Here is a 55,185-nt window from a genome sequence, read left to right as displayed (position 1 = left end):
TACATCTATGGCAAGAAGCGGCTGCGCGAGATCGATCGTCGCATCCGTTTCCTGATCAAGCGGCTCGAGTCGGCCACCGTGGTCGATCCGAAGGAGCAGCAGAATCCCGAGCAGGTGTTCTTCGGCGCCACCGTGGAGTACGAGGACGAGGACGGAGCACATCGGGTCCAGATCGTCGGTGTCGATGAAGCGAATGCGTCCGAAGGACGGATTTCCTGGATTTCGCCGCTCGCTCGCGCACTGCTGAAGGCGCGTGAGGGCGATCTGGTGCGCTTCCAGAGCCCGGCCGGGTTGCGCGAGATCGAAGTGACCGGAATCCTCTACGAATGACCGCATCGCTGCCGAAGCGCAGGCTCGCATCATGGCTCATCGCTCTGATGCTGGTCGTGCCGCTGACGCCGGCGCTGGCGCGCTGGGCGGCCGGACTGTCCGGAGCCGTGCTGCTGTCCGAGCTGTGTCGCGGCGACGACGGCGCGTCTGGTCAGGATGCCGGCCGCAACGGCACCCATGGCTGTCCTCATGCCTGCTGTGCCCTGGCCTCGCCCGGACCGCTGGCTTGCGGGCTTGCCGTCGCCTGTTCGCTGGCCGCCGAAGAGATGGCAGGCGGGCGCGAGCACCATGCGGCGGCCGGAGGAATGGTGCAGGGTCTGGCCGAGGCGCGGGCACCGCCGCCGGTTCCCGCCTGAATTCGCGTCATCGTCCGGTGCGGCTTTTTCCCGTCGCGCGGCGATCCGTCATCGCACTGTCTTCCCGGAGTTCCGAAATGAAACTGTTTCTCGCAGCAGCCCTGAGCGGCCTGGCGCTGAGCGCGCAGGCCGCCGACATCCATGTGAAGGACCCCTGGGTACGCGCCACCGTGGCTGAACAGAAGGCGACCGGTGCCTTCATGCAGATCACCGCACCCAGAGGGGCGCGGCTGGTCGAGGCGCGTTCGCCGCTGGCCGGCGTGACCGAGATCCACGAAATGACCATGCAGGACAATGTGATGCGCATGCGTGCGGTCAAGGCGCTCGAATTGCCGGCCGGCAAGCAGGTGGATCTGAAGCCGGGCGGCTACCACATCATGTTGATGGATCTGAAATCGCCGGTCATCGAGGGCAGCCAGGTACCGCTCACGCTGGTGATCGAGAACGCGGATCGCAGCCGCGAAACGGTGGACCTGAGGGCTCCAGTGCGCGGTCTGACTGCAGGTGGCCCGGAAAAGCACGAACACCCTCACCACTGATTGCCCGTTCCAACCCTTCGCGGCCGGCGTTTCCGCCTGCCGCGAAGCGGCTCTTCCCCAATCGGGGAGCCTTTTGCCCTTCCGGCATTTCTTTCTATCCGTACGCCTAAAGTTACGCGCGCAGGGGCCGTAATCCTGCATAGCGCAGGCCGGGTCGACCCCGACCTGCACGGGACTGTGTCATACAAACAGAACGTGAATGTCATGAACTCTTCAGGCAGAACAGGCCCTCCTGTCGCGGGTGACAAGCTGGAAGTCAGTGCGCTCGGCCGTCCGGTGCACAAGCTGGGGGCGTTTGCCCAGTTGCTCAGGAAGGACATGGCCGAACTGCTCAGGCGCGGCCTTAACAAGCGCTACCGGGCGGCATTCGAAGTCGAGTCGGCCACCTTGACCGCATCCTGCGAACGGCCGGAAGGGGTGCGCTGGAGCGGCTTCACGTCGGCTGTTGGCCGCATTTCCTTCGCTGCCGAAAGGCCCCTGGTACTGACGGTGCTCGGCTATCGCTACGGACTGATCAAGACAACCGACCCGGCTGCCAAGAGCATATCGGCCGGCCGCGAAACCGCGACCGAGGAACGCGTCGCGCTTTCGCTCGGCGAGGACATGTGCAGCCTGATCGCCGCCCGCGTTGCGTCCGGCGATCTGGGCCGGGCACTGGAGGACGTGGCGCAGACCGAATTCGCCATCGCCCAGGTGCAGGTGCCGCCGGTCCAGGCGTGGACCCTGTGCTGCACCTTGCGCGATCCGGCCATGCCGGAGCCGGCCCGGCTGTGGTTCGTGTTCGATCAGGGATGGCTGGAGCACATCCTGCAGGTGCTTGCCCCGGTGCGCGACACGAAGGATGCCGCACCCGATCCGACGCCTTTCCCGTCCCGTCTGCAGATGACGCTGACCGCGCGCCTGCTCAGCAAGGACATGCCGCTCGGCGACCTGCTCGACATGAAGGTCGGCGACGTGATTCCGGTATTCATCGGTGCCGCCGACGTGCTGATCGACGAGTCGGCGCTGTTCAGCGCCGCCGTGGCCGAAACCAAGGGCAAGCTCTGCCTCACCTCATTCCAAGAAAGGGACTGACGAATGGACACCACGACCGCGGAAATCGATACGCTGCTGGACGGACTGGAGGCAGGTGACGATGCGCTGCCCGGCGAGGAGGCCGGCGCGATGCCGGCCGCACCCCGCCGCAACATTCCGCAGATGATGCGCCGCATACCGGTCACGCTCACGCTGGAGGTCGGCTCCGCCAAGGTTTCGCTGCAGGACCTGATAGACATCCAGCCCTCCAGCGTGGTCGAACTCGATTCGCTCGCCGGCGAGCCGCTGGTGATCAAGGTCAACGGCACCGCCATCGGTCACGCCGAAGTGGTACTCGTGGGTGAGAACCATGGCCTGCGCGTGATCGATCTCGACGGACTGGATCTGGACAGCTTCACGCAATGAAACACGCTTCGTTGCGTACCCTGGCGCGCCTGTCGCGGCCGGGGGGGGCGGTGCTGCGTCTGGCGCCGGTCGCGCTGATGCTCGCATGCCCGCTCGCGTCGGCGGCCGATCTGCCGCTGTTCGAATCGACCACGCAGGGGGCCACCACCGAGTTTTCGGTGAAGACGCAGATCCTCATCATCATGACCCTGCTCGGGCTCTTGCCCGTCATGGTGATGATGATGACCAGCTTTACCCGCTTCATCATCGTACTGTCACTGCTGCGCCAGGCGCTCGGTCTGCAGCAGGGACTGCCCAACCGCATCGTGACCGGCATCGCGCTCATCCTGACGCTGCTGGTGATGCGGCCGATCGGCGAACAGATATGGAGCGAGGCTTTCCTGCCCTACGACCAGGATCGCATCGGCCTGGAACAGGCGCTCAAGATCGCCGAAGTGCCGGTGTCGCGCTTCATGATGGCGCAGACCAGCAAGGCGGCGCTGGAACAGATTGCCCATCTGGCCGGCACCGGTCCGGTGGCCGTGCCGCTGGAACAGCCCTTTCTGGTCCGCCTGGCCGCCTTCGTGCTGAGCGAACTGAAGACCGCCTTCCAGATCGGCTGCATGCTGTTCATTCCCTTCCTGGTGATCGACCTCGTGGTGTCCTCGGTACTGATGGCCATGGGCATGATGATGCTGTCGCCGCTGGTCATTTCGCTGCCGCTCAAGCTGCTGCTGTTCGTGCTGGTGGATGGCTGGACGCTCACCGTCAACACGCTGGTCACCAGCATCCAGGGCTAGGCCATGCTGACACCGGATGCCGCCGTAGACCTGGTCAGCGAAAGCCTGCACATCACCATGATGCTGGTGCTCATCCTGGTCGGACCCGGACTGATCATGGGCCTCATCGTTGCCTTGTTCCAGGCCGCCACGCAGATCAACGAACAGACGCTGAGCTTTCTGCCCAGGCTGCTGGTGACGCTGCTTGCCATCATCCTGGCCGGCCGGTGGATGACCGGCTACCTGATGGATTTCTGCGTGTCGGTGTTCCAGCGCGCCGCCGCGCTGGTAGGTTGACCCGGAGGCACGATGGAGCCGCTGTTCAACCAGCTCCTGCCCCAACTCACCGCGCTGTGGTGGCCGTTCTGCCGGATACTCGCCATGTTCAGCGCAGCGCCGCTGATCGGCGAGGCGACCTTGCCGATGCCGGTGCGCGTGCTGCTGTCGCTGGTGCTCGCGATGATCATGCTGCCCTTCACCCAGAATGGCGCGCACATCGATCCGCTGTCGCTGTCGGGCGTTGCCGCCACCATCGAACAGGCGCTGACCGGGCTGGTGATGGGGCTGTCCTTCCATCTGGCGATGGCGGTCATCATGGTGCTCGGCTTCCTGGTGTCGTCGCAGATCGGCCTGTCCATGGCGCTGATGAACGATCCGCTCAACGGCGCCTCGTCCGACGTCGTGTCCGGCCTGCTCGCGACGCTGTGCGCCCTGGTGTTCTTCGCGATGGACGGCCACCTGCTGCTGGTGACCGTGGTCGGCGCCAGCTTTTCCGCATGGCCGGTCGGCAGCGGCGTGAGTCTGGGCACGCTTCAGGCCGTGTCGCTCAACGTCGCCTGGGTGTTTTCGGCCGCCTTGCTGCTGGCCATTCCCATGGTGTTCGCGACCTTCGTGGTACAGATCGGCTTCGGTTTCCTGAATCGCGTGGCGCCCTCGCTGAATCTTTTTTCGCTCGGCTTCGCGCTGGTGACCGTATTCGGCCTGTTCATGCTGGGTCACATCGTGCGCTTCGTGCCGCAGCACTACATCCGCATGTGCACCCAGGTGCTGGACATGCTGGGGCGCCAGATGAAGGTGGTGTCGCATGGCTGATCAGTCGGGCAGCGGCGACAAGTCGGAAAAAGCGTCGCAGCAGAAGCTGCGCAAGACGCGCGACAAGGGCCAGGTGGCCCGTTCCCGCGATCTCGCCACTGCGGTCGGCATCCTGGTGAGCCTCAAGCTCATCGTGCTGGCGATGCCCGCCTGGCTGGACGAGTTCCGCAGCCTGTTCGCGCTCGGTTTCGCCTCTCTGGAAGGCGAGGGCACGCTGGACAACCTGTGGTCCACGGGCTTCACCACCACCATGCTGCTGTTCGCGAAGATGCTGCTGCCGCTCGCGGTCATTCCGTTCGCCATCCTGTGCGCATCGCTGCTGCCTGGCGGCTGGGTGCTCAGTTTCGAGCACTGGCTGCCCAAGTTCGAACGTCTCAATCCGGTGACCAATCTGGGGCGCCTGGTATCGGGCAAGCATTACTTCGAACTGGGCAATTCCATGCTGAAGGCGGCCGCCCTGTGCGCGGTGCTGTGGATCGTATGCCGCGAGGGCGTCGACGCCTTTCTGCACCTGCAGTCGCTTTCGCTGGATCGCGCCATCCTGGTCGGGTCCGGCCTGGTGCTCGATGGCGTCATGGCCCTGTGCGCGGTGTTCGTGCTGTTCGCGCTGATCGACGTGCCCGCCCAGGTGTTCTTCTTCCTGCGCAATCTGCGCATGACCAAGCAGGAAGTGAAGGAAGAGCACAAGACCAATGAAGGCCGCCCCGAAGTGAAGCAGCGCATCCGGCAGTTGCAGCGTCAGCTCGCCCAGCGCGGCGTGCGCAAGGCGGTGCCGGGGGCCGACGTGGTCATCGTCAACCCGACGCATTACGCAGTCGCGCTCAAGTACGACGAAAAGCGCGCGGAAGCGCCCTTTGTCGTCGCGAAGGGCGTGGACGAAATGGCGCTATACATCCGTACCATCGCGACCGAGCACGCAGTCGAGACGCTTGAACTGCCGCCGCTCGCGCGCGCCATCTACAACACGAGCCAGGTCAATCAGCAGATACCGATGCCGCTGTATCGCGCGGTCGCGCAGGTGCTGACCTATGTGCTGCAGCTCAAGGCCTTCCGGCGCGGACAGCGCCGCGCCGAGCCGGCGCTGCCGGACGATCTGGCCATACCGCAACATCTGAGCGAGGTGACGCCCTCATGAACTTCCTGAACAGCCTTGGCGAAACGCTGCGCCGCCATCGCGTGGCCACGCCCATCTTCCTGCTGCTCATTCTGGCAATGGTCATCCTGCCCTTGCCGCCGGTGCTGCTCGATGTCCTGTTCACCTTCAACATCGTGCTGGCGCTCATCGTCATCCTGGTGAGCGTGTCGGCCAAGCGGCCGCTGGATTTTTCGGTCTTCCCGACCATCATCCTCGCCACCACCCTGATGCGCCTGTCGCTCAACGTCGCCTCGACACGGGTGGTGCTGCTGCACGGTCACGAGGGCACGCATGCCGCCGGCCAGGTGATCGAGTCCTTCGGCAATGTGGTGATCGGCGGCAACTTCGTGGTCGGCCTGGTGGTGTTCATCATCCTGATGATCATCAACTTCGTCGTGGTGACCAAGGGCGCGGAGCGCATATCCGAAGTGTCGGCCCGCTTCACGCTGGACGCTCTGCCGGGCAAGCAGATGGCGATCGATGCCGATCTGAACGCCGGCCTGATCAATCAGGACAAGGCCCAGGCGCGCCGGCGCGAGGTGGCGATGGAAGCCGACTTCTACGGCGCCATGGACGGTGCGTCCAAGTTCGTGCGCGGCGACGCCATCGCCAGCATTCTGGTGTTGCTGATCAATATGGTGGGTGGCGTGCTGGTCGGCGCCCTGATGTACGACCTGGGCTTCGGCGACGCCTTCCGCCAGTATGCGCTGCTCACCATAGGCGACGGTCTGGTCGCGCAGATTCCGGCGCTGCTGCTGTCGGCGGCGGCTGCCATCATCGTCACCCGGGTCAGCGATTCCGGCGATTTCGAAACGCAGGTGAGCAGCCAGTTGCTCACCTCGCCCACGGTCATGTACAGCGCTGCGGCCATGATGGCGGTGCTGGCCGTCATTCCGGGCATGCCCTGGCTCATGTTCTCGCTGTTCGCCAGCGTGCTGGCCTACGTGGGCTGGCGACTGTCGAAGATGGAAGTGCGCCAGGAGAAGGGCGATCTGGCCGAAGTGGAAGCGGCGCTGGTGCAGGCCAGGGTGCCCGATCTGGCGTGGAGCGACCTGCCCGCGGTCGAGCCCATGACGGTGCTGCTGGGCTACAAGCTGGTCGGCCTGATCGATCCGGCGCAGGGCGGCGCATTGAACCGTCGCATCAAGGGCGTGCGCCAGAGCCTCAGCGAAACCATGGGCTTCCTGCTGCCGCCCATCGCGGTGCGCGACGACCTCGGGCTCAAGCCTTCGCAGTATTCGGTGCAACTGTCCGGCGCCGTGATCGCGCAGGCCGAGGTGTTCGGCGACCGGCTGATGGCGATCCCGTCGCCGAAGACCTATGGCACGCTGGACGGCATTCCCGGCATCGAGCCGGCCTATGGCATGCCGGTCACCTGGATCGCGCCGGAGGACAAGGCGCATGCGCTGGGGCTGGGCTACCAGGTGGTGGAGCCGGCCAGCGTCATCACGACCCATCTGTCCAAGCTGGCGCGTGACCATCTGGCCGAACTGTTCACGCACGAGGACGTACCGGCACTGCTGGAGCGGCTGTCCGCGCTGGCGCCCAAGCTGTCGTCCGCGCTGGACAAGGCGATGACCCATACCCAGCTCATGAAGGTGTTCCGCGTGCTGCTCAACGAGAACGTGTCGTTGAAGGACGTCGTGCCGATCGCGACCACGCTGCTCGAGAACGCCGAGGTCACCAAGGATCCGATACTGCTCGCCGCCGAAGTGCGCTGCGCGCTGCGCCGGCAGATCGTGGGTGGCCTGGTCGGCCAGACCAGCGAGCTGAAGGTGTTCAATCTCGGCAACGAACTCGAGAACATGCTGCTCGGTTCGCTGAACCAGGCACGCCAGTCGGGCAAGGCTGCGCTGGACAATTACCCGATCGATCCTCATCTGCTGTCGCAACTGCAGTCGCACATGCCGATCGCGCGCGACCAGATGAAGCAGCAGGGCAGTGCGCCGCTGCTGCTGGTGATGCCGCAGATCCGGCCTCTGCTGGCACGCTACGCCCGCCTGTTCGCGCCCGGGCTGAATGTGCTGTCCTACAACGAAATCCCTGAGCAGCGCGATGTGAGCGTGATCGGTACGCTGGGCTGAACCGCCGCGCTCAGCCCGCCGCTCCGTGCAGGAAGGCGTGGGTAAGCCACACCTGGGTGCCGTGACCGGTGCTGTTCATGCCTATGAAATGGCATGCGAACAGTATTCCCAGAACGTGATTCAGACATTCGGTTCCGCCGTTGTGATCGCGTACCGCCTGTCCCAGCATGCCACTGTCCCGGCCGCGATCAAGAAGGGCATACGGCCTGTCCTCGTCATGCCCACCTTCGATCAGGCACTGCAGCGCCGCAGCGAGCGCCGCGCGCTCGATCCGCAGATCGCCCGGGCTTACCCTGAATGAAGGACGATCGTATTCATGGCGGACCGTAAACAGCGACGAATCCGCTTCCACCGTCGGGAAGGGGCGCCCATCTCCCAGCGTATTCCAGATCGATCCGATGGCGGTATCGACGTGGGTGTCGCAGATGGCGGCTTCACATCGGTTGCTCATGGGGCTGACTTCCTCCTGTTGACAGACGTCCGGCGCGTGCCCCCCGGCCGGGGATCGACGGCGGAACGGGCATGCGCCGGATCGACGGCATGACAATGCCCGCCGCGGCGAGGCCGGGGCGGGCAGAATGGAGCGGCGGGGCGTCGGGCCGCAGGCGGTCTTACTGGATGAGCGACATGACGAGCTGGGACATGCTGGAGCTTTGCTTGAGCATGGCGGTGGAGGCCTGCATGAGCATCTGCTTGGAAGTCATGTTTGCGGTTTCCGAGGCGTAGTCGACATCCATGATGCGGCCGCGCGCCTGTTCGGTATTGGTTTTCATGTTGGCCAGGTTGTTATACACATGGTCCAGGCGGTTCGAGGCGGCGCCCAGTTGCGAACGCAGCGTGCCGACCGCGGTGAGCGCGGTTTCCGCCAGACCGATCGCCGTATTGGCGGCCGTGGTGACATCGCCGCCGTTGAGTGCGGTGATGGCGGTCGCCATGGTGGTGAAGTTGGCCGAAGTGTTCACCGTCATGGTTTCCGCAGCGGACGAACCGATCTGGAAGGTGATGCCGGCTGCTGCTGCCAGCGTGCCGCCCGTCAGCAGAGCCTGACCGCCGAACTTGGTATTGGTGAGGATGTTGGTCAGTTCCAGGCCGAGCTGGTCGTATTCCGAATCCATGGCGGTCTTGTCGTCGGCATTCGACGCGCCGTTGGCCGCTTCGGTGGCCAGATCCTTCATGCGCAGGATGATGTTGGTGATTTCGGTGAACGCGCCTTCGGCGGTCTGCATCATGGAAATGCCGTTCTGCGTGTTGCGCTGGGCGACGCCCATGCCGCGCGTCTGCGCATTCAGGCGGGTGGCGATCTGCAGACCGGCGGCGTCATCCATCGCGGAATTGACGCGATAGCTGGTGCCCAGGCGGGTCATCGAGGTGGATAACGCCTTCTGCGTACTGCCGACCGAATTCTGCGCGATCAGCGACGCTGCGTTGGTGTTCAGACTCAGCATGCTCTATCTCCTGTGGGGGGAATGCGGGGGGCTTTCTCAAGTCCGCGCCGGAAGTGAGCGACCGGACAGGACCGCTCGGGGCTTACCAGACCATCCATGACGGGTCATGAAGGCGGGTTCAATGCAAACAGCAGTTCTGCGGCGACGCGGAACAGCGGTAGCGAAAGCTGGTGGTGCAAGGTGTGGGCGCTGGTCGCCTGCAGCGGCGCCTGGCGCACCCTGGACGAAGCCAGTTGAAGGAAGCGGCAACTGGCGATGCGCAGGCCGGCCAGCGCGAGTACCGCAGACAGGGACGGCAGGCGTTCGCGTACATGGGCCGCGCCCTCCTCGCGTTCCACCATGAAGACGAGATGGGCACCGCCCGCCAGTTGCAGACGCACCGCGACGCGGCCGATGCCGGGAATGTCCAGTTCGAGCAACAGGATGGCCGAGGCAAGGTCTTCGGCCACTGCATGCCTGTGCGGCTCTTCGTCGCCCGCCACGCGCATCAGCGCACGTTGTCCACCGGTCAGCAGAAGCGGAAACACCCAGTGTTCCGTGCCCAGATAGGGCGACGGCATGTCATACACCCGGCCCTTCTGCGAAGCCTGGACCGGCCATGCCGAAGGCGGAATCGATTCACGCAGGGCCACTTCGGCTGTAACCCGCTCGAATACACGGGCGCGCAACGACACCGCCAGATCGCCGGCATTCGGCTCGTGCAGATGCAATTGCCGCAGTGTGAGCTGGTCCGCCTGCATGGCCGCCGGCAGACCGCCGCGGCCGGGCAGTGTCCGTTCCGCCACATGGGGGACCGGTTCGCCTTCGATGGCCAGTTGCAGGTCGGGCCGGGTGGACAGCACGCGCACGGCCACGAGGTCACCCGGCCGCAACGGCCGGCTGAGCGTGGTCAGCCCGAGCAGGCTGGACGGCAGCGCATCGTTTGCGCTGTCCAGCGCGAATGCGGTCGCGTCCGTCGCCGACGCGCGCTCGCCTGCGGGCGCGGGCCGGCGGTCCTGGGCGTTCTGCCGGTAGGGCGTCAGTGCGATCGACGAAACCTTGTCTACGTTCATGGCAGCCTGTCCGCGCGATGGTTTTCAGCAGGGCGTCAGTCCTGAGCCGCGTCCTGCGACGCCGGCCTTCCGGCAGTTTCGCCGTCTTACTGGATGAGCGACATGACGAGCTGGGACATGCTGGAGCTTTGCTTGAGCATGGCGGTGGAGGCCTGCATGAGCATCTGCTTGGAAGTCATGTTTGCGGTTTCCGAGGCGTAGTCGACATCCATGATGCGGCCGCGCGCCTGTTCGGTATTGGTTTTCATGTTGGCCAGGTTGTTATAGACATGGTCCAGGCGGTTGGATGCGGCGCCGAGCTGGGCGCGCACACCGCCGACGTCGTTGATCCAGCCTTCGATGTCGCCGATGGCGGTGCCGGCGTTGGCGGCGGTGGTCAGATCGCCGAGCGTTGCCGGAGTGGTGAGGTCGGTGACCAGCGCGGCCAGATCGGTGGATACGTCGACCGACATGGTTTCCGCTGCGGCGGCGCCGATCTGATAGGTGATGGCGCCGGCCTGCAGGGATCCGGCGCCATTGAGCAGAGCCTGACCACCGAACTTGGTGTTGTTCAGGATGTTGCCGATTTCCGATCCCAGTTGCTGGTACTCGGCATTCATGGCGGTCTTGTCATCGGCGTTCGATGCACCGTTGCGCGCCTCGGTGGCGAGGTCTTTCATGCGCAGCAGGATGTTGGTGATTTCGGTGAATGCGCCTTCGGCGGTCTGCATCATCGAAATGCCGTTCTGTGAATTGCGCTGTGCGACCGCCATGCCGCGGGTCTGCGCATTGAGGCGGGTGGCGATCTGCAGACCGGCGGCGTCATCCATAGCGGAATTGACGCGATAGCTGGTACCCAGGCGGGTCATCGAGGTGGACAGCGCCTTCTGCGTGCTGCCGACCGAGTTCTGTGCGTTCAGGGCGGCGGCATTGGTGTTCAGGCTCAGCATGGTGGGACTCCTTTCGCTGTTCGGACTCTGCGCCGGAAACGTCGGCGCTTTCCCGCTACAGGCGACGCGGTGCCGGTGCTCCTTAAATCCGCTTTGCCCCTTTTTTCATCGTTTCGGGATGGAGTCCCGAAGGAGGATTGCCACCCTGTTTTTAATTAATTGAATGGAAACAGTGGCTTGGCTTGAATATGAAGTTTGTGATTCCTTGTAAAGTTTCTCCGGCTGGCGTCGATAGATACACGTACGGTTAGCGTGATTGACCGCCCATAAAACCAGGCTGCCCGCATGCGGGCAGTCCGAGAACAAAGGTGATGTCCATATGGGATACGAAGTCGCAGGGAAGATAGCCGCCAGCAAGGCACTGATCGAAGCGGACGCCATGAACATCGCGTCTGCGCTGCAGATGCCGTCGTCCGGCACGTCCACGGGCAATCCGTCGGGTTTTGCATCGGCGATGAAGGACGCGGTCAACCGCGTCGACGGCATGCAGCACGAAGCCTCGCGCAAGATGGAGGCGGTCGACGCCGGACAGAGCGACGATCTGGTCGGTGCCATGCTCGCCAGCCAGGAAGCCAGCCTGTCCTTCTCCATGTTGATGCAGGTGCGCAACAAGGTGGTGGGGGCGGTCGAGGACCTCATCAAGCTGCCGATCTGACGCCCCGCGGAGACTGCTCACGTGATCGCAACCGTTCGCGGCGGACTGCAACGTCTGCGTGCCGGCACCGGGGGTCTGCCCTCGCTGTCGCCGGCCTTCCTGAAAAGCCTGGTACCACTGGTGCTTCTCGCTGTCGGCGTGACGGCCATGGTGCTCATGGTCCTGTGGCACGACCAGTCAAGTTACAAGCCGGTGTTCGGCGCGCGCCAGAAGGTGCCCGCGGCCGACATGATGGCGGTACTGGATGCTGAAGGCATCCAGTACCGGCTGCATCCGGACAGCGGCCAGGTGCTGGTGGCCGAGAACGAGCTCGGCCGCGTGCGCATGCTGCTCGCGGCCAAGGGTGTGACCGCGCAATTGCCCGCCGGTCTCGAACTGATGGACCGCAACGATCCGCTGGGCGTGAGCCAGTTCGTGCAGGACGTGCGCTACCGGCGCGGTCTGGAAGGCGAACTTGCGCAGAGCATCCTGACGCTGGATGCCATCGATTCGGTGCGCGTGCATCTGTCGATCGCCCGTTCCACCTCCTTCGTCGCGACCGATGGCGAAAAGAGCTCCGCGTCCGTCGTGCTCGGCCTCAAGCCGGGGCGTACGCTCAGTCCGGAACAGATTGCCGCCATCATCAATCTGGTCGCGGGCAGCGTGTCCACGCTGGAGCCGGCGCGGGTGAGCCTGGTCGACCAGGCCGGCAATTTCCTGTCCGGTCGCGTCGACCTGAAGGACGGCTTTGACCCGCAGGGCCTGAGCGACTCCGCGCGTCGCTACCAGGACGAGGCGCGCAGCAATGTGCGCGATCTGCTGGCGCCGGTGCTCGGCGACAACAACTACCGCGTCAGCATTACCGCCGAGGTCGACAACGACCGCGTCGAAGAAACCCACGAGAAGTTCGGCGAGGCACCGCACGTCACCAGCGAGGCGGTGCGCGAGGAGCAGGACCGCAGTCGCATGGCACTGGGCGTGCCCGGTTCGCTGAGCAATCGTCCGATTGCACTGCCGAATGCGGAGCAGGGCGCCGGCGCGCAGCAAGGCGGCAATGCGGCCGCCAATGCCCAGCAGGGCGGTGACAACGATGCGAGTTCCGCGCGCAAGAATGCGTCGACGCGGCAGTACGCCTACGACCGCAGCATCACGCAGATCAAGCGCAGCCGTGGCCGTCTGCAGAAGCTGAATGTCGCCGTGGTGCTCAACAATGCCGCCGCGGCCGATCCCGCCAAGGGCTGGAGCGAGGCAGAGATCAAGAATATCGAGCGCGTCCTCGCCAACGGTCTGGGCATCAACGCCGAACGCGGCGACCAGCTCGTGGTGTCGGCACTGAACTTCTCGCCGCGTCCGCAGGAGGCGGCGTGGTGGGCGCAGCGCGACAACATCGTCGATGCGGGATCCTGGCTGCTGTATGCGGTTGGCGGATTGCTTGCCTTCCTGTTCGTGCTGCGCCCGCTCACCCAGGCGGCACGCGAACGCATCGCACCGGCACCGGTGGCGGCGGCGGGTACCGACGACGACATTCCGGTGCGCGACGCGGTTCCGGACGCGGTCACACCGCGCATCGAGGGCGATGCCCAGATGTCGCCGGCCGCGCTGGCCCTGGAAGGCGGCGCGCCGGCCCACGGCAGTCCGGTGGTTTCGCTGCTCGAGAACTATGACCTGCCGCCGCCGGGTTCCCCGGTCGACGTGCTGGTCGACCATCTGAAGGTGCTGGCCGGCAAGGAGCCGGAGCGCGTCGCCGAAGTCGTCAAGCAATGGGTGCAAAAAAATGGCCGAACCGAACAGCCTGCTGAATAGTCCCATCATCCCTTCGGGCAGCAATCTGAGTCCGCTGGAACAGGCCGCCATCGTGCTGCTGAGCATGGGTGAGGAACCCGCGGCGGGCGTGCTGCGCTGCCTGTCGCGCGAGGAACTGCTCGAAGTGACCGGCGTCATGTCGCGCCTGAGCGGCATCAAGGTGGAAAGTGTGCGCACCTCCATCCAGCGCTTCTTCGACGAGTACCGCGAACAGAGCGGTGTGCACGGTGCCTCGCGTTCCTACCTCAAGCGCTCGCTCGACATGGCGCTCGGCAACGAGATCGCTTCCAGCGTGCTGAACAGCATCTATGGCGACGCCATCCGTCCGCTGATGGCGCGGCTGGAATGGGCATCGCCCAAGTGGCTGGCCGACTTCATCGCCGACGAGCATGTGCGCATGCAGGCCGTGTTCCTCGCCTTTCTGCCCGCGGCCATGGCCGGACAGGTGATCGATGCGCTGCCCGCCGAGGGCCGGGATCTGCTGCTGATCAATATCGCGCGGCTCAAGGAGATCGACCATGAACTGCTGATCGAGCTCGAGGGACTGGTGAACCGCTGCATCGCCAGCCTGGGCTCGCAGAGCGCCACGGTCGAAGGGACGCGTCAGGCGGCGGAAATCCTGAACCGCCTGTCCGGCAACAAGCAGCAGATGGTGGAACTGCTGCGTGCCCACGATCCGGAGGTGGTGTCCGAGATCGAAATGAGCATGTACGACTTCTACATCCTGTCGCGCCAGCCGGACACCGTGCTGCAGCGGCTGCTCGAGGACATCGCGCTGGAACAGTGGGCGATCGCGCTCAAGGGCGCGGAACCGGAAGTGCGCGACGCCATCATGCAGACCATGCCGCGCCGCCAGGCGCAGAGCTTCGAGGACACGATGCGCCGCGCCGGGCCGGTCCCGCTGTCGCGCATCGAACAGACGCGGCGCGACATCATGGCGCGCGTCAAGGAGCTGGTCGACCAGGGCGAGATCGAAGTGCAGTTGTTTGCCGAGGCCACCGCCGAATGAGTGCCGTGCGTCCTCACCGCTTCCCGCCGCTGGCTCAGCTCACGGCCGGCAACGTGCGTCCGGGCCAGCCGGCGGCCGATTACCAGCAGTCCGTCGCCGAGGGTTTCCGCCAGGGCATGGATGAGGGCTATCGCGCTGGCCATCAATCGGGCCACTCCGAAGGACTGGTTCTGGGCCGCGAAGCCGGACGCGCAGAAGGTCTGGCTCTCGGGCGTGAGGAAGCACTGGGCGAGGTGCGCGAACGCTTCGATCGCATCGCCGCGCCGCTGGACACGCTGTTCGAGTCGCTGCAGACGCTGCAGAACGACTATCAGGCTGCCATGCGCAAGGAGGTGGTGGAACTGGTGGCGCGTGTCGCGCGCCAGGTCATCCGCTGCGAACTGGCGCTGCAGCCGGCGCAATTGCTCGCGCTTGTGGACGAAACACTGGCCGGCATGCCGCCGACCCGCAAGAGCATCGAAGTGTTCCTGAATCCCGAGGACATGAAGCGCATCGAGGACATCGATGCCGCGCGCAGCAAGCAGTGGAAGCTGATTGCCGATCCCCGGCTGGACATGGGCGAATGCCTGGTGAAGGCGGGCGATCACGAAGCGGACGCCGGTTGCGCGCAGCGCCTCGCCGCCTGCATAGACCAGGTGCGTGCCCAGCTCCTCGATGGGGCCGATGCGCCGGCCTTGCCGGAACCGGCGAACACGGAAGGCCAGGACGCGGCGGCGGTCGCAGATGCGGACGCATTGACCGGCGCGGACACCCGGCGTGTTGCGGACGAAGCCGGCGACGCATCGGATGGTGCCGACGCCACGCGGGAGGCCGCATGATTGCCGACGTGCTGCGCCGTCTGGAAATCGCCGATGTTCCGGTGGCCACGCCGACCGGGCGCCTGGTGGGTGCTTCAGGCCTGCTGCTGGAAAGTGCCGGCTGTCCGCTCTACACCGGACAGCGTTGCCAGATCGAAACCATGGATGGCGGCTGGATGGATGCCCAGGTGGTGGGTTTCCGCGACAAGCTGTCCTTCCTGATGCCGTTCAAGAAGCCGGTCGGCCTGACCACCGGCGCACGCGTGCTGCCGGTGCAGGACAAGCTGGATCTGATGATAGGTCCGTCCTGGCTGGGGCGCATGGTCAATGGCCTGGGCGAACCGATAGACGGACTGGGTCGCCTGAGCGGTGAACACCCGCTCGATCCGCATCCGCCCAAGGTGCATCCGCTGAAGAAGAAGCGCGTGTCCGAACCGCTGGATGTCGGCGTGCGCGCCATCAACGGCATGCTCACGCTGGGCAAGGGGCAGCGCGTCGGACTCATGGCCGGCAGCGGCGTCGGCAAGAGCGTGCTGCTGGGCACCATCACGCGGCAGACCGCGGTGGATGTGGTGGTGGTCGGGCTGATCGGCGAGCGCGGTCGCGAGGTGCGCGAATTCGTCGAACTGTCGCTCGGCGAAGAAGGGCTGAAAAAGGCCGTCGTCGTCGTCGCGCCGGCGGACGAATCGCCGTTGATGCGGCTGATGGCGACCGAACTGTGCCACTCCATCGCCGCGCATTTCCGCGATCAGGGCAAGGACGTCCTGCTGCTGGTCGATTCGCTGACACGATATGCCATGGCGCGGCGCGAGGTCGCGCTGGCGCTGGGCGAGCCGCCGGCCACGCGCGGCTATCCGCCGTCGGTGTTCTCTCTGCTGCCGCAACTGGTGGAAAGCGCCGGCAATGGCGAGAACCCGGAAGGCAGCATGAGCGCCATCTACACCGTGCTGGCCGAGGGCGACGACCAGCAGGATCCGGTGGTCGATACCGCGCGCGCCATCCTGGACGGACACATCGTGCTCACGCGCGAACTGGCCGAGCGCGGGCACTACCCGGCGATCGACATTTCGCAGTCCATCAGTCGCTGCATGGCACTGGTGGTGAGCAAATCGCATCTGAATGCCGCGCGTGCGGTCAAGGAAATGGCCTCCCGCTATACGCAGGTGCGCGACCTGATTCCGCTGGGTGCGTATGTACCCGGTGCCGATCCTCAGACGGATCAAGCGGTGTCGCTCTTTCCGGACATCGAAGCCTATCTGCGGCAGGGCGTATCCGAGCCCGCGCCCATGGATGACTGTGTTGCCCGCATCGAGGAGCTTGCCGCATGAAACCTGCCCGCAGCCTGCTTGCGCTGACCACGCTGGTCGGCGTTCGCGAACGCGAGATAGACCGCAAGAAGGCGGATATGGCGGACAAGGCGGCGCTGCGTGCGCGCTACGTCGGCAATATTTCACGGCTGGATGCGCTGGCACAGGCACCGGTGCCTGTTGTCTGCGCGGAAACGGCCGTCAATGCCAGTGCTTACCGGCAGGCCGTGGTCGACATGGCCAACCGGCACAAGCAGGAACTGGCGGTGCATGAGCTCGACATGGACGCGTCCAGGGTGGAACTGGTCCAGGCATCGCGGCGCTGCGAAGTGCTGACCCAGGTGCTGGTCCGTCAGCGCCAGATGCACGCGAAAGTCGCGCGCAGCAAGGAACAGAAGCGGCAGGACGATATCGCTGCCCAGGTCTGGAGACGGGGCTCGTGATGGTATTTGTCGGATCGATTTCAGTTTTTTCGCAGGTCGGTCGCCTTGTCAGGTTGGAAGGTCCAACCGTATACAGGAGTCAGGCATGAGCACGACTTACGATCCCGTCACCACGGCGACATCGCTCGCGACCGCATATGTTTCGGCGGCGCAGACCCAGGTCGATACACAGACGACAAAGGCGCAGGCGACATCGACCGCGCTCACCAAGCTGCAAAGCGCGCTGCAGGCGTTCGATTCCGCGCTGACCTCGCTGTCGGGCAGCAAGGGGGTGGCACAGAACAGCGCCACCCTCAGTTCGACGTCGATCGGCACGGTCAGCGCCTCGTCCACCGCGATTGCCGGTGACTATCCGATATTCGTCGAGCAGATCGCGACCGCGCACCAGGTGGTATTTACCGACCTGCCGGCGGTGCCGGTGCCGATGAGCGGCATGCTCAGCGTCAATCTCGCCGGAGGCGAGACCATAGGCGTGGATTTCTCGGGCGCCGATCTGGATGCCGACGGCACGCTGTCGCAGGCGGAAATGGCACGCGCCATCAATCAGGCTGCCGACAACGACGGCAAGGTCACCGCGATGGTGATGACGGTGAATGGCTCGACCCAGCTCGTGCTTTCGTCGGCCGAAACCGGGGCCAGCGGACAGATCACGGTGGATACCAGCGGTCTGCCGGCTGGCTCGCTGAAGGATGCGTTCGACAACGGTACCGAACTGACCGCGGCCAAGGACGCCATTGTCTGGCTCGGGGCCCAGGGCACCGGCGTGAAGATCCAGCAGGCATCCAACACGATCACCGCGATCGAGGGGGTGACGCTCACCGTGAGCAGTGCGATGACCGCCGGCAGCGCGCCGGCCACGCTCAGCGTGGCGTCCGACCAGAGCGGCACCGCATCCAATATCCAGAAATTCATCGATGCGTACAACACGCTGCGCAGCACGCTGGACGAGCTGACCAAGAACGCCAACGCCGAATCCGGTACCGCCGCTGCGGCCTTCGCATCGGATGCCGGCATCCGCTCGCTGCGCAACCGGCTCGACACCATTCTGCGGCAGGAAGTGGGCGGCGTGCGCCTGTCGGACTTCGGCGTGAAGTCGGACCGCTCCGGCAAGCTGTCGCTCGATTCGACCAAGCTGCAGTCGGCGATGACGGCCGACCCGGATGCGCTGAACACGCTGTTCGGCAGCACCAGTACGACATCAAGCAGCGGCGTGCTCGGCAGTTTCGCCAGCTATCTGGATGTGTGGCTCGACACCACGGACGGACAGATCCAGCGTCGCAAGGAATCGGTCGAAAGTGTGCAGACGGCGCTGACCAAGCGCCAGGAGCGCATAGAGATCCAGTACGACAACGCCTACCAGCGCTATCTCACGCAATTCACGCTGCTGCAGTCGCTGCAGTCGCAGATGGAGCAGACCACCAACCTGTTCGACTCCCTGTTCGCGGGGAGTTCGAGTAGCTGAGGGCCTGCGGGTCAGCAACCCAGATCGGAACCACCACCTTGAACTACGACGTCTACCAGAGCTATCACGCCGCGAATCTGCACGCGCAGACCGCACGCGCCACACCGGTACAACTGGTGCTGATCCTTATGGATGGCCTGCTCGAAGAGATCGCGCGCGCGCGCGCCCACATTCTTGCCGGCCGTTACGAACAGAAGGCGACCAGCCTGGATCGCTGTGCGGAAATGCTCAACGGGCTGTCCAGTTCGCTCGACCTGGATGCGGGTGGAGAGGTGGTGTCCAACCTGGCGTGGCTGTATGACTACTGCGCGTGGCGGCTGGCGGAGGGCGGCATCAAGCTCGATCCGGCGATGCTCGACGAGGTGGCCGGCTTGCTGGAAACCATACGGCATGGCTGGACAGGACTGGTGGGCGATCATGAATAAGCAGCAGGAAACCTTCGCCCGCATCGCCACCCGGCTGCAGCAGGCCGCTCTGCATGCCGACTGGCAAGAATTGTCCGAAGCGGATCGCGAACTGGCCGATCTGCTCACGCCCTATCTCGGTCGCGGTCAGCTTGGCGCGGCCGAGCTGTCGGCACTGATGGTTCTGCGCAAGGTGCACGACGATGCCTTCGAACGCTGTGTCGAGGCCGGCGAGCGCATTTCGCTGCGCCTGGCCGAACTGGGCGCGGCGCGCGATGGCTGGCTGGCCTATGCCCACGATAGAGAGATATCCGGGGAAGCGATATGAATTCACCGCTGTTGAACATTCCGTCGTCGCAGCCCGCGCCCGGCGTACCCGCCCAGGCACCTGCCGCCGCCGCGGTGCCCGTTGCGCCGGCGGCCGCAGCCGGCACCGATACGCTGGCGCAGGCCAGCGCACAGTTCATTGACCTGCTGCGCACACTCGGTGCCAGCGTGCCGGTAGCGCCCGAGGTGGTATCTGCCGGAGACGGCACCGCGACCGGCGACGATCAGACGGACACCGAAGCCGAAACGGACACCTCTCCGGCCGACCGGCTGCCGTCGCAGTCGCTGTTGCCGAGCGCGCTGCACGCTGCGCTGATGGCGCCGGCGGCCGATACACGCCGGCAGGTTGCGCGCCCGGATGCCGCCACCGCCGACGCGGTGACGGCGGCCGGCGCGTCAGCGCAGCCGGCTGCCTCCGCTGCGCTTCCTTCGTCATCGCCCGGCGCCGTGGCCGAGCTTGCAACGGTGCCGGCGGCGGCAACTTCGCTGCGCACCGACCGTGCTGCGGCAGCGCCGGCCGCGACGAGCGACACGTTCGAGGCGGTGCCGGTGGCGCAGGTCACCGCCAGTGCGGCACCGGCCGCTGCGCCGCAGAACAATCCCGGCGACAGCGCCGACGCGGTGCTGACGCTCAAGCCCTCCGCCCCCGAATCCTGGCAGCAGCCGCTAACCGAGGCGCTCGGCGAGCGGCTGCAGATGCAGTCGGGCCGCCATGGCGAACGCGCCGTGATCCGTCTCGATCCACCGGCTCTGGGACGCATCGAAATCGTCGTGCAGCAGGATGCGGCCGGTGCCATCCAGGTCCAGCTCAGCGCCAGCAACGGCGAGGTGCTGCGCCAGTTGCACACGATGGGCGACACGCTGCGTCAGGACCTCGGGCAGCGTCAGCAGGCGGATGTGACGGTCGTGGTGTCCGACGGCAGCCGCGACATGGATGGCCGCTCACGCTCGGGCCAGCAACAGCAGCCGCGCGAGCAGGGCCGCCCGGGCGATGCGCTGGCCGAAGCGGAAACGGGATTCAAGGACAAGGGCTTCACGCTCGCCTCTGAAGGAAACGCCTGATCATGAAGAAAGCCGTTCTTTTCTCCCTCGTCGGCGTGGTGCTGCTCGCTGCCGGCGGCGGCGGCGCATGGTGGTTCTTGCACAAGTCGGGTGGCGCGATCGATGCGCACGCGGCCCAGGCACCCGAACTGCCGGCTGCCGAGCCGCAGAAATACGTGAGCCTGGACAAGGTGATCGTCATGCTGCGGCGCTCGCCGGAGGACACCGGCACCCGTTACATGTCGATGGATCTGGTGTTCACGTCGGCGATCGCCAAGGAAAAGGAAACCAAGGAGCACCTGCCCATGCTGCGCAGTGTCGCGGTGCGCGCCCTCTCGCAGATGACGGCCACGCAGATCGCCGGCATGTCCATCGACGAACTGGCGGTCGAGGTCAACAAGGCCTTCATCGACAGCTACCAGAAGGAGCGTCGCGAGAAGCCCTTCAACGAAGCTTTGATAGGCAAGCTGATCGTCGAGTGACATGGACATGCATTCGGACTACGCCGAGGTGAGCAGTGTTGCCGCGGTCGCCGGTGACGCGGCCGACGAGCAGCGCTGGCTGATCGAGTATGCGCCGCTGGTCAAGCGTACCGTCCGTCAGTTGCTGCCGCAGGTGTCCGGGGCGATGGATCGCGAGGACATGGAGCAGATCGGCCTGATGGGGCTGCTCGAGGCGCTGCGTCGATATGGCACGCCCGACGAGAGCTTTGGCGGCTTCGCGGCGCTGCGTGTGCGTGGCGCCATCCTCGATGAGTTGCGGCGCCAGGACTGGCGGCCGCGCACCGTGCGTCAGGACAGTCATCGCACGCGTGACGCGGTGCGGGCGCTCACGCGCCGGCTCGGGCGCGAGCCGAGCGAGGCAGAAGCGTGCAAGGAACTGGGCATCAGCGCGGAGGCCTTCCAGGCGCATCTGCTGGCCGAGAACGCGGAAACCATCGCCAGCTTCGACGAGCTGATCGGCCAGATGCAGGAAATGGCGGGCAGCAGCCAGTCGCCGGAGGAGCAGTTGATGGCGCGCCGCAGCCTGGCGCAGGCCCTGTCACGGCTGGATGAGCGCGAACAGCGCGTGATCCAGCTCTATTACGAATTCGATCTGAGCTACAAGGAAATCGCCGCCGTGCTCGATCTGACCGAAGCACGCATCTGTCAGATCAACAAGGCGGCTCTTCGCAAGATGAAGGAATTCCTGCGCTGACGCGCAGGGCCCAACCAAGGGGAAGCAGCATGCAGTCCATCGTAGGCATTGCCATCATCCTGATCTGCGTGTTCGGCGGTTTCATGCTGCACGGCGGCAAGCTCGAGGTCATCTGGGAACCGATCGAACTGATCATCATCTGCGGTGCGGCAGCCGGCGCCATCGTGCTCGGCAACCCGGGCCATGTGCTGAAGGAAATGGGCCTGCAACTGAAGAAGGTGATGCTGCGCAAGAAGCCGGGCGAGGAGTTCCAGCGCCAGTTGCTGCTGCTCATGTACGAACTGCTGCAGACCGCCGCTGGCGGCCTGAAGGCGCTCGATGCCCACGTCGAGGCGCCGCACGAGAGCGAAATGTTCAGGCGCTATCCGCTCATCCTGGAAGAACCCAAGCTGCTGCACTTCATCGTGGACAACTTCCGGCTGATGGCGATGGGCAAGATCAATTCGCATGAGCTGGAAGGCGTGCTCGACCAGGAGATCGAGGCCATCCACGAGGAAATGTCGCAGCCCGCCCGCTCGCTCGCCAAGATCGGCGAGGCGATGCCGGGCTTCGGCATCCTGGCGGCGGTGCTCGGCGTGGTGATGACCATGAACGTGGTGGCGGAGGGCGCCGGTACCGGCGAGATCGCGGTGCGCGTCGGTTCGGCCATGGTGGGCACCTTCATCGGCATTTTCTTCTGTTATGGCGTGCTCGATCCGATCAGCAACATGATGAAGCAGCTCGTGGGCGAGGAACTGCAGGCCTTCGAATCGGTAAAGGTGGTGCTGGTGACGCACGTGTCGGGCAAGCCGCCGCTGCTGGCGATCGACGCGGGCCGCCGCCTGGTCCAGCTCAATATCAAGCCCAGCTTTGCCCGCCTGGAAGGCTGGATCAACGCAATGCAGAACGCGGGCGACCCGGGCGCGACACCGCGTCGTCGCGCAGGGGACTGATGTGGCCAAGGAAGGCGGACACGGCGAAACCGTCGTCAAGCGTGTTTCCGGCAAGGGACATGACGACGCGCACGGCGGCTCGTGGAAGGTGGCGTTCGCCGACTTCTGCCTCGCGCTGCTTTGCCTGTTCCTGGTGCTCTGGCTGCTCGCCTCGCGCGAACAGGAAGCGCTCAAGCAGGTGGTGCGCCAGGCCGACAACAGTCGCATAGACGAAGGTGCCGGCCTGATGGCGCAATCGCTGGGCGGCCCGCGCGGCAGCCTGATCGACCGCGAACCGATGCCGCCGCGCGAAGGATCGTCCGCGCCGGGCCATGATTTCGCGCGCGCCGACAGCGAGGCGTCGCCGGGACAGAAGGTGTCGCGCGTCAATTACGAATCGCCGTCCGACATGGAGGCGCTGGCGCGCGTGATGCGCAAGCTCAGCGCCGATGCGGGTCTGGAAGGCAATGTGCTCGCCGTGGTCACGCCCTACGGCTTGCGCGTCATGCTGCACGACACCGATCAGCAGGGCATGTTCGAGCGCGGGAGCTGGTATGCCAGCGAACGCTTGCGCAAGCTGCTGCGTTCGCTCGGACCGCTGTTCGCACAGATGGAAAACCAGATGCTCATCGTCGGTCACACCGATTCGGTGCAGTACGCGATGCGCGACGACATGGCTTTCTCGAACTGGACGCTGTCGAGCAATCGCGCGCTGAGCGCGCGCTCCCAGCTCATGGCGGGCGGCATGCCGGCGAGCAGCGTGCTGCAGGTGGTGGGCATGGCGGATCGCTCGCCGGTCAATGCGGAAGAACCGACCGCCGGCGTGAATCGTCGTATAGAGTTGCTGATACTGACGCGCAAGCAGGCCGAGCTGGTGTCGGCGATGTACGGCCGGCCGACCGAGCGGCTGCCGCTGGCCGAGGGGGCCTTTGCCACGATGCCTGATCGCGCCGCGCTGGAACAGTTGCGAAATCAGGTTGCGTCACCATCGGCGCGGTGAAGATACGGGATGCAATGATGGTCGAATCATGCGTACGCGATTGAGAGGACATGCGATGAGAATCAATGGACAGGGTGTGGCCGGCATCGGCAACGTGACACCCGCGACCGACGCGCCTGCGGCCGGGCCGGCGACGGGGTCGACGACTGCCCCGGCGCCCGCGCTGCAGTCGGCGGTACTGCAGCCGGCCATGGCGGCGCTTGCCGGAATGCCCGAGATCGATCAGGCGCGTGTGGACGCACTGCGCGAGGCACTGGCGCGCGGCGAGGTGCCGTTCGATCCGGACAAGCTCGCCGGCCTGATCGAGCGTTTCCACGGCAAGCAGGGATGAAGACTGCCGAAGCGATGGCGCGCGTGATGCGGGACATGCACGCCGACCTGGGCGACTACGATGCGCTGCGCGAGGCGCTGCAACGGCAGTTCGCGGCTGCGCTCAAGCACGACTCGGAGCGGCTTGCCGAACTGGCCGGCCAGGTGACCGATATGGTGGCCCGGCTCGAAGAGCGTCGCCGCGTGCGCGCGCGCGTGGTGGATGTGCTGTGCGGTCCGCACGGGCGCATGAACGAACTGTTCGCGCGCATGCCGGCGCCGATGGCGGATCGCTGTCGCGCAATGTGGCGGGAGCTTGAACGCAAGGTGGGCGAATGCAAGCAGCTCAATGTGCGCAACTGCCTGCTCATCACCAGTCAGTTCGAAATCATGCATCGCGTGATGCATGGCGAGGAGGACACGTATGCTCCGGCCTGAGTCGGCGACTTCTCCGCTGTCGTCCAACGTCGAAGCCACACGGCCGACTGCGGCAATCGGGCAGCAGGGCGGTTTTTCGTCGCTGTACAGCGAAGTGGCCGCAGAGGTCGGACAGTTCATCCGCCAGGGCAGTCAGGCGGGCGGGCAGGGCAGCGCGACGGCCGCCCAGGCCCTGACGCCGGAAGCCGGTCTGCTGCGCGCCCGCGTGCAGGGGAGCCTGACGGCCGCTGACAACGGTGTCGACGACGCAGACCGTCGTGCCTTCATCGACCGCATCCGGCCTCTCGCCAACGAGGCCGCCAGTCGTCTCGGGGTCGCGCCCGAACTCGTGATGGCGCACGCTGCGCTGGAATCGGGCTGGGGTCGCAGCCCGGTGCGCTCGTCCGACGGGCGCTCCACGTTCAACCTTTTCGGCATCAAGGCAGGTGCGAACTGGCAGGGAGAACGGGTGACCGCCATGACGACCGAACATGTCGATGGCGAGGATGTCGGCATGCAGGACACCTTCCGCAGCTACCCCGATGCGCGCAGCGCCTTCGGCGATTACGCGCGGCTGCTGAGCGAGAACCCGCGCTATGCGTCGGCATTGAATGCGGGCGGGGATGCCCATGCCTTCGCCCAGGGCCTGGCGCGCGGTGGCTATGCGACCGATCCGGCCTATGCCGACAAGCTCGCGCGCGTGGCGCAGCAACTCATGACGATGGCCAGGCGCTGATCAATCCCGCGCGCGCGATACCGGCTCGACCTCTCCCGGACCGGTCACGCGTGCGCGCACGACAACGCCGGAAGAAAGGTTGCGCACGCGCACCGTGTCGCCGGTGGCCCCGGTATCCAGTGCCTCCCCGGTCATCTGTACCTCGATGCCGCCATTGCGCGCAACGATGAGCACTTCGTCGCCGCGCTTGACCGCGATGGCGGCAGACAGCAGTTTCTTGCGCAGGATGTCGCCCGGATGCAGGGCGCGCCGCCCCGTCATGCCCAGCACCTCGGCGGTGTCGCCGAATGCATCGGGCACCTGTGTCACATCGCGCTGATCGAGAGAGACATCACCTTCCTGTATCGGCCGTCCGGCCTGGATGTCACTGCTCGCGACCACCACATCGGCCGCGATGCGACCGCGCACCGTCACCTTCTGCGACCAGTCGTCGCCCGGGCAGCGCACCGTGAAGCGCATGCGCTGCGCATTGCGCACGTCCACCGTCTCGACAGAGAGGCGGCTCTTGCACGCCGGAGGCGGACGCAGCAGCGGCTGCATGCTGGCGGTGATGCTGGGCGCGACCAGTCCCATCCTGTCCACCTGCTGTTCCAGCACCTGGCGTGCCGCCTCTTCGACCGCGCGCGCCAGATCGGCCGCAGGGTCGGCGCCCGCCGCCGGGGCGGACAGCGCGCAAAGCAGGAGCAGGGCGCGTCGGCCGGTGTTGTTTGTCATGGTTCTGAATCCGTTTCGTCACCCGCCTGAAAGAAAACGAAGCGCGTTCGTCAGGCATTTCACGGTTGGACCTTAACAGTTCGGGGCGCGGGTTAAAAACCCGAAAAGAGGGGCTTAAGTCCGCCTGTGCAGAGTCGTTAGTGGCATTGAACCGTACGCATACACTTAGGAGACCGCATGGGTATCGACTTCGGAAAAGCCCTGGGCGTGCACGGGCAGGCACTGCAGGCCAGGGCGGAACGCACGCGCGTCATCGCCGAGAACATCGCCAACCAGAGCACGCCCGGATATCAGGCACGCGATCTCGATTTCTCGTCCACCCTGCGTCAGGCCATGAATGACGACCAGGGCGGGCTGTCGCTCGAAAGCGATGAGCCGGGGGTGCTGTATCGCGTGCCCTACCACCCGACGCAGGACGGCAACACGGTCGAGCTCGGCGTCGAGCAGGCCGCCTTCTCGCAGAACACTTCCGACTTCCAGGTCAGCCTCACCTTCGTCAACATGAAACTGAAGGGCCTGGCAAAGGCCATCACGGGACAATAACCATGTCATTCCGGGACATCACGCAGATCGCCGGTTCGGCGATGGCCGCGCAGACGGTGCGGCTGAACACCATTTCCAGCAATCTCGCCAACGCCGAGTCGGCGGCCGGCTCGGAGGCGGCCGCATACCGTGCGCGCAAGCCGGTGTTCGCCACTCTGGTGGGGGGCGAGGACATCGGCGGCGCACCCGCGGTGGCCGGCCGTGTGCAGGTGCTCGATGTCGTCGAGAGTACCGAGCCGCTTCGTTCGGTCTATGAGCCGGACAATCCGCTGGCCGACGAGAACGGCCGCGTCTATTACCCCAATGTCAATTCGGTCGCCGAGATGACGGACATGATGTCCGCCTCGCGCGCATTCGAAACCAATGTCGAGGTGCTGGGCCGCGTGAAATCCATGCAGCAGGCACTGCTCAAGCTCGGGGAGGGCTGATCGATGGAAACCACGCAGGTTGGTTCGTCCAGCCAGAACGTCGCCGAATCGTCGGGCACCGTCAGCAGCAACGGCGAGATATCCGATCTGTTCACCACGCTGCTGGTGGCACAGATACGCAACCAGAATCCGCTCGAACCGACCGATGCCAGTCAGTTCGTGAACCAGCTCACGCAGCTCACCCAGGTCGAGTCGCTGCAGTCCATCGCCGATCTCACCAGCGCCAATACCTCGGCGCTGTCCAGCCTGCAGATGCTGGCCATGGGCGCCCAGGTGGGGTCCGAAGTGATGGCGGTGTCGGACAGCGTGCTGCTGGATGGCGATGCGGTGAGCGGTTCGTTCACGCTGGAATCGTCGAGCAGCGAAACGTCGCTGCTGCTCACCGGCAGCGATGGCGTGCAGCACACCATCGCACTCGGCACGCTGGCGGCGGGCGATGTGCCGTTCGAAATCGATCCGCAAGCGCTCGGTCTGCCTGCAGGTCGTTACTCGGTCAGCGTGAGCACCAGCAGCGGCGAGACGCCGGACATCGAATTCGCCGGCCGGCTGCTCAGCGTGCGCGCCTCCGGCAGCGCGGTGGTGCTCAATATCGAAGGACTGGGTGAGGTGCTGCCCGGCTATGTCACCCGTTTCAATGGCCGTACGGCCACTTCCGTGAACTGAGGAGAGGGACTGTTCCATGAGTTACGAAATTGCGCTGTCCGGCATCAACGCAATCAACACCCAGCTTGAAACCATATCCAACAACATCGCGAACACCGGCACCTATGGCTACAAATCGAGCCGCGCCAACTTCGCCGCGATGTACGCGGGTACCCAGCCTACCGGCGTCGAGGTCGCGTCGCTGACGCAGAGCATAGACATTGGCGGCAGCGTGTCGACCACGGGCCGCGGTCTGGACGCCGCGATCCAGGGGCGGGGCTTCTTCGTGACGCACGACTCGTCGGGCGCATCGATGTACAGCCGGGTCGGAATCTTTTCGACCGACAAGGACGGCTTCATCGTCGATACTTTCGGCCGCAAGCTGCAGGGCTATGAAATGCTGCCGGGCAGCACGACGCTGGGCGCGATGGGTGATCTCAAGGTGCCGGCCGGTCAGATTCCGGCGGAAGCCAGCGATACCGCACAGTACGTCGGCAACATGTCGGCGGACTGGACGACGCCGACCGCCGCGCCCTTCGACCCGACCAATCCGCTCACCTTCAACAGTTCGCAGGTGATGGTGGTGTACGACTCGCTGGGTGGCAAGCACAGCCTCGGCCAGTACTTCGTCAAGAGCGGCACCAACCAGGTCACCGCACACTACACCTTCGATGGCGTGGACCTGGGCACCACGACCGCGCTTGACTTCAACACCAGTGGCGCGCTGGTGACGCCGGCTGCCCCGGTGTCGATCGCACTCGGTACGCCGGCCGGTGCCAATGCGCTGACCGTGGCCATCGACTACACCGGCACCACACAGTTCGGCGGCGATGCCACGGTGCGCATCAACAGCGCCGACGGCTTCGCGTCCGGCACCATGATAGGCGTGCAGATTGCGGAAGACGGCTCGGTCATCGCCCAGTACAGCAACAACCGCAAGGAGCCGGTGGGCAAGATCGCGCTGGCCGTGTTCCCCGACGAAGGTTCGCTCATCGCGGAGAGCGACACGAGCTGGACCAGTTCGCCGGCATCCGGCGAGCCGCTGTTCTTCACGCCGGGCGAGGGCATGGCGGGCAGCCTCACCGGTGGCGCGCTCGAACAATCGAATGTCGACATGACGTCCGAACTGGTGAGCCTGATGACCGCGCAGCGCAATTACCAGGCCAACAGCAAGGTCATTTCGACGCAGACCGAAATGATGCAGGCGCTGATGCAGGCCGTCTGAGCGGACTGAACCATGGATGCGCTGATCTATACCGCGATGAGCGGCGCCGAGCGGGCGCTGCATGCCCAGCAGGTGCGGGCCAACAATCTCGCCAACGCCGACACCGCCGGCTTTCGCGCCGACCTCGAACTGTCGATGGCGGAAACCGTGCAGGGCTACGGCTACGACGCGCGGCACATGGGACGGCTGCGCGCCGACACCGTGTCCAACCGCCAGGGCACGCTGAAGCAGAGCGACCGCGATCTCGATGTCGCGGTCATCGGCGATGGCTACCTGGCGGTGCAATGGGGCGACGGCGAGGCCTACACGCGTGCCGGCGCCTTGAATGTCGAAGCCGACGGCACGCTCACGTCGAATGGTCGTGCCGTGATGGGCGAGGGTGGCCCCATCGTGTTGCCGCAGTACTCGCAGATCAGCATAGGCGAGGACGGCACGATATCCGTGCTGGCGCCGGGCCAGACCCTGATGCAGCCGCTGGAGCGGCTCAAGCTGGTGCGCCCGGACCCGGCCCAGGTGAGCAAGAACGAGGCGGGCCTGATCGTGGTGCGTGGCCAGCAGGCACTGCCCGCCGATCCGACGGTGCGTGTGCGCAGCGGTTTCCTCGAAGGCAGCAATGTGTCCGCGGTCGAGGAAATGGTGGCGACGATGGCGCTCAATCGCGACTTCGAAATGCAGATGAAACTCTATAAAGCGGCCGATTCGATGGCCGATACGGGCAATCGCCTGATCCGGGAATGAATGGCGCACGCGCCGCTACAGGAGAACCGACATGAATCCGGCAATGTGGATCAGCAAGACGGGCGTGCAGGCCCAGGACGCCAAGCTGCAGGCGATCGCCAACAACCTGGCCAACGTGAACACGGTGGGCTTCAAGCGCGATCGCGTGCTGTTCGAGGATCTGTTCTACCAGATCGAACGCGAGCCGGGCGCGCAGCGCGACGACAATACGGTGACGCCGGGTGGCGTGCAGCTCGGCACCGGTACCCGCCTGGTCGGCACGCAGAAGGTGTTTACCACCGGCAATCTGCAGACCACGGGTCAGTCGCTGGATATCGCGATCGCCGGCAACGGCTTCCTGCAGGTGCAGCGGCCCAACGGCGACCTCGCCTATACGCGCGCCGGCCAGTTGCAGAAGAATTCGGAAGGCCTGCTGGTGACCTCGCAGGGCCTGCCCATCGTGCCGGAAATCACCATTCCGGCGAACGCCACCGCGATCACGATAGGCGAGAACGGCATGGTGTCCGCCACCGTACCTGGCCAGGCGGCACCGCAGGAAGTCGGTCAGCTCACGCTGGTGAGTTTCGTCAATCCGGCCGGCCTGCTTGCCATGGGCGACAACCTCTATCAGGAAACGGCGGCCAGCGGGGTGCCGACCGAAGGCAACCCGGGTGCCGACGGTCTGGGCAAGATCAAGCAGGGTGCGCTGGAAGGTTCGAACGTGCAGGTGGTCGAGGAAATGGTGGACATGATCGCCGCGCAGCGCACCTATGAAATGAACACCAAGGTGCTGTCGGCGGCCGACAACATGATGCAGACCCTGGCCCAGGCGGTACGCTGATGCACCGGATCGCCCTCCTTGTCGCGTCGAGCGTGCTGGGCCTGCTGGCCGGCTGCTCGACCCTGCATCAGCCCAAACCGCCGGTGTCCGAGCTGGACCGCCTGCCGCCGCCGGTGCAGCCGCCGATGCGTGGCTCGGCGGGCGGCGTGTTCCAGCCGACTTCGGCGTGGGCGATCACGTCGGACAGCCGGGCTTTCCGCGTCGGCGATGTGGTGACCGTTGTGCTGGAGGAAACCACCCAGGCGAGCAAGGCCGCGGGCACCTCCTTCGGCAAGGAGAGCACGGTGGCGGTACAGCCCACCCGCATCATGGGCAAGCGGCTGAATACCGAAGTGAGTGCCGATGCCCAGGCCGATTTCAGCGGCAATTCCACCAGTTCCCAGCAGAACCGGCTGCAGGGCTCGATCACGGTCATCGTGCATGAGGTGCTCCCGAACGGACTGCTCAAGGTCAGTGGCGAGAAGACCCTCTACCTGAACCAGGGCGAGGAAACCGTCAGGCTGCAGGGCTATCTGCGCGCGTCCGACATCAGCACCGACAACGCGGTGTCGTCGCAACGTGTGGCGAATGCCAAGATTTCCTATTCCGGCGAAGGCGTGCTGGCGGATGCGAACAGCCCGGGCTGGCTGCTGCGCTTCTTCGTCGGCGCGCTGATGCCCTTCTGAGTCACGGTCATGAATCGATCCCTTCGCGTGCTGACGGCGCTGCTGAGCCTGGGTGTCTGCGTACAGCCGCACGCCGCCACAAAGCCACCCGCCAAGAATGTGGCGGTCGCCCCGGCGCCGCGCACCCAGGCGCTGCGCAATCTGGTGAATGTCGAAGGCGTGCGCGACAACCAGCTCATCGGCTACGGTCTGGTCGTCGGCCTGCAGGGCACCGGCGACAGTACCCAGGTGCGCTCGGCCGGCCAGTCGGTCACCAATATGCTCAAGCAGTTCGGCCTCAAATTGCCGGACGGCGTGCAGAGCCGCAGCAAGAACGTGGCCACGGTCATGGTGAGCGCCACCTTCCCGCCCGGGTATCGCAAGGGCCAGAGCATCGATGTCACGGTGTCCTCGCTTGGCGACTCGAAAAGCCTGCGCGGCGGCACGCTGCTGCTTACGCAACTGCGGGCGGCCGATGGCGAAATCTACGCGCTGGCGCAGGGCAGCCTGGTGGTCGGTGGTCTCAGCGCCAGCGGCGGCAGCGGGTCGAGCGTGACGGTCAATACGCCGACCTCGGGCCGCATTCCGAATGGCGCGACGGTAGAGCGGGAAATCCCGACCGATTTCGATGCCCGACCGACCGTGCTGCTGAGCCTCAAGCGGCCGCATTTCCAGACCGCGACCAATATCGTCGAGGCGATCAACAAGCGCTTCGGCGAATCGATTGCCAGCACGCGCGACGCCACTGCGATCGAGGTGGCCGCTCCGGCCGACCCGACACAGCGCGTCGCCTTCGTCGCCCAGCTCGAATCGATGTCGGTGGCCGTGGGTGAAACGACGCCGCGCGTCGTATTCAATTCGCGCACCGGCACGGTGGTGATTTCGGAGGGCGTGACCGTGCGTCCGGCCGCGGTATCGCATGGCTCGCTCAAGGTGATCATTTCGGAAAGCAGCAATGTGAGCCAGCCCGGTCCGCTCAGCAATGGCCAGACCGCGGTCACGCCGCGCTCCAAGGTCGAGGTCGAGCAGGGCGATGGACGCATGTTCGCATGGCCGGCCGGTGCCAAGCTGCAGACCATCATCGATACCGTCAACAGCATAGGCGCCACGCCGGACGACATCATGTCCATCCTGCAGGCGCTGGACCAGGCCGGCGCCATCGACGGCGAACTGATCGTGATCTGACCATGGACATTTCCACACTTTCTTCCTCGGCGAGCCCGGCCGACCACAGCAGTGAGCCGGTCCAGCCGGCCGTCGGCATCGATCCTGCGCTGCGCAAGAAGGCGAACGAGGCGGCCGAGAAATTCGAGGCTTTCTTCATCAAGGAAACCCTGAAGCAGATGCGCCGCAGCACGCGCGAAATGGCAGGCGAGGACAGCATGCTCAGCAACAAGCTGAACGAGGACATGCTCGATCTGGCCGACGGTTTCGTGGCCGATGCGATGGCCTCGCAGCGCGCCTTCGGCATCGCCGACGTCATCCTGCGGCAGTTGATTCCGGAAGACGCGACGGCGCTTAAGTCATCGCACGCGCCGGTCGCCAGAAAAGCTTGAGCATGGGGCACCGCCCCCTTACGGAGAATTCTGATGGGCATCATTGAAAACGGATTGACCGGATCGCTGGCCGCTCGCGCTGCGCTCAGCGCGACGAGCCAGAACATCGCCAACGTGATGACCGAGGGCTACACCCGCCAGGGCGTGGTGCTGGCATCGGTCCAGCCGCTGCAGAGCGGTGCGATCTCGGCCGGCAGCGGCGTGAAGGTGTCGTCGCTGATGCGTTTCAGCGACGACTACAAGAACCTGCAGATGTGGCAGGCGGCCTCCGAGCTCGGCTATCGCGAAACCGCCAAGCCCTATCTCGACCAGCTCGAGCAGGTGATGGGTGACGATACCTCGGGCATCAACAATGGCCTCGACACCTTCTTCAGTGCGCTCAATGCCGCCAGCGTGGAACCGAGTTCGGTGCCGCTGCGCGCCCAGGTGCTCACCGCCGCCGATGCGCTCGCCCAGCGCGTGAACAACCTCACTTCGGTGCTGGCCAACCAGCGCGCGGCCGTGCAGCAGCAGCGCACCTCGCTGGTGTCGCAGATCAACTCCACCAGCGCCAACATCGCCGAACTGAACAAGCGCATCGCCGAGGCGCAGGCCGCGGGCATCAACGCGTCCGGCCTGATGGATGCGCGCGACCAGGCGATCGATACGCTGGCGGGCATGGTGTCGATACAGGTGGTGAATCATCCGGACGGATCGCGCAACGTGTCGCTGAAGACCGGACAGCCTCTGGTGCTGGGCAGCGCCGCCTCGACCATGACCGTCACGTCGACCATGGCGGGCACGCAGGAACTGAGCCTGCAGTTCGTCAATGAAACCTTCGCGGTGCGCGACGACAGCCTGGGTGGCGAGCTTGGCGGTCTCGCATCTTTCGAGTACGACACCTTGCTGCCGTTGCGCGATTCCATCGCCGACATCGCATCGGAAATCACCACCCTGATGAACAATCAGCTCACCTCGGGCTACACCTTGTCAGGTACCGCAGGCAGCGCGCTGTTCGTGTTCGATGCGTCAAGTTCGACCTCCATGCTGTCGATAGACAGTGCGGTACTGCCGCAGGACCTCGGTTTTTCGTCGGATCCGACCAAGCCGGGCAACAGCGACAACCTGCTGGCCATGATTGCGTTGAAGGACCAGCCGATCACGGTGACGTCGCTCGGCTCGGTGCGCATCGGCGATGCGAACACCCAGCTCATTGGTCGCCTCGGCATGCAGAGCCAGCAGAACCAGGCCTCGCTGGACACCGCGCAGACCGTGCGCAACCAGGCGGAGGAGAGCTGGAAATCGACCAGCGGCGTGAACCAGGACGAGGAAGCGGTGAACCTGATCCAGTTCCAGCAGATGTACCAGGCGAACATGAAAGTCATCACTGTGGCCAATGAGCTGTTCGACAGCACGCTGGCCATGATGGGTTGAGGAGTCGGACATGCGAGTGGCAAGCACCCAGTATCACGCGACGATGAACACGGCGCTGCAGAACGCGAATACGCGTCTGGCCTACATCATGCAGCAGATGGCCAATGGCGAGCGCGTGCAGAAGCCGTCGGACGACCCGATCTCCAGCGTGCGCATCGCTCGCCTCACCCGCGAGGAAGCCGCGCTGGATCAGTACCTGTCGAACATCGGCGCACTGCGCAGCCGTCTGTCGCAGAACGAGGAACTGCTCGATGGCATGAGCAACGACATTCTGCAGGCGCGCGATCTCATGGTGTGGGCGGCCGACGGCACCAACACTTCCGAGGACCTCACGGCGATGAGTTCCTCGCTGATCGCGCTGCGCGACAGCCTGCGTTACTCGGCGAACAGCATCGACCAGGAAGGGCGCTACCTGTTCTCCGGCACCGCCACCGCGACCGAACCCATCGCCTACAACGCTGCCGCTGCGGCCGGCGCACGCTACACCTTCGCCGGCAACACCGATCCGCAACGCGTGGTGGTGGGCAATGGCGTCACGCAGGACGCCAACGTGGCCCTGCCGGAAATGGCCACCATGCTCAATCAGCTCGACCTGGCGATCGAGGCGCTGCAGGCGCCGGGCGCCACGGCCAACGATCCGGCTGTGCGCAGCGTGCTGGTCGGGACGCTGAACGGACTGGACGACGGACTCGACGCCGTATCGGCCAAGATCGCCCGCCTCGGCGGCGCGCAGACCACGCTGGAAACGATGGAAACCAATCACACCAATGTGAGCCTGTCCAACCAGCAGGCGCTCATCACCTTCGGCCAGCTCGACTACGGTGACGCCGCGGTGAAGCTCAACGGCTTCACGACCGCGGTGCAGGCCACGCAGAAGGCCTACGCCAAGGTGAGTACCCTGTCGCTGTTCGACGCACTGTAAACGGGGCCGACGGTAAATGCAGATCGGACAGACCTCGCAGCTGCAGGCGTACTCGCCGGCCGTTTCGCGCGCGCGCACCGGGGCGACGGAGGGACCGGCGCCGACCGCCGGGGTGGCGGCCGAGGGGGTGCGGTCGGCGGGCATCGCCGGATCTGTCTCCGCGCCTGCCGCTCGTCCGGGTCTGCAGACCTGGTCCGACGGCTTCAATGCCGAAGCGGGACGCGTGCAGCTCACCGCCGACTACCTTGACCAGGGCATAGGACAACTGAAGTCCCTGAAGTCATCCTTGAGCCAGCAGATCGCCAGTGGTGTGGGCGACGTTGCCCTGCAACGGCGGGTCGATCGTTTCGCGCAACTGTGGCAGCAGCGCAGCACGCAGACTGCCGGCGCGCTGGCTTCCGATCTGAGTTTCGATCCGTCCGCCGAGGCGCAGCGCCAGTTCCGCATCCCGGGCATGACCGTGCAGGCCATGCAGGCGGGCGATGCGGAGAGCCTGGTGTTCGCTTTTTCCGGCGCGTCGCGCCAGCAGCCTTCGGTCGTGCTTGACGAGGGGCTGGATGCGCAGGAGGTGGTGCGGCGCTTCGATCATGCGCTGGCCGTGTCCGGGGTGAGGGCCGACGCCGACGAAGACGGTGCCCTCGTATTCAGCGTGAGCGAGGCGGCGTGGCCCGCTCTGAAGGACAGCCTGGCGATACGCGGTGGCGGCATGCGCTGGCCGACCGGCCAGTTCAGCCGCGTCAGACCGGAACCCGTCCCCGAGGCGGTGCAGCCTGAGACCTGGGCGGTCGATACCGTCGAATCCATGCGCGCCTCACTGCAAGGTACCGTCAACGCACTCAAGGACTTCAGCCAGGCACGCCGGAATGTGGATGGCGTGCTGGAACGGATGAACGAAACGCTCAGCGGGAAGGTGATGGAATCGTCGGCTGAGCGCGCACGTACATTCGCCGATGCATTCCGCAACATGGGGCAATCACCCAGTTACGCATCACTCGGTGAATTCTCTGCCGCTCTTTCCGGTGTCCGCAGGGATCGCATTCTTGCGGTTCTGGGCGCTGATTGAATCGCGCAACCCGGAACGTCCTATTCCTTTACGCGTACGGAAAATGTGGGACGGATTGCTGGTCGGCACAGCAAGTCATCCGCGCGTGTAAAGTATTTGTCGATACCCATCTAGAGAGTAAGATTCGCCGCTGGATCTTGCTGCACACGGCATGAGCAGCCATACATCATCGTCCGGCACAGAACCGGATACATCCAGTTCGGAGCACCACGTGGAGTCGCCTGGAAAACGCACTCGCATCCGTGGTCCGGAAAATCGCGCCAAATTCCGTGACCAGATTCTGGCTGAGGCCAAACACATCTACGCGACCGACGGGTACGAAGCGGTATCGGTGCGTGCGGTGACAAAGGCGGTCGGCATTTCGCCGATGGCTTTCTACGGTTACTTCTCGAGCAAGCAGGATCTCGTCAAATACATCTGGAGCGATTTCTTCCAGGAGTTGCACGAGGCCATGAGTGCCGCCGCCCTGCACAAGCGATCTCCGCAAGCCCGTCTCAAGGCCCATATCGAGGCCTACCTCGAATATTGGGAGACACATCCGGAGCGCTACCGCATGGTCTATCTGGTCCCCACCGGTCTCGAGGATGGCGAACGCATACGTTTCGATGAAGAGGATTCCATCACCAGCCAGTTGCTCGCGCTGTCGCTTCAGCGCGTGAGCGAATGCGTCGAGGGCGGAAGTTGTTCGGCCGAGGACATCAAGCTCAAGGCCGATCTCATGTTCGTCAAGGCACTCGGTTACCTGCACGGTGTGCTGACGGTCGGACGCTATCCATTCGACAACGTCGAGCGACTGCGCGAATGGGTGGTGGATGACATCATCGCCGGCATCGAACGGATGAACGCCCACTGAGGCGGCCGCCGCACAGCGGCGCGGCCACCCGGGTCAGCCGCCGACGAAGCGCACCTTGCGGTAACCCATCTTCAGCAGGCTGTTGACCGCGGTCTTGCGCGTACCCGGCTTCGCAGAAGCATCGTTCGCCTGGGCTACCCGATCCGCCGGCGCACCGACCGGCCAGTCCTCCCTGACAGCCTCCGGACGCGTCGCGATGCGCACCAGCGCGCCGACCGCCGCGCGCAGGGCGCGGTCCAGCAGCGGGCCGCGCTGCGCGATGTTCTCGAACGCGCACGGCACCTTCACCGTCCTGCCGTACTGCGCCGACAACTGGGCCTCGATGTCGGCGATCTGTTCGAAGTTGCTGCGGTTGATCGCGAGCGCGTCCTCCACCGAGGCGACGATGGACGCGGGCACCGTGCGCTGCGCATCCGACAGGTCCAGCTTCACGCTGATCAGCGGCTCGCCGAGCGGCAACCTGAAGAACAGCGGGTGCGCGAAGTGCGCCGGTACCAGATCGATCTGCAGGTGATCCGGATGTCCCGTCACGAAAGCGCCCTCGATTTCCCGCTCGTCATCGCGCAGACCGCAGTCGCGCCCGAAATGGAGGTAGACGCTTGCGGCGGGAGCGAGCGCCGGGGCCTCGAGCGCGCCATCAGGCAAGTCGGTCATCAGTGTGTCGATCGCCAGCGATGCGCAGTCGTAAATCAGCTCGCCGGCCGCGAGGTAGCGACCGAATACCTGCACGTTCAGCAGTTCGTTCTGCACCGGCCCCGGACCTTCCGGTTTGCCCAGCCGGCCCACTTCCTCGCGCAGTCGCGGGAAGAGCTGGTCCTGCAAGAAGGCGCGCGCGGCCGGTTCGCCATGCGCGGCATGCGCCATGAAGCGCTGTCCCAGCGCACGCGCGTACGGCCGGGTCGCTTCGTAGCGTACCGGTGCATAAGGGCTTTGTTCGAGGATGCGGTCAGTCATGTTGCGCAGTTCAGTGCGTGCGGGAGCGGCACTTTAGCGCGAATGCGCATGGTGCAGCACGGTGGCCGGAACACGGCCTCTTGCCAACGCGCGTGCTGCCTGCCACCCCCTGTGACGCCGATCCTCAGTCCATTGCGTCCAGCGTGGCGCGCACCTCGCGTAGCGCGTACTTCCTGAGCAGTTCGCCGTTCTCCCACACGGTCCAGACTTTTAATCCGCAGGTCCCTGGTTGGACATCAGTCGCGGAGCCGGAATGTTCCATGCCGTACGCGCTCATGTCCGCACGGCGGACTGTCGGACCAAGGCCGTCAGGCCAGTCCTTTCATGCACGGGCGTTCCGGGGGCAGGGGCCGTCTCGCATCAGCGATCCGGTCGGTGGTCCGTCAATCTGTTCAGAACCCGCCGTTCGAATCTGTAGAGCAGCGTTTTGCGGTACCTTGCGCGGATGCTTGCGCGCAGCCACTGAAGACGATTGCGCCAGGGTGACGCCTGGTGCGGCCCGAGGGAGCGGTAGGGTGGAGTGACCCCGGCATCCGCGGCAAGGATCGCCTTGGGCAGCAGAATCGCGTCATCAACCCCATGGTCCAACTGGTAGAGCAGGGACGGACGTATGTGGCCGTGCCCGATTTCCTCTTCGACAAAGTCTCTCGATATCGCGCCCTCCCGCAGCGCATTCCGAAGCGTGCATACCCACAGGTGGCCGAGCGGGTTGAGGTGAGACACCCACGGCTGCGTATTCATGTCCGTGTAGTGCAAGAGGGCGGTTCGACCTTCCCGGTAGCTTTCCAGCGAGTTCCACTCGGGTTCGATGTCTGCGTGAGCCCGGGCGAGCGAAGAGGTATACATCAGTTGCTCATAGGTGAGGGTTCCCGCGTCCAGTTGATCGACGATTTCGCGGATGTTCCACCCGAGCTTTCCACAGTCCATCAGCATCACGCTGTACTGCGGCTTGCGGCCGCTGGCAGAGGTGGAATAGGCGGCCAGTATTGCGGCGTCGCCAAGAGGCCGGCGCCAGAGCTTGACCATGTCCTTGAATACCAGCATGTCGGAGTCGAGGTAGATCGCATGACCTTCGTATCCACAGACCTCCGGAATCAGGAAGCGCTGGAAGGAAAACGGAGTGCGTGGCTGGTTCTCCGGGGCGCGTGGCTTGGGAATTGAAATGCCGACGTCGCAGAGCGGGGTGACCTTGACGGCACAGCTTGCATGCCGCCGGATGGAATATGCAAGGACCTTGACAGGAAGTGCCTCGCTTGCGGTGGCCGCCACGAAGATGCGTACGGGGGATTCCATGTCCAGGGGCGCATAGTCGATGCCCGTTCTCGATATGATGCGCGCGAATGACTCGAATTGCCGGTCAAAGCAGCGACGCCCGTTGGAGAACAGCGAAACGCCGAACAGATCCGAGAATTCTTTGCTGTACGCGCTGCCGCCATCGATGCCGAGTGAGCGGACACGCTTCACCCCGGCCTGTGCCAGCAGATCCAGCGCCGCCTCGGCGCTGAAGAAGCATGCCGAAACCACCGGAAAATCGCCATGACGGGCGCTGGCTGTCGACAGGTCGTACCAGTACAGCCGGCCCTGTTGCCAAAAGTCATGCAGCACGGGCTCGCCAGGCAGCAGATCGGCGAGGGTGCGGCCAGGCTTGTTGTTGAAGTGAGGGCACCAGGGCAGCACCACGGCTTCGGCGCGATGCAGATCGTCGGCACACCGCTTGAAGGCGTCGAAATCGATGAAGTGGGCAATCGCGGCATGCGGGACTGCGCGGATCGCGTCGTTCAGGGTAAGGACGCGAAAGCCGGTGGTGTCGTGACGGTGAAGCTCCGAGAAACTTGGGCCCTTGCCGAGGATGAGCCATGGAAGCTGGCATTCCTGTCCCCGGTTCGAAAACCAGGTGAAGATGTTGGGGATGCTGATGCTCATGTGATGCGCACGGGGGCCGGAGAAACCATGCGGGCGCGGCTGCGGGGAACGCACACAAGGCATGCGTCAAGATAAATCAATGCACGCGCCATCAGCAAGTAAAGCGCAGTCAGCCTGATGACGACGCCTGCCCCCAGGTCGTTACGAGAGTATTCCATTGGCGTCGCGTAGTCGCGGATACTGTCCTTGACACGTTCATCGTTGTCCTTGTGCCACTGCTTGTCCGGCTGGGGCAATCCCTTCGGCGGGCCCGGCCGCAGATCCATTGCGGCGGTCATGTCAATACCGCCTCCGGTCCGTCGTCTGAAGGGCCACCGGCCACGGGCCACGGCCCGCACGCCGTCTGCCGGCTCACCTTCTTGCTCGCCGGCGCAGCGGGCACCGGGCGCATGGAGGAGGGCATGCTCATAGTCTGGAGCCGAGCGTGTGTCAGAGGGGCAATTCCTGTTTCCTGAATCCGAGCATGTTGATCATGGCCGGTGCAAGGGAATAGGCGGGAACGCGCTTGCCTTCACTCTTGGCGCGTTTGCGCTCGATTTTTTCCTCACGCGACTTCGGCCTGAAGAGAAAGCGGTTCAGTTTGTCCATGTTCTTGCCCTTGAGCGCCATGATGTCTCCGTCCTCCAGAGTGGAGATGCAGGAATACTCGTGATCCCTGAAGTCGATGCCCGGGAACAGATAAAGCAGTGCTTCGGGGGTGAAGCGCCAGAGGTCGCCCGGGTAGCCGTGATAGCGGAAGACGAAAGGGACAGACAGGTAAATTGCGCCACCGGGGCGCAGCAGCTGCTCGATGTTGCGGCATGCGCTGAAGACGTCCGGAATATGTTCGAGCAGGCTGACGCAGAATATCGTGTCGAACGTGCGGTCTTCGAGGGCTGCCTTGACCCGTTCGATAGGGGCCGTGAGGTCAACCACGACATCGACATTCTCCCCCTCCGAAATATCGCATCCGGTCAGGCTGACCTGACCGCCGTGTTCCGCCAGCAAACCGGGGAGATCCAGAAATGCATGTTCCTTGTATCGTTTGGAACCGAGTTCCAGCACATCTTTGCCGACGTGCTGAATATTGCTGCTGATCCATTGTGCGACGTTAGCCGAGGCCATGTTCATCCTTCGAGGTGTGGTGGGCGCGCAATGATCGTGTGCCCAGCAAGTAATCCGCCTTGAACGCCGCGTAGACCTCCCGAGTGGCGAAAACGTCCGCGAGTCCATGAAACCTCGAGAGGTCGAGACTGGCTGGAGCGGGACTCGCCAGAAGCCGGCGCGGTACCAGATATGACATGCAGGAACCCAGGCGGCCACGTGCAACATGCTTCACATAGAGCTTGTGCATGGCACGCCGTGGCCCGGGGCCGAATGGCTGGAGTAGCTTGAAGTATGCGCGGGAGATGAACGGCAGCGCCCGGAGGTGACGCGTGTCCGGACGCGGGTTCAGTTGTCTTGGCCTGGGGCGCTTGTCGAGCGAAAGCCCGAGGCGCGCCTCGATGATTCCGTAGAATCTGTCCGCATCGCGGCGAAGCAGTTCCACGGGAATGGTGATGACGCGCTCGTCGAACGCCTCCTCATAGATTCCGACGAGGTAGTTGTAATCGAGCAGGTCGGCTATTTGTTCGGCATACAGATCGAAGAAGGTCAGGAACGGCAGGACGCCACCCTTCGCCACGTACTGCGCGTGGAAGGAGTGGATGAACTGCGAGAATCCGCGGGTCACGATCAGAACGTGGGCGTGTGGAAACAGTGCCTTGAGTTCGAGGCAGCGCTCTCGCTGATACGCCTTGATCGAATCGGCACCTGTGATCAAGCCGCTGGTGGCGTCGAAGGTGAGCCCCAGGGACAGTCTCTCGTCGCTCAGCACACACACCTTCTTGTTTGCGGCCAAACCTTTCAGCAAGGCTTTCTCCGAGAAGCGCCATATCTCCGGATGGCGATCGAACCAGTCCTGCAGGGTGGTCGACGCAGCCTTGCCATATCCGATGTGCAACAGGACCGGCATCGCCTACCTCGTTCCGGAGGGGTACTTTCGCCTGAGATAACCCCTCGGATTGGAGGTGAGCAGGAATCGCTCTCGATTCATATCGATCTCGAAAAGTTCGGCGTGCTGCTTGGCGAATTGATCTGCCGCAGGCAAGGGTCCGCCGTCAGGATAGGCTTTGGCCAACCTGCTTCGCTCTGGGTTGAAGAGGTCTACGATGCCATCCTCCACGATCAGGTACTGACCCGGGGTGACCAACCCGGCGTAATTCGACAGATCGCGCATGACGGCTGTCCGGTTATGATCCGCGTCATGAATGACCATGACGGTGCCGTCGCTTACAAGAGCCCGCACCTGTTCGATGATTTCGGGCGAGGCGCAGTCACCGGTCAGTTCGGTAATCCGTGGGTGGCTGACACCGTAGATTGCTCGGGATATGTCGACGGAAATGATCTTGCCATGCCCGATCATGTCGCACACATTCGCCATGAAAAGTGCGCTTCCGCCGAACAGACTGCCGATTTCCAGGATGTAGTCGGGGCGGCATTCGTGGATGATCTCCTGATACACCCACAGATCTGCCAACATCTTCCTCGTAGGTACGCCGAGCCAGCTGATGCTGTGCAGAAGACGCTTGTCGGCATAGTACCAATGCGCGTAGTCGGCGATGCTCGATGACCAGCGTTCCCTGTACTCCCGATCGATCACCAAGGCACCATTGTCGCGCAATGCCGCATCATGCAGGGTACGGAAGGACTTCAGCGGCTGCGAGAGAATTGTCAGTATCGTTTTCAGGGCTGACAGCGCCGTAAGCGGATAGGTCGCTCCGGAAGGGCGGCTGAATTTCCGCGGCTTTGGCCGATTGAGTTTTTTCTCTATGAGTTCAGGCGAGATCGGTTGCTTCATCTGATGACTCGCTTTCGATTGAATGACCGGTGACCTCGAGGTTGAGTGCCGTCTCTCTCATGGTTTCGGTCTGCAGACCGAACACGATGAGCTTCATCTGGTTCGCGGGATTGCTCCGGCGTCCGTCCTCGAGCAAATGCATTGCCAAGCCGTAGTGATAGCGCGGCAGATCGGGGATCCGCAAATGGAAGCGTATCCTCGTCGGCCTGCCCTGGAACAGTTGTACGGCAGGGGTGGATCGTGTCGTGCTTCCGACTTCCATCCCGTTGCCTGAATGAAGATTCAGACCGATGCCAGCACAGACAAAGGTCTTCTTGGGCAAGACTTCGACTGAAATATCCAGGACCTCTCCAGGACGCCTCAGCAGACGCAGTTTCGAGCGCTCGTATGGGGCGCCGTCGACGACGATGTTCCGGACGATGACGGCCGGGCCAAGCGATTGCTTGACGACGCGACGCTGGAAGACGTCGTCATCCGGCTGCTGGGTACGTGCGGGAATTGCCTCCTGGAAGCGGAGAAGTTCGTCGGCTTCCTGCGCCATCGTTGCCCCTTCGATGTCCTCGAGTGGCGCGCTGAGTGCGACGGATGCGCGGACATCGTCCGGTGATTCGTCCGGGTCCTGGCCATAGTCATCCGGCAGGCGCAAGTAGTGCTCGAAGGCCAGTTCAGTGGGGAACGGTCCATAAAGCCTGCCCTGGTGCAACACCATCGATTGCTTCGTCGTTTCCTTCAGGAACTCGAAGTCGGTACTGATTATCAGGGACGTGGCCCCCGCGATGCGTTCGAGCAGTGCAGCGCGCGTCGCCCAGCGGGCGTCCCCGGCACCCGCGCTCACCTGTTCGTCGATCACCACGAGTTCCGCCGGCACCCGCAGCAGGAGCTCCATGCCGAGTTGTCTGACGAGGTAGGGAGAGAAGTTTCCGAGCGCGTTCTTCGCGGTCTGGGCGCTGATCCGGTTATCTGCAAGTACGCCGTCCACGGCCGCGGCGAGGGCATCGCCGGCAAGGCCACCGAGTGTTGCGCGAAATGCGAGGTTCTCCCTCAGCGTGAGCGCGGGTTTGAAGCCCGCGGTCGGGCGGCTGAGCAGAAGCCGCGACGCGCTGGCGTGAACGCGACCTTGGGTCGGATGCAGCATGCCGGCGGCGATGCCTGCGAGAGTGGATTTGCCGCTGCGATGCGAGCCGATCACGCCCAGTTTCTCGCCCTTGGTCAGGCTGATGTTGATGTCTTGCAAGGCGAAGAAGAACTCCGGACCGGGATCACGCAGCAGGCGCCGCGGCAGTAGCATTTCCCGCAGGATCGCACGCGGGGTGTCCGAGAAGTCCCGCGGGAAAGTGCGGCTGACCTGCTCCATCTGCAGGAGTGTGGGTACGTTGTCCTGCATGGTTATCGGCCGACGTAGGCAATCGCCAGGTGGATCTTGTCCCGGAAGTAATGCAGTCCGGCAATCAGCATTACGAGGACAGCGATCCCCGCCATGAATGCATGGGGCAGCACGGGCGGGGGCCCCGCAAGCAGATCCCTCACGGGAGGAACCAGATAGCTGAAGGGGTTGTAATGGTTGATCCAGAAGAGGAAGCCGTTTTCGGGTGGCTCGTAGAAGATCGGAGTCGCCAGCAGGAGGGCATACTGGACGAATGGCATGGCGTAGCGGATATCGAGCAATGCCAAGCTTATAGGCAGGGTGAAGCAGGCCATGGCCGCGCCAGCGGCGAGCAGCATCATGATGCCCAGCGGCAGCAGCCATGCGGAAGGATCATATGTCGGCTCCAGCCAAATGAAGGCGGCAATGAGGACGGGGATCTTGATCGCGAAGGCGAGCAGCGCAGAGAAGGTTCCGGCTGCAAGCAGGATTTGCTGATCGAAGTTCACCGAGCGCAGGATGCCGCTTGCGCGACGTGCGAGACGCATCGGTTCAAGCCAGGCGTCGGCGAAAAGCTGCCAGAGACTGAGACCTGCGACAAGCCGCAGCAGATACCGGCCGGATTCCGCCGCGCCATAAAGGCCGATGTCCTTGCCCACGAAAAGGGCAATGGCGATCAGGGTGAATAATGGAACGAGGAACCAGAAGACTCCCAGCAAGGTCCGGCGAAATCGTATGCGGTAGTCGCGCATGACGAGGGTCCATGCAGCCGATGCGAAAGCTCTCATTTCGAGGATTCATTCCGCTGGCTCAGACGCTTCGCCATGGGCCGCAAGCTCGCCGAATAGCGCGTATAGGCAGCGTGCAGGAAACGATGTCCGAGCTTGATCAGTTTCCATTTCACGCCCTGTGGTGCGTGCCGCAATCTTTCCCAGGTCCATTTGTGCATCTTCAGCTTGACCGCCTTGCGTTTCGCGTTGCGACCTGCGAAGGCGACAGTGCGTTCTTGTAGAGCTTCGGAAAGAAGCATCTGATATTGCGTGTCGCTGAGCCTGCATTCAGGAAAAACGAAGAGCGAATCGAGTGTCATGTCGGGGCGGTCGGATACGCCCGCGTCGGTGGGCAATCGCCGGATATCGTGAAGCAGCGACGGTCGAGCCAGGCCCTTGCGCACGTCGTCCTCGACCATTGCGGGGGTGATGAGGCCTTGGTCGATGGCTTCGGCTACCCAGTGCAGCCATTGTGTCCGTGTAGGGGCGTATCCCGAATACCAGGGGCGCTGAGACAGATTGAGTGCTGAAGTCAGGCCGCCTTCGATCAGCCAGTCGGGCAGCGCGCAGCTATCGAACGCGTCATATCGGCTGACGGTCTCATAGTCGGCGTGGCTGTTGACGAACTCACGAAACCGGTGAGCGTCCGCCGCACGATTGTCCATGACGAAAATATCAAGGTCCGCTACGGTAGTGAACTGCGCAGCGGCCAGCGGGCGGTCAGGTGCATTCCCGGGCGCAATCGGGCCGGGAATGACGTGGCCGGGCAGAAACACCGTGAGCCGATCGGGCGAGGGGGCAAGCGCAAGCGCACGCAGGGCCAGTCTCCGGGACGATTCGGGCGGGACGTCGTCCCACCCGAATTGCTGCAGGCTCAGTTCGGAGGACCGGACGACCGTGACGCCACAGTCGTTCATCAGCGCATTGGCAAATGCCGACAGAACGGCACGCTGGGTCCCGCACTGACCGACATCGTCAATCAGGAAGCGGATTTCGAGCACGTCGGGTTCCTATATCAGGTAGGAAAGGAAACGCTTGTGAATCGCTCCGCGCAAGATTTCCTTAAGCAGTTCGAGACGGCCGACGGCCCCGTTCCGGATAGCCTCCTTCAGCCACTTTCCCCAGAACTGTGTCAGGGGATGATTGGGGTTCTTCCAAGGCTGGTTTCGGACATAACTGAAATGAGTGAGCTTGCTGTCAGGTTCGACGATATTGAAATGATTCCAGCGGGGATCGATGGGCTGGATCTTGCCTTGGTCGAACCAGCTCAGCATCATGAAGTCGCGATAGTGGATCTGCCCCGCGGCAAGCTCGGCACGGTTGGGCACGACGTGCTGGAACATGGTATCCGGATCCCAGTCGCGCAGCTTTGCGCAATTCATGGCCATCACGCTGGTCTGGTTGTGCTGGCCGACGGGCTTTGCACCGAAAGTGCCCTTCGGCTGATTGACCAGGGCGATGCTGTGCTCGTCATCGAGCAGATCAGCAAGCTCATTGATATCGGCGAAAACCAGCTGGTCAGCGTCGAGGTAGATCGCCTTGCCTTGATAGTTGTTGAGCTTGGGCACCAAAAACCGTACAAAACCGAAGTTCGTCCCGCCTACCCGTTCAACCTCCTGTTTGACAGCGCGTACTTCAACGGGCCTTTTCGCGTTTTTGCGGATGGAGTACTCAAGCACTTTCTGCGGGATCAGCTGGTCGTCTTCGGTGCCGATGTAGACGGTCAGGGTCATGGCGCGTCACTTTCTTTCGCAGGTTGTATGAACTCGGAGATGATCTCTTCAACCTTGACCTCTCCCTTCAGTACTTCGTATTGGTAATCAACCAAGTGATAGCCAACGATAGGCGAAAGATTGAGAACGCGAACACCCTTGCGACGCAGGAAGTCCTGAACAATCAGTGTCCCTTTGACGTAGCTGTCGTAGTTTCTGGTCTGCCCGCGCTTCAGTACTTCGTCATCACGGAAGTTGTTCTTGTCGTACTGTGCGTAGTGCCTGCCCCCCAAGGTCGTGCTGTCGCAGCCGATGGTGTAGATGGTCCTTGCGCCCATGATCCACGCGAGCTGCATGGCAGCATGCAAAGAGCAGCCTTCAGGGGTGTAGTAGAGCTGGTCGGTGTTTTTTGACATCTCGTAGATCTTTTCGATGTCGTGGTTCCAGTCGAAGAAATAGAAATACGGATTGTCCCAGTCAACTGCTTCAGTGCGATCCTTCCCGGTGCCCTTGACGACCGGGTACTTGATGCCGGAAAAATTCGGATGCAAGGGAGCCTCAATGGTGTTGCCCTCGCGGCAATACGTCTGATGATGCATCAGCGCAATAGGAGCAACATCAGGATGTATCTTGAAGCTGTCGTTCAGCGACATGCAGATCTTGTCAGCCAGAAAGTCCATTGGAAAGACATTCGTTGTAGGCCCGCTGCCGACGATGTAGATTTCTTGCCCTGAATAGACATCTCTCAGATCACGCAGGCGCATTCACTTTTCTCCAACAACCCGCATGTCGCGCGGATCCTGCTGCTTGAACACGGCGGGCTCCTGGCGAACGTTCTTGAAGCCGCAACGCTTGAGCAGGTCGATGAGGGTGGTCGGTGTGTAGCCCCAGCGATGGCACATCAAAGGGTCCTTCCAGTTGGGGTCGCCGTAGAGAGGCCACATGGCGAGTTGACCGTCCTTCCCTTCAGCCCGTGCGGCACGCTCGGGTTCCTTCAGAAGCATTGCAGCCGCCGTCAGGATGTTCGGGCATTCCAGCATCAGCGTTCCGCCGGGCTTCAGAATGCTCTTCCAGTGAATCAGCAGATCCTCCGCTTCCCATGGGTAGAAATGCTCGATCACATGGACGGACAGAATCTCGTCGGCGTAGTCAGGAGCAAACTGCAACGCTCGAAGATCCGCGATGACATCGGGTTTGTTTCCCTTTCGAGACTCGGAAAAGTCCACATTGATGTGGCCCTCCAGAATCTTGTCTCCGCAACCGAGGTTGAGGCGGATCTTTCCGTCGGGCGGAGGTGGCGACCATTTGATCTTCCTCGGGCGAACCGCTTGCCCAAGTTTGCTGGCGTTTCGCGCGCCAAGCAGCTTGCGGAGGGCGTCCTTGAGTGCTTCACGCATTCCTTTTTCTCTTGGTTTCGATGGTTTTGAGGAAGAATCCTTCGAACTGGTCGGCGATATTCCCGATGTGGAATCGCGGGGCCGCGCTGAGGAATCTGTTGTGAATGTGCATGCGAAGTGCGTGGTCCGTCACGAGGCGATCCAGCTGACGTTCGAACGAGCCTGGCTGATCGGTGAAGAACAGCACATCGCCGGTGTCGGTGTCGTGGGCCGACATTTCGTCGAAATGAACCAGAGCCGGCGTGCCGGATCCGATGGCATTGGCCAGCTTGACATTCGATTTGTAGTGCCGGGACAGAAAACTGCCATGCGGGCCGCCTCTCGCCAGGATGACGATGTCAAGATCGGTGTAGTTGGATGGATTGGCCACAAACCGGATGTTGCGGTCCGCGCACACCTGCTCGATCCGCGCATGCCATTCTCCGAGGTAATCGGCGCCTTCGTAGCCGACGATGGCAACGCGCTCGCGTATGGGGTTCAGCCGGATCTGCGGCCGGAAGTGATGGTAGATGGTGATCTTCTCACGCACCAGGTGCCCCAGGTCGTCCTGCATGCGCCGTGTCGGAAAGATGTAGCCGTCGGCACCGATGCGCTCCCAGGCTGGTGCGAAAAGTTCTCGAGCCTTGACTTTATCGGTGTACTGCAGGCCGTCATCGGGTTGCGCCCAGGAATCCACGATGTCGAATACGAACGGTTTTCCCATCTCGCGCACGCGCTCGATGGTCCGTGGATCCGGTCTTTTCACGAAACAGATCAGGTCCGAACGTTCGAGGTCGGCGTCCGAAGGCTTGTTGACAGCCATCCAGTTGTTTCTCGTGCCCGCAATCTGCACACCCCGAATCTGCCAGGCTCCTGCCGATGAACGACTGGTGAAGCAAACGCTGATGGGGGAGCTGATGCCCTCTTCCATGGATTGGGCAAGCATGAACGACATGTTCTAGAGCTTCTTGAAAATCGCAGCCACGATCAGTCCGATGTTTCCGAGGAGTGTCTGACGGTAAATGCCGCTGCGCCTGAGTTCAATGAGGCGAGGAAACAGACTCATCGAGCGTGCGCGGTCGAATCGTTCGAGTATTTCCAGATTTTCGGGCGTGAGCCGGTGACTCATGCTGCGCAAGGCGGCAATGTTGCAGTTGTTCCAGTTGCGAAAACGACCACGCCGCAGCATCTGGATGCGCTTTAATCGTGCCTGCCAGGTGGAATTCATGCCGACCAGATTGCTTCCATGCTGTCGGTACCGCAGCGTCGGTTCAGGGTCGTAATACACCTTTCCTCCACAGCCGGAAATCAACATGTAGGCCCACCAGTCATGAGAAACGACGGCAATGTTGTCGCCAGCTTCCCGGAGCAGTTCTCGCGCGGCATTGTTGAAAACCATGGTATTGCCGCCGCCGATATTCTGTGCAAGCGAGTTTGCAAAACTAGGCTTCTTCTTGAACAAGGGCGATAGCCCTATTTCGTGGCCGCTCTTATCGACCAAGCGCGTGCGGCTACAGTAAATGCCGGGAATGTGGGCGGGTACTGAATCCAGCCATCGGACCGCTCGCGCAAGCTTGTCGGCTTCCCAGATATCATCCTGATCCGAGTAAGCGTAGTAATCTGCCTCGATACAGGCCTTACAGGTTAGCGAAAGAAAATTTGCCACGAAACCGTCCGCTGGACCGGAGTGGATGGACAGGCGGCCGTCCGGCCATGCCTGCCGGTAAGTTTCCAGAATTGCGCGCGTAAAGTCCTTGGATCTGTCGTCGGAAGCCCAGACCGCCCAATTGCTGTGGGTTTGCGCGGAAAGCGATTCCAGTTGCTCCGCGAGGTAGTGCTGCCCTTCGTAGGTCGCCATCAAAACGGCAACCTTGGCTTTCTGTGTGGGTCTTGAAACGTTTTCTCCTGCCTTCTGCGCCCCGGGAGGTCTGGTCGGTTGCATTGCTGAACTGCGTTCGATCACTGCGCTGCCCCCGGCGTGCATGGAGAAGGTCTGTCCATCGGGCACAGCGAGTCGAACCGTCGCCGCGAAGGCACGCCGGGAGCCTTCGGAAGATTCTTCACGTTGTGGGGGCGGTGGATGGCTGGTGACGCTTTTCATGGTTGCTTGAGAATCAGATTTTCAGGATCGAATTCGGATCGACTACCCGGCAATGCCACGGAGAGCGGAGTCGATGCGGACAAGCATCAAGCGATGTCAGCAGCGATCTGCCGCGATCGCTTTCACCCTGTTTCCGCGTCGTCGAAGGTGTTGCGATCGAGACAGGGGGGGCGTCAGACATGATGACAAATGCCTCTATTCCATGAGGATGAAGGTCACGGCGATCTCTCAGTAGTTCTCATGCGGCCTCCGGCAGTGGTTTCCCTGGACGAAGGAGTCGAATCACCCGGCATGGTGAGTTATCCGTTTTTCGGACCACGAATGGCCTGGATGCAGGCGTCTCGTGGTGTGTTCTGTGTGGCGGCTGCACTCGGGCAGGCCTCGGGTGCTGAACGCGGCAGTACTTCATTGTAATGATGTTGCCACCGTTTGATGACAATGCTTACATTCGACCGCTCGCGCGAGTGGGGCGCGCCGGGTCTCGAAGGCTTTAACTCTCGGGCCGAAGGGAGTCATGAAGAAGTCCGCGAAGTACTCGATCGAGGTTCGCGAACGTGCTGTCCGGCCCGTGCAGGAGTATCGCGGGAAGCATGCGTGTCAGTAAGCCGGGGTCGAGTCGATCGCGCCGGAGATCGGCCGCCTGCCCGAGACGCTGCAGGAGTGGTTCAAGCATGCGGAAGTTGGCCGGGATGCCCGCCGGTCGGTGCAAGCGGCAGATGCCCCGTGCATCGTGGGCCTGGAACGGAAGCCCAGAGAGCCGAGCCATGCCAACGAATCCTGGGCTGGCCGATGCGATCGTCGTGCAGTCAGCGTTCGACCGCGGTCTGAAGTGGTGCCTTGCCCGGTCCCCGAGCGTCGACTCCGTGCCCGGTGCGTTGGCGCAGGCGGTGCGTGCGTGTCGGCAGGACGCGACCGCAGCCAGATCAAGCAGTCGAACCGCGGCTCGCAATGCGTGTCAATCTGCAACGGCAGCCGCCCGGTGAAGCGCGCGACGAACCGTGGGCGGCACGGCCACCGGTTACGACGATGACCGACTGCTCGAGCACATCGCGATGATGCCGGATACAGGCCGCGTTGCGACCGGCAATCCATGCGGCGATACGCGGTTACCGCATGGGTGGCGAGTCCAGTGAGAACTGTCACACGGTGGCGCGTGAACGAAAAAGGCCCGCAACATCGTTGCGGGCCTTTGCGTTCTGGCTCCCCGACCTGGGCTCGAACCAGGGACCTACGGATTAACAGTCCGGCGCTCTACCGACTGAGCTATCGGGGAAGAGGCCGCGACTATAGACTTCGTATCGGGCTTCGTCAAGTGCTTCATATGCCCTGTTTACCGCGCTGTCAGCGGTGCATGCGCGGACGGAGTCGTTCTATGATCGCGTCAAGGCGGGGGTGGTGAGCTTGCAGGCACGCCTCTCCGCTTCAGCAGTCCAACCGGACTCATGCGTCGGCCGAACCATGCAAGGCAGCCAGTGCGAATGAACGAAAACGCGGTGTATGTGAAGACAGAAGCGGGCGAGGAAGCGGTCACGAAGCGCACCATCGTGCAGCGCAATCTGCGTTCCATCCTCATCATGATCGACGGTCATACGCCGGTCGGGAATCTTGCGCAACAGTTCGGCGATCCGCTCATCGTCGAGGGCCTGGTCGGGGAGCTCGAGCACCGCGGCCTGGTGAGGCGGGTCGATCAATCCGCCAACGACGATGCGGACCGCGCGGAGCTCAGTTCCATGCTGGTCGACATCGAAGATCTGGTGAGCCAGCCGATCACGCCGGTGGCTGACGATATCCGGCGCGCGCACGAACGGTCGTCGTCCACGGCGTCGCCCGAGATCGATGAGTTCGCCAAGGCGCTGCCCGAACTGTCCGCGCCTGTGGCGGCGCCGGCGGCCGAACAGAAGGCCGCGGCGCCGGTCGACGATGTGCGGTCGGCGATCCGGCGCGCCATGCTGTCGTCCGCGTCGAGCGATGCGGCGCCGGACGATCCGGCGGGCGGGCGGTTCCGGGCGTGGCTGGGCAAGCTGGGACACGGCGTGACGAAGCCGGGCACCTGGCGCCGGCGCGTCGTGACAGGCCTCTGTCTGATCGCGGTCGTGCTGGTCGCCACCTTCTTCCTCTATCCCTACAACCGCCATCTGCCACAGATGGAAAAAATGGCGACCGAGCTGCTCGGTCATCCGGTGCGCATCGCGTCGGTGAAGCCGGTCGTCTATCCGGAACCGGCGCTCGAACTGCAGGATGTGCGGATCGGACCGGACGAGGGCCTGCGCATCGGCGCGGTGACGCTTTCGCCGTATCTGTCCTCTCTGTTCGCCGAGCGGACGGAGTTGCGACGGGTGCATCTCGACCGCGTGGCACTGAAGATCGCATTCCTGCCTGCGCTGTCCAGCCGGCACGATATCAACTGGGCATCGCGCTGGCTCAAGCTCGACCGGCTTACGTTGAGCAATGCGGCCTTGCTTCTTTTTGACGGATCGCTCGGAGGATTCGCGGGCGAAATCGCGATCGACGACAACGGGGTACTTACGAGGCTCGAGCTGTCGCGAGCGCCGGGTGGCGTGCGGGTGCAGGGCATCAACCAGGGCGGTGTATGGGCGGTATCGATGAAGGCGATCGACTGGGAAACGCCCGGCCATCCGTCGGTGCTGGCCGATGTGTTCGAGGCGGCCGGCCATCTGAACAGCCAGCGCCTGCAGTTCGACAAGATCGAGGTGAAGCTCTATGACGGTTATGTGATGGGGCGCGCGGCGTTCGACCTCGGGCGGGATGCCGGGCTCGAAGGCCAGTTGTCCGCGTCCCGTTTGTCACTGGCCAATGTATTGAAGGTTTTTGCGCCGACGCTCAGGTCCAGTGGCGATCTGTCGGCAACCCTTGCGTTCGCCGCGCGTGGCGATTCGTTCGAGGCCCTGGCCAAGGACCTGCGCATGGAGGGGAGCATGGATCTGCAGCGTGGCGTGCTGGACCGCATCGATCTGGTGCAGGCCGTGCGCGTGCCTCGCGCTGGCGGCGTGCGCGGTGGCAGCACGCGCTTCGACCGGCTGGAGGGCGATCTGGTGTTGACCGCCGAGGGCGTTTCGCTGCCGCGTCTGGCGATGGATTCGGGGCTGGTGGGCGCGCAGGGCAGCGCGCGTCTCGCTGGCGGTGAGTTGCATGCGCAGCTCGACGTCACGGTGCGGGGATCGGCCACCACCGTTCGCGCGCCGGTGCGGGTCGCCGGGGCATATGCCGATCCGGTGGTCCAGCTCGTCCGCTGAAGAGGCTGGCGTCGTCACGGCGGCGTCAGCGCCGGATCATCGATCCGGGATCGTGCGAGGGTAGACATCGCCCGGCGGAGCTCTGCATTAAAGTGGCAGTCGTTCATCACGAATGTGAATTCCCATGACGATCCTGGTCACCGGCGGAGCCGGCTTCATAGGCAGCAACTTTGTACTGGACTGGCTGGCGGGCAGCGACGAGCCGGTGGTCAATCTGGATGCGCTCACCTACGCGGGCAATCTGCAGAATCTGGCGTCGCTGGCCGGCGATGCGCGGCATGTGTTCGTGCAGGGCGACATCTGCGACCGCGAACTCGTTGACCGACTGCTGAGTACGCACCGCCCGCGCGCCGTGGTGCATTTCGCCGCCGAATCGCACGTGGATCGCTCGATCCACGGCCCGGGCGAATTCATGCGCACCAACGTGACCGGCACCTTCACCTTGCTGGAAGCCGCGCGCGCCTACTGGGGCGCGCTCGAGGGCGACGACAAGGCGGCCTTCCGCTTCCACCATGTGAGCACCGACGAGGTCTATGGATCGCTCTCGCCGACCGATCCTCCGTTCGCTGAAACGAATGCCTACGAGCCGAACAGCCCGTATTCGGCGAGCAAGGCCGCGAGCGACCACCTGGTGCGCGCCTGGCACCACACCTACGGTCTGCCGGTGGTGACCACCAACTGCTCGAACAACTACGGCCCCTATCACTTCCCCGAGAAGCTCATCCCGCTCATCATCGTCAACGCGCTGGCGGGCAAGCCGCTGCCGGTGTACGGAGACGGGCAGCAGGTGCGCGACTGGCTGTACGTGAAGGACCACTGCGCGGCCATCCGCGAAGTGCTCGCGCGGGGCCGGCTGGGCGAGACCTACAACATCGGCGGCTGGAACGAGAAGCCCAACATCGACATCGTGCGCACCGTATGCGCGCTGCTCGACGACATGAAACCGGACCCGGCCGGACGCTACGAACGGCTGATCACCTATGTGAAGGACCGCCCCGGGCACGACCGGCGCTACGCCATCGACGCGCGCAAGATCGAACGCGAACTGGGCTGGAAGCCTGCGGAAACCTTCGACACCGGCATCCGCAAGACCGTGCGCTGGTATCTGGACAACCAGGCGTGGGTGCAGAACGTGCAAAGCGGCGGCTACCGCGACTGGGTGAGCAAGCAGTACGGCGGCGCGGAGCAGGGCGCATGAACATCCTGCTGTTCGGCAAGGGCGGGCAGGTGGGCTGGGAACTGCAGCGCGCACTCGCCCCGCTGGGCACGGTGACCGCGCTCGATTTCGACAGCGCCGGTGACCTGAGTGGCGACTTCAGCAACCCGGACGCCGTGGCGGCCACCGTGCGCGCGCTGGCGCCCGATCTCATCGTCAATGCCGCCGCGCACACCGCGGTGGACCGCGCAGAAAGCGAACCGGAGCTGGCCCGGCTGATCAACGCCACCACGCCCGGGCGCATCGCACAGGAAGCGCGCGCCCTGGGCGCCCGGCTCATCCACTATTCCACCGATTACGTGTTCGATGGCAGCGGAGAGCGCGCGCGCGACGAGTCGGCACCGACGAATCCGCTCAGCGTGTATGGCCGCACCAAGCTCGAAGGCGAACAGCTCATCGCTTCTTCCGGTGCCACACACGTCATCCTGCGCACGAGCTGGGTGTATGCCGCGCGCGGCGGCAATTTCGCGAAGACCATGCTGAAGCTCGCAAAGGAACGCGAGCGGCTCACCGTCATTGCCGACCAGATCGGCGCGCCCACCGGCGCCGAACTGCTGGCTGACGTCACCGCGCATGTCGCGCGCGCCCTGCGCCAGAATCCTGAGCTTGGCGGGCTGTACCACTGCGTGGCCGCGGGCGAAACGTCCTGGCACGGCTATGCCCGTCACGTGATCGAGCGGGCCCGCGCCGCCGGTCACGACATCAAGGTCGCGCCGGACGCCATCCTGCCGATTCCGACCACCGACTACCCGACGCCGGCCACCCGCCCGCTCAATTCGCGGCTGGACACGCGCCGCCTGCGCGAAGCCTTCGGGCTCGTGCTGCCCGAGTGGCAGCAGGGCGTGGACCGCATGCTGGCCGAAATCCTCTGACCCGCCTGCGGGCACACACGAAGCGAATCAGGAGTATCCATGACACGCAAAGGCATTGTTCTGGCCGGAGGCTCCGGCACCCGGCTGCACCCGGTGACCATCGCGGTATCGAAGCAGCTCATGCCGGTGTACGACAAGCCGATGATCTACTACCCGCTGAGCACGCTCATGTTGGCGGGCATACGCGAAGTGCTCATCATTTCCACGCCGCAGGACACGCCGCGCTTCCAGGCGCTGCTGGGCGACGG

63 protein-coding genes and 1 tRNA gene (1 of these 64 only partly in view) are annotated in these 55,185 nt (G+C 63.9%); 44 read left to right on the top strand and 20 right to left on the bottom strand.

Annotated features, from left to right (window positions below):
- The 10 genes from greB to flhA form a co-directional block, all read left to right on the top strand.
- Positions 1-330, top strand: the 3' portion of a protein-coding gene (gene greB, locus A3Q7_RS0107230) for a transcription elongation factor GreB (RefSeq protein WP_018411188.1). The gene continues 213 nt to the left of window position 1, outside the view; the window shows 330 of its 543 coding nt (coding positions 214-543); the start codon falls outside the window, past its left edge; the stop codon is at positions 328-330.
- Entirely contained in the window at positions 327-686 is a 360-nt protein-coding gene (locus A3Q7_RS0107225; protein WP_018411187.1) for a hypothetical protein, read from the top strand. Before greB ends, A3Q7_RS0107225 begins: the two co-directional genes overlap by 4 nt.
- Positions 687-763: 77 nt before the next feature.
- The gene (locus A3Q7_RS0107220) at positions 764-1,225 is read left to right on the top strand and encodes a copper chaperone PCu(A)C (protein ID WP_018411186.1); all 462 of its coding nucleotides are present in this window, start codon (positions 764-766) and stop codon (positions 1,223-1,225) included.
- 204 nt (positions 1,226-1,429) lie between these two features.
- Positions 1,430-2,299, top strand: coding sequence for a FliM/FliN family flagellar motor switch protein (locus A3Q7_RS0107215; RefSeq protein ID WP_051079115.1), 870 nt, complete (start codon positions 1,430-1,432; stop codon positions 2,297-2,299).
- Between the two features lie 3 nt (positions 2,300-2,302).
- Complete coding sequence (locus tag A3Q7_RS0107210) at positions 2,303-2,665, top strand: FliM/FliN family flagellar motor switch protein (RefSeq protein WP_018411184.1); 363 nt, start codon at positions 2,303-2,305, stop codon at positions 2,663-2,665.
- The gene (gene fliP / locus A3Q7_RS0107205; protein WP_018411183.1) at positions 2,662-3,444 is read left to right on the top strand and encodes a flagellar type III secretion system pore protein FliP; all 783 of its coding nucleotides are present in this window, start codon (positions 2,662-2,664) and stop codon (positions 3,442-3,444) included. Before A3Q7_RS0107210 ends, fliP begins: the two co-directional genes overlap by 4 nt.
- Positions 3,445-3,447: 3 nt before the next feature.
- Complete coding sequence (gene fliQ, locus A3Q7_RS0107200; RefSeq protein WP_018411182.1) at positions 3,448-3,720, top strand: flagellar biosynthesis protein FliQ; 273 nt, start codon at positions 3,448-3,450, stop codon at positions 3,718-3,720.
- Positions 3,721-3,732: 12 nt separating this feature from the next.
- Positions 3,733-4,515, top strand: coding sequence for a flagellar biosynthetic protein FliR (locus A3Q7_RS0107195; protein ID WP_018411181.1), 783 nt, complete (start codon positions 3,733-3,735; stop codon positions 4,513-4,515).
- A complete protein-coding gene (gene flhB / locus A3Q7_RS0107190) occupies positions 4,508-5,650 on the top strand; it encodes a flagellar type III secretion system protein FlhB (RefSeq protein WP_018411180.1) in 1,143 nt (380 codons plus the stop codon). Before A3Q7_RS0107195 ends, flhB begins: the two co-directional genes overlap by 8 nt.
- A complete protein-coding gene (gene flhA, locus A3Q7_RS0107185) occupies positions 5,647-7,734 on the top strand; it encodes a flagellar biosynthesis protein FlhA (protein ID WP_018411179.1) in 2,088 nt (695 codons plus the stop codon). The genes flhB and flhA overlap by 4 nt, the downstream gene beginning before the upstream one ends.
- Positions 7,735-7,744: 10 nt before the next feature.
- Here the strand turns inward: flhA and A3Q7_RS0107180 are convergent, their stop codons facing one another.
- From A3Q7_RS0107180 to A3Q7_RS0107165, 4 genes are all read right to left on the bottom strand, one after another.
- Positions 7,745-8,185 carry a hypothetical protein gene (locus A3Q7_RS0107180; RefSeq protein WP_018411178.1) on the bottom strand — a complete coding sequence of 147 codons (441 nt, stop codon included), beginning with the start codon at positions 8,183-8,185 and terminating at the stop codon, positions 7,745-7,747.
- 160 nt (positions 8,186-8,345) lie between these two features.
- Entirely contained in the window at positions 8,346-9,179 is an 834-nt protein-coding gene (locus tag A3Q7_RS0107175; RefSeq protein ID WP_018411177.1) for a flagellin N-terminal helical domain-containing protein, read from the bottom strand.
- 104 nt (positions 9,180-9,283) lie between these two features.
- Positions 9,284-10,231: a hypothetical protein gene (locus tag A3Q7_RS19585; protein WP_018411176.1), complete on the bottom strand. Its 948-nt coding sequence runs from the start codon at positions 10,229-10,231 to the stop codon at positions 9,284-9,286.
- An 86-nt stretch (positions 10,232-10,317) separates the two neighbouring features.
- The gene (locus A3Q7_RS0107165) at positions 10,318-11,160 is read right to left on the bottom strand and encodes a flagellin N-terminal helical domain-containing protein (RefSeq protein WP_018411175.1); all 843 of its coding nucleotides are present in this window, start codon (positions 11,158-11,160) and stop codon (positions 10,318-10,320) included.
- A gap of 319 nt (positions 11,161-11,479) precedes the next feature.
- On the opposite strand from A3Q7_RS0107165, the gene A3Q7_RS0107160 reads away from it, so the two are divergent.
- From A3Q7_RS0107160 to flgJ, 17 genes are all read left to right on the top strand, one after another.
- Positions 11,480-11,815 (top strand): flagellar hook-basal body complex protein FliE, encoded by a 336-nt coding sequence (locus A3Q7_RS0107160; protein WP_018411174.1) that lies wholly within the window; start codon positions 11,480-11,482, stop codon positions 11,813-11,815.
- Between the two features lie 21 nt (positions 11,816-11,836).
- On the top strand, positions 11,837-13,597 hold the full coding sequence (gene fliF / locus A3Q7_RS0107155) for a flagellar basal-body MS-ring/collar protein FliF (RefSeq protein ID WP_018411173.1): 1,761 nt from the start codon (positions 11,837-11,839) through the stop codon (positions 13,595-13,597).
- On the top strand, positions 13,569-14,606 hold the full coding sequence (locus A3Q7_RS0107150; RefSeq protein ID WP_018411172.1) for a flagellar motor switch protein FliG: 1,038 nt from the start codon (positions 13,569-13,571) through the stop codon (positions 14,604-14,606). The genes fliF and A3Q7_RS0107150 overlap by 29 nt, the downstream gene beginning before the upstream one ends.
- Positions 14,603-15,424, top strand: coding sequence for a flagellar assembly protein FliH (gene fliH / locus A3Q7_RS0107145; RefSeq protein ID WP_018411171.1), 822 nt, complete (start codon positions 14,603-14,605; stop codon positions 15,422-15,424). Before A3Q7_RS0107150 ends, fliH begins: the two co-directional genes overlap by 4 nt.
- Entirely contained in the window at positions 15,421-16,731 is a 1,311-nt protein-coding gene (gene fliI, locus A3Q7_RS0107140) for a flagellar protein export ATPase FliI (RefSeq protein ID WP_018411170.1), read from the top strand. Before fliH ends, fliI begins: the two co-directional genes overlap by 4 nt.
- On the top strand, positions 16,728-17,153 hold the full coding sequence (locus A3Q7_RS0107135; RefSeq protein ID WP_018411169.1) for a flagellar export protein FliJ: 426 nt from the start codon (positions 16,728-16,730) through the stop codon (positions 17,151-17,153). Before fliI ends, A3Q7_RS0107135 begins: the two co-directional genes overlap by 4 nt.
- Before the next feature lie 85 nt (positions 17,154-17,238).
- Positions 17,239-18,615 carry a flagellar filament capping protein FliD gene (gene fliD, locus A3Q7_RS0107130; RefSeq protein WP_018411168.1) on the top strand — a complete coding sequence of 459 codons (1,377 nt, stop codon included), beginning with the start codon at positions 17,239-17,241 and terminating at the stop codon, positions 18,613-18,615.
- A 38-nt stretch (positions 18,616-18,653) separates the two neighbouring features.
- Positions 18,654-19,040, top strand: a complete 387-nt coding sequence (fliS, locus tag A3Q7_RS0107125) for a flagellar export chaperone FliS (RefSeq protein WP_018411167.1) — start codon at positions 18,654-18,656, stop codon at positions 19,038-19,040.
- The gene (locus A3Q7_RS0107120) at positions 19,033-19,347 is read left to right on the top strand and encodes a hypothetical protein (RefSeq protein WP_018411166.1); all 315 of its coding nucleotides are present in this window, start codon (positions 19,033-19,035) and stop codon (positions 19,345-19,347) included. The genes fliS and A3Q7_RS0107120 overlap by 8 nt, the downstream gene beginning before the upstream one ends.
- The gene (locus tag A3Q7_RS0107115) at positions 19,344-20,408 is read left to right on the top strand and encodes a flagellar hook-length control protein FliK (protein ID WP_018411165.1); all 1,065 of its coding nucleotides are present in this window, start codon (positions 19,344-19,346) and stop codon (positions 20,406-20,408) included. The genes A3Q7_RS0107120 and A3Q7_RS0107115 overlap by 4 nt, the downstream gene beginning before the upstream one ends.
- 2 nt (positions 20,409-20,410) lie before the next feature.
- Entirely contained in the window at positions 20,411-20,869 is a 459-nt protein-coding gene (locus A3Q7_RS0107110; protein ID WP_018411164.1) for a flagellar basal body-associated FliL family protein, read from the top strand.
- Position 20,870: 1 nt separating this feature from the next.
- Entirely contained in the window at positions 20,871-21,584 is a 714-nt protein-coding gene (gene fliA / locus A3Q7_RS0107105; protein ID WP_018411163.1) for a FliA/WhiG family RNA polymerase sigma factor, read from the top strand.
- Between the two features lie 29 nt (positions 21,585-21,613).
- A complete protein-coding gene (motA, locus tag A3Q7_RS0107100) occupies positions 21,614-22,516 on the top strand; it encodes a flagellar motor stator protein MotA (protein ID WP_018411162.1) in 903 nt (300 codons plus the stop codon).
- A 1-nt stretch (position 22,517) separates the two neighbouring features.
- Positions 22,518-23,495 (top strand): flagellar motor protein MotB, encoded by a 978-nt coding sequence (locus A3Q7_RS0107095; RefSeq protein WP_018411161.1) that lies wholly within the window; start codon positions 22,518-22,520, stop codon positions 23,493-23,495.
- A gap of 55 nt (positions 23,496-23,550) precedes the next feature.
- Positions 23,551-23,826, top strand: coding sequence for a flagellar biosynthesis anti-sigma factor FlgM (flgM, locus tag A3Q7_RS0107090; RefSeq protein ID WP_018411160.1), 276 nt, complete (start codon positions 23,551-23,553; stop codon positions 23,824-23,826).
- Positions 23,823-24,242, top strand: coding sequence for a flagellar export chaperone FlgN (gene flgN, locus A3Q7_RS0107085; protein ID WP_018411159.1), 420 nt, complete (start codon positions 23,823-23,825; stop codon positions 24,240-24,242). The genes flgM and flgN overlap by 4 nt, the downstream gene beginning before the upstream one ends.
- Positions 24,229-24,957, top strand: coding sequence for a flagellar assembly peptidoglycan hydrolase FlgJ (flgJ, locus tag A3Q7_RS0107080; RefSeq protein WP_018411158.1), 729 nt, complete (start codon positions 24,229-24,231; stop codon positions 24,955-24,957). Before flgN ends, flgJ begins: the two co-directional genes overlap by 14 nt.
- On the opposite strand, the gene flgA is transcribed toward flgJ, so the two are convergent.
- Positions 24,958-25,671 carry a flagellar basal body P-ring formation chaperone FlgA gene (gene flgA, locus A3Q7_RS0107075; protein WP_018411157.1) on the bottom strand — a complete coding sequence of 238 codons (714 nt, stop codon included), beginning with the start codon at positions 25,669-25,671 and terminating at the stop codon, positions 24,958-24,960.
- A 177-nt stretch (positions 25,672-25,848) separates the two neighbouring features.
- Here flgA and flgB point away from each other — a divergent pair, with 177 nt between their 5' ends.
- From flgB to A3Q7_RS0107010, 13 genes are all read left to right on the top strand, one after another.
- On the top strand, positions 25,849-26,214 hold the full coding sequence (gene flgB, locus A3Q7_RS0107070) for a flagellar basal body rod protein FlgB (protein WP_018411156.1): 366 nt from the start codon (positions 25,849-25,851) through the stop codon (positions 26,212-26,214).
- A gap of 2 nt (positions 26,215-26,216) precedes the next feature.
- The gene (gene flgC, locus A3Q7_RS0107065) at positions 26,217-26,642 is read left to right on the top strand and encodes a flagellar basal body rod protein FlgC (protein WP_018411155.1); all 426 of its coding nucleotides are present in this window, start codon (positions 26,217-26,219) and stop codon (positions 26,640-26,642) included.
- 3 nt (positions 26,643-26,645) lie between these two features.
- On the top strand, positions 26,646-27,305 hold the full coding sequence (locus A3Q7_RS0107060) for a flagellar hook capping FlgD N-terminal domain-containing protein (RefSeq protein ID WP_018411154.1): 660 nt from the start codon (positions 26,646-26,648) through the stop codon (positions 27,303-27,305).
- A 16-nt stretch (positions 27,306-27,321) separates the two neighbouring features.
- The gene (locus A3Q7_RS0107055; RefSeq protein WP_018411153.1) at positions 27,322-28,509 is read left to right on the top strand and encodes a flagellar hook protein FlgE; all 1,188 of its coding nucleotides are present in this window, start codon (positions 27,322-27,324) and stop codon (positions 28,507-28,509) included.
- 12 nt (positions 28,510-28,521) lie between these two features.
- Positions 28,522-29,247, top strand: coding sequence for a flagellar basal body rod protein FlgF (locus tag A3Q7_RS0107050; RefSeq protein WP_018411152.1), 726 nt, complete (start codon positions 28,522-28,524; stop codon positions 29,245-29,247).
- Positions 29,248-29,290: 43 nt separating this feature from the next.
- Positions 29,291-30,067, top strand: coding sequence for a flagellar basal-body rod protein FlgG (gene flgG, locus A3Q7_RS0107045; RefSeq protein WP_018411151.1), 777 nt, complete (start codon positions 29,291-29,293; stop codon positions 30,065-30,067).
- Positions 30,067-30,732, top strand: a complete 666-nt coding sequence (gene flgH / locus A3Q7_RS0107040; RefSeq protein WP_018411150.1) for a flagellar basal body L-ring protein FlgH — start codon at positions 30,067-30,069, stop codon at positions 30,730-30,732. The genes flgG and flgH overlap by 1 nt, the downstream gene beginning before the upstream one ends.
- A gap of 9 nt (positions 30,733-30,741) precedes the next feature.
- Complete coding sequence (locus A3Q7_RS0107035; protein WP_018411149.1) at positions 30,742-31,896, top strand: flagellar basal body P-ring protein FlgI; 1,155 nt, start codon at positions 30,742-30,744, stop codon at positions 31,894-31,896.
- A 2-nt stretch (positions 31,897-31,898) separates the two neighbouring features.
- Positions 31,899-32,267: a rod-binding protein gene (locus tag A3Q7_RS0107030; protein ID WP_018411148.1), complete on the top strand. Its 369-nt coding sequence runs from the start codon at positions 31,899-31,901 to the stop codon at positions 32,265-32,267.
- A gap of 33 nt (positions 32,268-32,300) precedes the next feature.
- Entirely contained in the window at positions 32,301-33,680 is a 1,380-nt protein-coding gene (gene flgK / locus A3Q7_RS0107025) for a flagellar hook-associated protein FlgK (protein WP_018411147.1), read from the top strand.
- 10 nt (positions 33,681-33,690) lie between these two features.
- On the top strand, positions 33,691-34,602 hold the full coding sequence (gene flgL, locus A3Q7_RS0107020; RefSeq protein ID WP_026224582.1) for a flagellar hook-associated protein FlgL: 912 nt from the start codon (positions 33,691-33,693) through the stop codon (positions 34,600-34,602).
- Between the two features lie 16 nt (positions 34,603-34,618).
- Entirely contained in the window at positions 34,619-35,665 is a 1,047-nt protein-coding gene (locus A3Q7_RS19580; RefSeq protein ID WP_018411145.1) for a hypothetical protein, read from the top strand.
- Between the two features lie 151 nt (positions 35,666-35,816).
- On the top strand, positions 35,817-36,518 hold the full coding sequence (locus A3Q7_RS0107010) for a TetR/AcrR family transcriptional regulator (protein ID WP_077231327.1): 702 nt from the start codon (positions 35,817-35,819) through the stop codon (positions 36,516-36,518).
- 33 nt (positions 36,519-36,551) lie between these two features.
- Here the strand turns inward: A3Q7_RS0107010 and A3Q7_RS0107005 are convergent, their stop codons facing one another.
- From A3Q7_RS0107005 to A3Q7_RS0106925, 15 genes are all read right to left on the bottom strand, one after another.
- Positions 36,552-37,472 carry a hypothetical protein gene (locus A3Q7_RS0107005; RefSeq protein ID WP_018411143.1) on the bottom strand — a complete coding sequence of 307 codons (921 nt, stop codon included), beginning with the start codon at positions 37,470-37,472 and terminating at the stop codon, positions 36,552-36,554.
- Positions 37,473-37,832: 360 nt separating this feature from the next.
- Entirely contained in the window at positions 37,833-39,395 is a 1,563-nt protein-coding gene (locus tag A3Q7_RS20270) for a glycosyltransferase family protein (RefSeq protein WP_018411141.1), read from the bottom strand.
- A complete protein-coding gene (locus tag A3Q7_RS0106990; protein WP_018411140.1) occupies positions 39,392-39,673 on the bottom strand; it encodes a hypothetical protein in 282 nt (93 codons plus the stop codon). Before A3Q7_RS0106990 ends, A3Q7_RS20270 begins: the two co-directional genes overlap by 4 nt.
- A gap of 151 nt (positions 39,674-39,824) precedes the next feature.
- Positions 39,825-40,499, bottom strand: a complete 675-nt coding sequence (locus A3Q7_RS0106985; protein WP_018411139.1) for a class I SAM-dependent methyltransferase — start codon at positions 40,497-40,499, stop codon at positions 39,825-39,827.
- Positions 40,486-41,388 (bottom strand): hypothetical protein, encoded by a 903-nt coding sequence (locus tag A3Q7_RS20770; protein WP_018411138.1) that lies wholly within the window; start codon positions 41,386-41,388, stop codon positions 40,486-40,488. Before A3Q7_RS20770 ends, A3Q7_RS0106985 begins: the two co-directional genes overlap by 14 nt.
- A gap of 3 nt (positions 41,389-41,391) precedes the next feature.
- Positions 41,392-42,273 carry a CmcI family methyltransferase gene (locus A3Q7_RS19570; protein WP_018411137.1) on the bottom strand — a complete coding sequence of 294 codons (882 nt, stop codon included), beginning with the start codon at positions 42,271-42,273 and terminating at the stop codon, positions 41,392-41,394.
- Positions 42,251-43,657 (bottom strand): ATP-binding cassette domain-containing protein, encoded by a 1,407-nt coding sequence (locus tag A3Q7_RS0106970; protein WP_018411136.1) that lies wholly within the window; start codon positions 43,655-43,657, stop codon positions 42,251-42,253. Before A3Q7_RS0106970 ends, A3Q7_RS19570 begins: the two co-directional genes overlap by 23 nt.
- Before the next feature lie 2 nt (positions 43,658-43,659).
- Entirely contained in the window at positions 43,660-44,388 is a 729-nt protein-coding gene (locus A3Q7_RS0106965) for an ABC transporter permease (RefSeq protein ID WP_018411135.1), read from the bottom strand.
- 32 nt (positions 44,389-44,420) lie between these two features.
- Positions 44,421-45,407, bottom strand: a complete 987-nt coding sequence (locus A3Q7_RS0106960; protein ID WP_018411134.1) for a hypothetical protein — start codon at positions 45,405-45,407, stop codon at positions 44,421-44,423.
- A gap of 9 nt (positions 45,408-45,416) precedes the next feature.
- Complete coding sequence (locus A3Q7_RS0106955) at positions 45,417-46,139, bottom strand: glycosyltransferase (RefSeq protein WP_018411133.1); 723 nt, start codon at positions 46,137-46,139, stop codon at positions 45,417-45,419.
- Positions 46,136-46,882 carry a hypothetical protein gene (locus A3Q7_RS19565; protein WP_198289164.1) on the bottom strand — a complete coding sequence of 249 codons (747 nt, stop codon included), beginning with the start codon at positions 46,880-46,882 and terminating at the stop codon, positions 46,136-46,138. The genes A3Q7_RS0106955 and A3Q7_RS19565 overlap by 4 nt, the downstream gene beginning before the upstream one ends.
- Positions 46,883-47,515: a class I SAM-dependent methyltransferase gene (locus A3Q7_RS0106945; RefSeq protein WP_018411131.1), complete on the bottom strand. Its 633-nt coding sequence runs from the start codon at positions 47,513-47,515 to the stop codon at positions 46,883-46,885.
- Positions 47,508-48,449, bottom strand: coding sequence for a hypothetical protein (locus tag A3Q7_RS0106940; RefSeq protein ID WP_157278120.1), 942 nt, complete (start codon positions 48,447-48,449; stop codon positions 47,508-47,510). Before A3Q7_RS0106940 ends, A3Q7_RS0106945 begins: the two co-directional genes overlap by 8 nt.
- Before the next feature lie 3 nt (positions 48,450-48,452).
- On the bottom strand, positions 48,453-49,595 hold the full coding sequence (locus tag A3Q7_RS0106935; RefSeq protein ID WP_232417854.1) for a glycosyltransferase family 2 protein: 1,143 nt from the start codon (positions 49,593-49,595) through the stop codon (positions 48,453-48,455).
- A gap of 1,197 nt (positions 49,596-50,792) precedes the next feature.
- Positions 50,793-50,868: transfer RNA gene (locus A3Q7_RS0106925), tRNA-Asn, on the bottom strand.
- Positions 50,869-51,073: 205 nt separating this feature from the next.
- On the opposite strand from A3Q7_RS0106925, the gene A3Q7_RS0106920 reads away from it, so the two are divergent.
- The 4 genes from A3Q7_RS0106920 to A3Q7_RS19560 form a co-directional block, all read left to right on the top strand.
- Positions 51,074-52,849, top strand: coding sequence for an AsmA family protein (locus A3Q7_RS0106920; RefSeq protein WP_018411126.1), 1,776 nt, complete (start codon positions 51,074-51,076; stop codon positions 52,847-52,849).
- Positions 52,850-52,973: 124 nt separating this feature from the next.
- Entirely contained in the window at positions 52,974-54,047 is a 1,074-nt protein-coding gene (gene rfbB / locus A3Q7_RS0106915) for a dTDP-glucose 4,6-dehydratase (protein ID WP_018411125.1), read from the top strand.
- Entirely contained in the window at positions 54,044-54,937 is an 894-nt protein-coding gene (gene rfbD / locus A3Q7_RS0106910) for a dTDP-4-dehydrorhamnose reductase (protein ID WP_018411124.1), read from the top strand. Before rfbB ends, rfbD begins: the two co-directional genes overlap by 4 nt.
- A gap of 39 nt (positions 54,938-54,976) precedes the next feature.
- Positions 54,977-55,185 (top strand): sugar phosphate nucleotidyltransferase (locus A3Q7_RS19560; RefSeq protein ID WP_040570682.1); only part of this gene is annotated, 209 nt, incomplete at its 3' end.

The organism is Methyloversatilis thermotolerans, from assembly GCF_000372885.1.
Classification (GTDB): Bacteria; Pseudomonadota; Gammaproteobacteria; order Burkholderiales; family Rhodocyclaceae; genus Methyloversatilis; species Methyloversatilis thermotolerans.
The sequence above is the reverse complement of the archived record's forward strand: the minus strand, read 5'-3'. Positions and strand labels throughout refer to the sequence as shown.

Bases quoted from the DNA above. Each gene is read 5' to 3' on its own strand.
- A3Q7_RS0107225 (WP_018411187.1), top strand. From the start codon at position 327: ATGACCGCATCGCTGCCGAAGCGCAGGCTCGCATCATGGCTCATCGCT.
- A3Q7_RS0107220 (WP_018411186.1), top strand. From the start codon at position 764: ATGAAACTGTTTCTCGCAGCAGCCCTGAGCGGCCTGGCGCTGAGCGCG.
- A3Q7_RS0107215 (WP_051079115.1), top strand. From the start codon at position 1,430: ATGAACTCTTCAGGCAGAACAGGCCCTCCTGTCGCGGGTGACAAGCTG.
- A3Q7_RS0107210 (WP_018411184.1), top strand. From the start codon at position 2,303: ATGGACACCACGACCGCGGAAATCGATACGCTGCTGGACGGACTGGAG.
- fliP (WP_018411183.1), top strand. From the start codon at position 2,662: ATGAAACACGCTTCGTTGCGTACCCTGGCGCGCCTGTCGCGGCCGGGG.
- fliQ (WP_018411182.1), top strand. From the start codon at position 3,448: ATGCTGACACCGGATGCCGCCGTAGACCTGGTCAGCGAAAGCCTGCAC.
- A3Q7_RS0107195 (WP_018411181.1), top strand. From the start codon at position 3,733: ATGGAGCCGCTGTTCAACCAGCTCCTGCCCCAACTCACCGCGCTGTGG.
- flhB (WP_018411180.1), top strand. From the start codon at position 4,508: ATGGCTGATCAGTCGGGCAGCGGCGACAAGTCGGAAAAAGCGTCGCAG.
- flhA (WP_018411179.1), top strand. From the start codon at position 5,647: ATGAACTTCCTGAACAGCCTTGGCGAAACGCTGCGCCGCCATCGCGTG.
- A3Q7_RS0107180 (WP_018411178.1), bottom strand. From the start codon at position 8,185: ATGAGCAACCGATGTGAAGCCGCCATCTGCGACACCCACGTCGATACC.
- A3Q7_RS0107175 (WP_018411177.1), bottom strand. From the start codon at position 9,179: ATGCTGAGTCTGAACACCAACGCAGCGTCGCTGATCGCGCAGAATTCG.
- A3Q7_RS19585 (WP_018411176.1), bottom strand. From the start codon at position 10,231: ATGAACGTAGACAAGGTTTCGTCGATCGCACTGACGCCCTACCGGCAG.
- A3Q7_RS0107165 (WP_018411175.1), bottom strand. From the start codon at position 11,160: ATGCTGAGCCTGAACACCAATGCCGCCGCCCTGAACGCACAGAACTCG.
- A3Q7_RS0107160 (WP_018411174.1), top strand. From the start codon at position 11,480: ATGGGATACGAAGTCGCAGGGAAGATAGCCGCCAGCAAGGCACTGATC.
- A3Q7_RS0107150 (WP_018411172.1), top strand. From the start codon at position 13,569: ATGGCCGAACCGAACAGCCTGCTGAATAGTCCCATCATCCCTTCGGGC.
- fliH (WP_018411171.1), top strand. From the start codon at position 14,603: ATGAGTGCCGTGCGTCCTCACCGCTTCCCGCCGCTGGCTCAGCTCACG.
- fliI (WP_018411170.1), top strand. From the start codon at position 15,421: ATGATTGCCGACGTGCTGCGCCGTCTGGAAATCGCCGATGTTCCGGTG.
- A3Q7_RS0107135 (WP_018411169.1), top strand. From the start codon at position 16,728: ATGAAACCTGCCCGCAGCCTGCTTGCGCTGACCACGCTGGTCGGCGTT.
- fliD (WP_018411168.1), top strand. From the start codon at position 17,239: ATGAGCACGACTTACGATCCCGTCACCACGGCGACATCGCTCGCGACC.
- A3Q7_RS0107120 (WP_018411166.1), top strand. From the start codon at position 19,033: ATGAATAAGCAGCAGGAAACCTTCGCCCGCATCGCCACCCGGCTGCAG.
- A3Q7_RS0107115 (WP_018411165.1), top strand. From the start codon at position 19,344: ATGAATTCACCGCTGTTGAACATTCCGTCGTCGCAGCCCGCGCCCGGC.
- A3Q7_RS0107110 (WP_018411164.1), top strand. From the start codon at position 20,411: ATGAAGAAAGCCGTTCTTTTCTCCCTCGTCGGCGTGGTGCTGCTCGCT.
- fliA (WP_018411163.1), top strand. From the start codon at position 20,871: ATGGACATGCATTCGGACTACGCCGAGGTGAGCAGTGTTGCCGCGGTC.
- motA (WP_018411162.1), top strand. From the start codon at position 21,614: ATGCAGTCCATCGTAGGCATTGCCATCATCCTGATCTGCGTGTTCGGC.
- flgM (WP_018411160.1), top strand. From the start codon at position 23,551: ATGAGAATCAATGGACAGGGTGTGGCCGGCATCGGCAACGTGACACCC.
- flgN (WP_018411159.1), top strand. From the start codon at position 23,823: ATGAAGACTGCCGAAGCGATGGCGCGCGTGATGCGGGACATGCACGCC.
- flgJ (WP_018411158.1), top strand. From the start codon at position 24,229: ATGCTCCGGCCTGAGTCGGCGACTTCTCCGCTGTCGTCCAACGTCGAA.
- flgA (WP_018411157.1), bottom strand. From the start codon at position 25,671: ATGACAAACAACACCGGCCGACGCGCCCTGCTCCTGCTTTGCGCGCTG.
- flgB (WP_018411156.1), top strand. From the start codon at position 25,849: ATGGGTATCGACTTCGGAAAAGCCCTGGGCGTGCACGGGCAGGCACTG.
- flgC (WP_018411155.1), top strand. From the start codon at position 26,217: ATGTCATTCCGGGACATCACGCAGATCGCCGGTTCGGCGATGGCCGCG.
- A3Q7_RS0107060 (WP_018411154.1), top strand. From the start codon at position 26,646: ATGGAAACCACGCAGGTTGGTTCGTCCAGCCAGAACGTCGCCGAATCG.
- A3Q7_RS0107055 (WP_018411153.1), top strand. From the start codon at position 27,322: ATGAGTTACGAAATTGCGCTGTCCGGCATCAACGCAATCAACACCCAG.
- A3Q7_RS0107050 (WP_018411152.1), top strand. From the start codon at position 28,522: ATGGATGCGCTGATCTATACCGCGATGAGCGGCGCCGAGCGGGCGCTG.
- flgG (WP_018411151.1), top strand. From the start codon at position 29,291: ATGTGGATCAGCAAGACGGGCGTGCAGGCCCAGGACGCCAAGCTGCAG.
- flgH (WP_018411150.1), top strand. From the start codon at position 30,067: ATGCACCGGATCGCCCTCCTTGTCGCGTCGAGCGTGCTGGGCCTGCTG.
- A3Q7_RS0107035 (WP_018411149.1), top strand. From the start codon at position 30,742: ATGAATCGATCCCTTCGCGTGCTGACGGCGCTGCTGAGCCTGGGTGTC.
- A3Q7_RS0107030 (WP_018411148.1), top strand. From the start codon at position 31,899: ATGGACATTTCCACACTTTCTTCCTCGGCGAGCCCGGCCGACCACAGC.
- flgK (WP_018411147.1), top strand. From the start codon at position 32,301: ATGGGCATCATTGAAAACGGATTGACCGGATCGCTGGCCGCTCGCGCT.
- flgL (WP_026224582.1), top strand. From the start codon at position 33,691: ATGCGAGTGGCAAGCACCCAGTATCACGCGACGATGAACACGGCGCTG.
- A3Q7_RS19580 (WP_018411145.1), top strand. From the start codon at position 34,619: ATGCAGATCGGACAGACCTCGCAGCTGCAGGCGTACTCGCCGGCCGTT.
- A3Q7_RS0107010 (WP_077231327.1), top strand. From the start codon at position 35,817: ATGAGCAGCCATACATCATCGTCCGGCACAGAACCGGATACATCCAGT.
- A3Q7_RS0107005 (WP_018411143.1), bottom strand. From the start codon at position 37,472: ATGACTGACCGCATCCTCGAACAAAGCCCTTATGCACCGGTACGCTAC.
- A3Q7_RS20270 (WP_018411141.1), bottom strand. From the start codon at position 39,395: ATGAGCATCAGCATCCCCAACATCTTCACCTGGTTTTCGAACCGGGGA.
- A3Q7_RS0106990 (WP_018411140.1), bottom strand. From the start codon at position 39,673: ATGACCGCCGCAATGGATCTGCGGCCGGGCCCGCCGAAGGGATTGCCC.
- A3Q7_RS0106985 (WP_018411139.1), bottom strand. From the start codon at position 40,499: ATGGCCTCGGCTAACGTCGCACAATGGATCAGCAGCAATATTCAGCAC.
- A3Q7_RS20770 (WP_018411138.1), bottom strand. From the start codon at position 41,388: ATGCCGGTCCTGTTGCACATCGGATATGGCAAGGCTGCGTCGACCACC.
- A3Q7_RS19570 (WP_018411137.1), bottom strand. From the start codon at position 42,273: ATGAAGCAACCGATCTCGCCTGAACTCATAGAGAAAAAACTCAATCGG.
- A3Q7_RS0106970 (WP_018411136.1), bottom strand. From the start codon at position 43,657: ATGCAGGACAACGTACCCACACTCCTGCAGATGGAGCAGGTCAGCCGC.
- A3Q7_RS0106965 (WP_018411135.1), bottom strand. From the start codon at position 44,388: ATGCGCGACTACCGCATACGATTTCGCCGGACCTTGCTGGGAGTCTTC.
- A3Q7_RS0106955 (WP_018411133.1), bottom strand. From the start codon at position 46,139: ATGACCCTGACCGTCTACATCGGCACCGAAGACGACCAGCTGATCCCG.
- A3Q7_RS19565 (WP_198289164.1), bottom strand. From the start codon at position 46,882: ATGCGCCTGCGTGATCTGAGAGATGTCTATTCAGGGCAAGAAATCTAC.
- A3Q7_RS0106945 (WP_018411131.1), bottom strand. From the start codon at position 47,515: ATGCGTGAAGCACTCAAGGACGCCCTCCGCAAGCTGCTTGGCGCGCGA.
- A3Q7_RS0106940 (WP_157278120.1), bottom strand. From the start codon at position 48,449: ATGTCGTTCATGCTTGCCCAATCCATGGAAGAGGGCATCAGCTCCCCC.
- A3Q7_RS0106935 (WP_232417854.1), bottom strand. From the start codon at position 49,595: ATGAAAAGCGTCACCAGCCATCCACCGCCCCCACAACGTGAAGAATCT.
- A3Q7_RS0106920 (WP_018411126.1), top strand. From the start codon at position 51,074: ATGAACGAAAACGCGGTGTATGTGAAGACAGAAGCGGGCGAGGAAGCG.
- rfbB (WP_018411125.1), top strand. From the start codon at position 52,974: ATGACGATCCTGGTCACCGGCGGAGCCGGCTTCATAGGCAGCAACTTT.
- rfbD (WP_018411124.1), top strand. From the start codon at position 54,044: ATGAACATCCTGCTGTTCGGCAAGGGCGGGCAGGTGGGCTGGGAACTG.